The organism is Helicobacter sp. MIT 05-5294 (assembly GCF_000765675.1).
Classification (GTDB): Bacteria; Campylobacterota; Campylobacteria; order Campylobacterales; family Helicobacteraceae; genus Helicobacter_D.
This window is the reverse complement of record NZ_JRPA02000005.1, coordinates 1-57671: the sequence shown is the minus strand read 5'-3', so window position 1 is coordinate 57671 and position 57671 is coordinate 1. Positions and strand designations below refer to the sequence as shown.

Below are 57671 nucleotides of genomic sequence, written 5' to 3'. Positions count from 1 at the left end.
TAATCCCCGCTTCGCTCACTTAAGATTCTACCTTGCGCGTCCAAAATACTTACACTCTCTCCCTCACGCCCAAAAGCGTGTTTTTTGACTTGTTTTTGAGAAAGCGGTTCGTAGGAAGTTTCAAGCAACAAGGGGTGGTTTGGAAACAAATCCCACAGAATCTTTAGCATTCGTTTGCTTTGAAACATCAAAGTATAAGCAGGATTTAGGAAGATTGTGTTTTTGTTGGCAATCATTGCAGTCATCAAACGCGCCAATTCTGGCTCATCTACGGCGATACTCTCCCAAGGAATCAGCTTAAACCAAAATTCATAATTCATACCATTAAAGCTTAATCCCTCGTTTTCATCTAATACCGCCTCGTGCGCGTAGCAGAAATTTGTCTCAAACCCCGCTTCTTTGGCAATCACTTCTAGTAGCTTTGTCGTGCGCTCTTCTTCTTCACTTCCGGCAATGCTAGAAAAGAGAATCTTCCACCCCTCATAGATTGCATCAAAATGCGAAATATCATCGCCCAAAGTAATGATACGCTTGAAATTATCGCCTAATGCTTCGTAGAGATTGTTAAACTGCAAGGACTCCTTGAATCCATTTTTTTTCAGCAATGCCCATTGAATAATCGCACTCTCATAAAGCATTGTGGGCGTATCTGCGTTAAATTCTAAAAGCTTGATAGGATTCCCATCTAATCCACCTGCCAAATCAAAGCGTCCATATAAATGCCAATGCACTTCTTCTTCCCAGCTTCTTTGTATGGCTTCTACGAGATTAAAAGGGATTCCAAGCTCAAAGAACAAGTTGTTTTCTATCACATATTGCCCCGCTTCCACATACATATCATAAAGCTCGTTTGCGGCATTATAGAATCCTTGCGCTTCTTCCTCGCTAATCTCTATAATTTCATGGCTTACATAAGGCGTATTATCAATATCTGTATGCCAACTCAAGCCCAATGCGTCCAAATCTTCGTTTTTAAGCGGTTGTGCGTCTAAAATCTGCATTTTAACCACCATAGCTTGAAGTAGAAGTTGAACGCGTAGTGCTAGAGCGATTCTGCGTAGAGCTTGTGTTGTTTGGTGTGTAGAATCCGCTGCGTCCTGTTGTGCTAGTTTTTGCGCCACTTGCATTTTGTTTAAAGGAATTTTGGGAGCGTTCGTAAGCTTGTGGAGATTTGTAGCTTGTGCGTTGTTGGGCTTGATAATTTTGATTGTTGAAGAGTTTGCTTCCAATCCAGCTTCCTAAAATCGCCCCCGCAGCACTTGCTAAAATCGTCTCGCCAAGTGATAATCCCGCGCCTGTTGGGTTGGTGAGTTGCGAAGTTCCCGCTTCAATTTTGGCATTTTCTTCTGCGATGATTTGGTCAATCTCTGCTTGGGTTAAGATTCGCTCATTTCCATCTTCGCGCAAAATAACGCGTGTTTGCACACTTGGCACTTCATCAAGGATTTTGTAGCTTCCATCGGGTTGCTTTTCAATCGTAACGGTCGCACCTTTTTTTGTTGCTTCAGAGATTCCGCTATTTGCAGAATCCTGCCCACTATTACCACAACCTACAATCAACAATACCGCAGCAAGTCCTAATCCGCTTTTACTAAATGTGCCAACGATTTTTGGGTCAGAAATTTTTTTCAAATATTTTTTCATTCAAAACTCCTAAAAAATTTGGCAAATTATAGCAAAATTCAAAGAATCCTAAAGTAAATGCGCAACAAATTTCACCCACACTATGCAAATCTATACTAAAGAATCTCGCTTTTGAAGGATTCTATTGTAAAGTCTCTGAACATATTAAAGCGTGGATTGCCACGAGTTTTTGCGAAACTCTCGCAATGACGAGATGGTAGAATTGCGGATTACCCGCCGTCATTGCGAGATTCTATGCTAGTAGAATCATGGTAATCTATAATACCGCATACCAAAAAGTGTTACAATGGAATCCTTTGTGCAAATTCCATATTATGATAATGATTTTCATTTATATTTAAGATTTTGTATTGTAAGATTCAATCTCATTTTAATCTCACTTGAAATTAAATTTCAAAATTCAAAGAAGGAGTTGTGAATGAAAAAAACAAGTTTAAGTCTAGCTGCACTTCTCGCACTCACTGCAAATGCAAATGCACAGAGTTTAGAAGAGGCGATTAGGGGAGTAGAAGTCAATGGATTTTTGCGTTATGAATACGAAGATAATCGTTTCAAAAATCAAGGATTTGACAAAAATGGCGAAAAAAGCGGCGATGTAGAGCATACTTGGCATGCAGAAGCAGAGTTTAGCACACCCGTGCAAGATTATGTTTCCTTAAATCTCGGAATCTACTATGAAGTTGGGCAAAATACCAACCATGGAAAAGGCATAGAAGATGATAATGGAGATATTATTCCTTTCTTGGGTTATGGGCTTGGCTCGGGCAAAGACGGGAGTTTTGGGGTTAGCACTTTTAATGCGCTGATTACGCCAGATTCTACAAGCACAAATGTTACACTCGGCAAAATGCGCTTAGATACTCCCTTTAATGATAATGGCGAAGATAGAGGCACAGGGATTTTAGCAGTCAATAGTGATATTCCTTACCTAACACTTGTTGCGGGAGCATTTGATTCTTGGGCATTAGATGATATTAAAGATGAGCCGGTTGAAGAAACAAGCATCACAAAGCCTCTTTATCTCCTTGCAGGTTTGGCAAGTTTTGAGACAGATTATGGAAATGTAGAGGGGCAACTTTGGTGGTTTCACATTGATGATATTGTAGATTCTGCATTCTTTGGGGAGCTTGGATTCTTCCATGAGATTTTCCATATCAATGGACAATACGCTTATTCACAAGGCAACAGTTCAGGAATAGCAAACCTCGCAGTTGCGCTCACCGGCGACCCTACTCTCTATGGTAGATACCAAACCAAAAGCGACTTTTTAAGTCTTGAAGTAGGAGCGGATTTGGAAAGCTTAGAGATTCCTTTAAGCCTTAATCTAGGATATATTGGCAACACGCAAGACAATTTCGCAGTTTCTCTTGATGATGAGGGAGCATTGCAGCTTGCAGGGGCTGTGTGGTTTGATAATGTTGATGCCACAGGCGTGAGTTTCTCTACTATCTTAGGTGCAACTAATGGAAATATCGAAAAAGATTTAGATGTATTCTATGCAAGTCTTGCTTACAATGTGCTAGATAATTTTAGCATTGGGATTGATTATATCAATGGTAAAAACAAAGTCAAAGATATTACCGCAAGGACAACAACAGATATTGACTTTTATGAAATCACCCCAAATATTACTTGGGAATACAGCAAAAACCTAGAAATTGGCGCATATTACGCGTTTTTAAGAACCGAGAGAAGTGGTCATTATACCACACCAGAAACAGATTCTGAAGATAGAAACCAATTCAAAGTAGAAATTGTTTATTCTTTCTAAAAGAAATCCGCGCAGGTTTAAGTTTTGTAATGGTTTAAGGCTTAAAAGCCACCATTACAAAATTAATTTTGCGCTTTTAATCTTTTAATTTTGCATTTTTCAAGGAAATCTCTATGGAATCCATTATTTTAGGCTGTATATTTTTTGTCGCCTTGTTTTACTTTGGCTACAAACTCTATCCCAAAAAACACTGCGATTGTGGCTGCGGTGGTTCTAAAAAGAGCTGTTGTAAGAATCCCAAACAATAATCATTGCAAGAAATCAACAAACCAAAACAAAATATTTTTGCCAAAAATTTATTGTAGAATACTATTTTGGATTTTAAAACTTCAAAACCTTAGATTTTAGGAAAAATATGAAAAAACACTCCTTTGGAATCCTGCTTTGTGCGACTTGCGATTCTGCCTTTGTCATCGGCTCATTAATGGCAAATATCAAACAAAAATGTGGCGAAAAAGTGGATATTTTTTATCTAATCCACGATGGATTTAAGACGAGCGACAAAGAAGCTTTGCGTAAAATCGCTGGGGAAAGCATTGTGAGATTTGAAACTTTTACCAAAGAGGATTTTTTAGCCAAGCTTAATGCGTTTGCCAAAAAACCCATTAAATTAAACAATCATCGCTTTTTGGGGCGTTGGACGCATATGGTTTATGCGTGTTTTGAAGGTTTTAGATTCTTAGATGAGTGCAAATGTATCGTGTATTTGGATTTTGATATTTTGCTACTTCAAGAAATCGTGCATTTAAAGAAACTAAGGCAACAAGGATTCGTATTAGGCGCAAGAAGAGGCAAAACAAGCCTTGCAAATTCTTGCCTCGCCTATCAAGGAAGATTCCAAAACACTAGCGTATTTCAAACGCCTATTATCGTCTATAACGATACTTTGGAAAATCCCAAAGAATGCTACGACTTCATCTATCAAGTGAGTGCGCAAAATCCGCTTAATATTAATGATCAAGGCACATTTTCGCTACTTGTTTTTGAAAAAAATCTAAAAATCAAAGACTTGGGAAATCGCTATGTTGGCAGTGTGCTATGGCGCAAAAATCACAATCCGATTCTAATCCACGCCTATGGTCCCAAGAATCGCTTTTGGAATAATCGGCTTTGCAATCAAATCTGGAATGAATGGAATGCGTATTATCAAGCGTGGTTGGAATCTGGTGGAAGCCCTAATACAAAGGGATTTGTCGCTAATACAACTTATGGATATGAGAGAATTCGCTATCATCTTGCTTATAAACTTGGCTATTGCATTATCGCAAATTATCAAAGTTTGCTTGGTTGTTTGAAACTTCCTTTTTTATTAGCTTTGATTGCATTGCGACACAAAAAAGAAGCGCGATTCTACCAAAAAATCATCAAGCTCCACCCCCACCTGAAACTACCACCTTTGGAATCTTATGAGGATTATCAAAGTGCTTTATTAGAGAAGCAAACCTTTTCTTATTGCTTAGGGGAAGCCTTGATTGAGGCTTGTAAGACATTTTACAAAGGCGGAATTTTAAAGTTTTTTGCTACGGCTAAAAATCTGCGAAAAGAAGCCTACGACAGAATGCTCTCGCGGCATTAAATGTTGCATCGTGGGATTCTTAGTTGTGCTTTGGAAGCAATGGTTGCCCTCGCAATGGACAAACTTAAGATTTCTAAGCCTCGCGTTTATTGTCTTTGCTTTTAGTGTTATTGTTAGATTCTATTATCCTTGGATTTTAAGCTCCTATCCGCAATATTTCTATCAAAACACGCCTTTATTAAACACGCACGATAGTTATTTTTATGCGCAGGGCGCGAAATATTTATTAGCAATGCTTCAAGAATCTTGGCAAAGCTCTAAAACCGCGACAATAGCAGAAAATCTCGCTTTGATGAATCCTCCAAAATCCGCTGATGAGATTCTTTCGCTTTTGAGTGCGTTTTTGGCTTTTTGTCTGCCTTTAAGCTTGGAGCAAATCTTCTTTTATTTGCCCGGATTCTTTGGCAGTTTGATTGTGTTTCCCATCATGGCAATCACTAGAAATTTTGGTGCGATTCCTTGCGCTTTTAGCGGTATCTTGAGTGCGATAAGCGTGAGTTATTATAACCGCACATTGTTTGGTTACTATGATACTGATATGCTTGTGTTGGTTTTGGGAATTGGGATAGGCGCGATGATTTTGCGCATTTGGGACTTTCTTTGCCGCCCTATTTTAGATTCCAAATACGCGCGTAATTATGCGATATTGTTTGCTTTGTGCGCATTTTCTCTTGGCTTTTATGCGAATTTGCGGTATATTTTGTTTGGCTATATTTTGATTTTATCTCTCTTTTTCTTCAATGCTTTGCGCTTTTTTAACAAAGAATCCCAAACGATTTTATTTCTCTCGCAGATTCTTTTAGGGTTGAATCTTATTTTGATTTTAGGGATTCTTTATCCTAAACTTCATTGGATTTGGGCTATTTTTGGATTCTTTTTGGGGTTTGTCGTGAGATATTTGCCTAAATTTTTTTATTCTAAGCCTTTGTTTTGCTTTTATTATGTGGCAAATTTTGGGGGTTTATTGTGGCTTTTGTTGCCACTTTTATTGAAAAACAATTATTTAAATCCTTTTTTTCTTAAGTTTTTTCAGGATTCTTTAGAATCTTCAGAGGATACGCAAAGTTTTCATTATCTTAGCGTTTTGGATTCTATTGCCGAAGTCTCTAAGCTTGGCTTTATGGAATTTGCTTATCGTGTAAGTGGCGGGATAGAATGGTTTGCTTTAGTAGTTTTAGGCTTTATTTGGCTGGTTTTTAAAGACAAAAGATTCTTGATTTTCTTGCCTTTTGGGATTCTGGGTGGTTTTTCTTTGGTGCTTGGGTTGCGTTTTAGCTTTTATGCTGTGCCAATTTCTGCAATCAGTCTTGGATTCTTGCTTTTTAAAGCTTTTGGGATTCTTGAAAGCTTACACCATAGAATCCTTAAATTTGCCTTGATTGTTGGATTTGTTTGCTTGAGCGTTCTGCCTCATTTGCAACATATCAAATCCTATGTTGTCGCGCCGATTTTAGAAAAAAGCGAGGCGGAGATATTGGAATCTCTGCCAAAGCATTTTTCAACTCCCAACGATTTCGCACTTGCTTGGTGGGATTATGGTTATATGATTGGCTATTTTAGCAATCTAAAGACCTTTATTGATGGCGGGAAACATTCAGGGAGACAAAACTATCCCATTAGCTTAGCCCTTAGTAGCACCGATGAGATTCTAAGCTACAATATCGCCAAAACGCTTTCAAACGGCGAATCCTTAGAATCGCTTTTTGCTACACAAGGAATCCGACCCACGCTAGAGATTCTGCAATCTAAGCCCAAACACACGCCCACACAAAATGCACTTTTTATTATTTTGCCTTTGAAAATGCTAGAGATTTTTCCAAATATTATGCGTTTTTCATCTATCAACTTAGATAATGGAGAGATTCCAAAAAATGGCTTTTTTGCTCTCTCTATCCAAAGCGTAGGCGAAAAAATCCGATTCCACAATGGAATCTCGCTAGATTTGACAAGCGGGGAAGTTGTTGCACAAGATTTTCACACACAGATTCAAAAAAGCATTGATTTAAAAAACAAAACCACGCGAATTTTTTATGAAAAAAGTGGGCTTGTGGCGGTGTTGTTGCCTAATGGTAAAACTCTGCTTTGTGCGCAAAGTTATCTGGAGAGCTTCTATTTCAAAGGGTTGTTGGAGCAATTGGATTCTAAACTCTTCCAAAAAGTGCTAAAAAATGACAAAATTATAATTTACAAACTTTTATAAAAGGAATGTTATGGAGCTTACGCATTTAGACGAACGACAGAATCCCAAAATGGTAGATGTTTCACAAAAAGATTCCACCCAAAGAGTTGCTAGAGCTAGAGGTAAAATCTCAATGAGTGCGGAGGCTTTTTGTGCAATCAAAGAACAAAGGGTTAAAAAAGGCGCGGTGTTACAAACTGCGATTATCGCTGCAATTATGGGAGCAAAACGCACTTCCGAGCTGATTCCTATGTGCCACCCACTTTTTTTAACCAATGTCCAATGCGAGATTCACGAGATAGAGGACGAAAACGCATTCGTGCTAGAAGTGTGTGCGAAAGTTTGCGGACAAACAGGTGTAGAAATGGAAGCCTTAATGGGCGTAAATATCGGGCTTCTAACGATTTATGATATGGTCAAAGCAATTGATAAGACAATGGTTTTGGGCGAAATTTATTTGATAGAAAAAAGCGGAGGGAAAAGCGGACATTTCGTGCGCTAAAAATCACGCTTAGTGATTATAGAATTTGGTTATTGCGTCATTGTGAGAAGTTTCACTTGTGAAATTACGAGCTATCTAGTCGTCCTTGCGAGAAGTTGCTAAATGCAACTTTGTGGCAATAGCCTAAAAGCAAAACAATAGAATCCTTAAAGCTATGTTCAATCACGCAAATAATCCTAGTCAAAGGCTAATGCAAACAAACAGGCAATAAGGAAGGTTTCCTTTTCTTGTATGTGAGTTTTGTATTAGCCTTTGGCTTTGCCTCACCAGTCGCCATTGCGAGAAAACCGCAGGTTTTTGTGGCAATCCATAATACCGAACTTAAGAGAATACAATGGAATCCCTAAAGCGAGATTCTAGGCAGTAGATTGCTTCATTGCACTTCGTGCGTCTCGCAATAACGAATGGTTGTTTGGGAGTGGATTTACAAGCGTAGGTAAATTACTAACACAATGTGTGCCACATCATTCATTTCGCTCATTCCTCGCAATGAGATTAGGAGCAACTCATTCGTCCTTGCAAGAATAAATTTGCGCAGTTTTGTAACATTTAAACAATGAAATCTTACAGAAAGTTTGAAATCATAAGAACTTTAAGCCTTATTAAACTATGATTCTAAATCATAATTTATTTTGGAGGCAGATATGAAAAAGAACATTGTGTTTTTTGAAGCAGTTGGCGGTAGTGATAAGGGTGCAGATGGACATAGAAAAGACACTATGCCAATGGTAAATGCGCTTAAGGCAAAGGGTTGGAATGCGGAAGTTGTGCAACTCACTGATGAAGTATTGCGTGATTCCGCCAAGCGCGAAGAAGTCTATAAAAAAGTGCGCGACACTGCCGATGGCTATGTTTCACGCGTAAATCCCGGAAATTTGAAAGAAGAAAAACTCTATTTTGATGTTTTGCGCAGACTTTGCGAAGATGGGCTTGTAGGTATGCCTCACCCTGATGCAATGGTAGGTTATGGCGCAAAAGACGCATTGACTAAACTCGCAGACACAGACCTTGTGCCTGATGATACTTATGCGTATTATGATATTGCAACTTTTAAAAGCACTTTCCCAAAATCCCTTGCAAAAGGTGAGCGTGTATTAAAACAAAATCGCGGCTCAACAGGTGAAGGGATTTGGCGCGTGAGATTGGCAGATGCAAATCAATACAATTCATGCGATTCCTTGCCATTAGATACTAAAATCATCTGCACTGAAGCAAAAGACAATCACAGCGAAGAAAGAAAATTAGGCGAGTTTATGGATTTCTGCGAACAATACATTATCGGAGATAATGGAATGCTCGTAGATATGACTTTCTTGCCTCGCATTAAAGAAGGAGAGATTAGAATCCTAATGCTTTACAAAACTCCTGTTTATGTGGTGCATAAAAAACCTGCAGAAGGTGGCGATGCGTTTAGTGCGACTCTCTTTAGCGGCGCGAAATATCGCTACGATGAGCCAAAAGATTGGCAAACTTTGGTGGATTGGTTCTTAGCGCAACTTCCACAAATCAAAAGCAAATTGGGCAACTACGACTTGCCGCTTATTTGGACTGCGGACTTCATCTTAGATACTGATGAGAAAGGTACTGACCGCTATATTTTAGGTGAAATCAACTGCTCATGCGTTGGATTCACAAGCCCAGAAGAATTTATGGCAAAAATCGCTGTAATGGTGGGCGATAATATCGTAGATATTGTAAGCGAGAAAAAAGCTTAATCGCCTTAAATTAGGGAGACTTGGATTCTCCCTAATGCCTTGCAAAGCTTCAAATAAAGCGTTTTGGCTACTTTTATTTCCCCACTCTCTCATTCCATAAGCTTAATTTTATTTAATTTTATTACAATGCTTCCAAAAATCGCGTAAGGATTCCGATGTTTGCAGGAATAGAATCCCAACTTTATAGCCTCGTGTTAATTAGCGTTACGATTTTGGCATTGTTAAATCCTTTTGGCAATCTTCCACAATTTATTTCTATGACTGATGGTTTAGATACTCCACTACGCCAAAGCCTCTTTCGCAATATTCTCTATGTTGCTTTTGTAATTGTGATTTTGTTTTTGCTCACAGGTCCTTTTATTATGAAATATTTATTCAAAATAGACTTAAACCATTTAAGAATCGCGGGTGGATTAATTCTCGCACTTGTAAGCGTTAAAGGCTTGTTATTTACCACACATAGACACCAAACACATAAAGAAAACAACCTAAGCAAAAGCGAATTGCTAAACCAAAGCGTAATCCCTATGGCTTTCCCTATGCTTGTAGGTCCCGGAACTCTCTCCACGGTGATTATCCTCTCCGAAGAACATGGCAATATCCTAACGATTCTCGCCGTGATTCTTGCCTTTATCACAATGCTTGTCATTTTTCACTTTGCCGCAAGTATTGAACGCGTATTAGGAAAACTCGCATTGCATGTGTTTTCGCGCATTGCGGTGGTATTTATTATGGCTGTGGGCGTGAAGATGATTATCATCGGCTTAAAAGCTATATTCTAAGGCACATTATGGAATCTTATGAATTATTCTCCGCGCTTTTTGACGCACTCAATGCCCAAAATGCGCAAGAAAAATGCGTCAAAACTCAAGCAATTTGGAACAACTTTCCCAATCTAAAATTAGAACACACAAGTGAGATTCTACCTTTAGGAATGCCTACATTTGCGCATTTTTGCCCTATCGTCCCAAAGCATAAAGTCCCGCAAGGCAAATACCTCAAAAGCGATTTAAATGTCGCACATTTATTGCATTCTATCGCGCATATTGAATTTTCTGCGATTGATTTGGCTTTAGATTGCGCCTATCGTTTTAGAGGATTGCCTTTGCGCTATTATCGCGATTGGGTGGAAGTCGCAAACGAAGAAGTTAAGCACTTTTTGGCTTTGATTAAACTTTTGGAATCTTTGGGATTTTGTTATGGGGATTTTGGGGTGCATACTTTGCTTTTTGATACAATGAAAAACTGCGATATTTTGCTAGATAGAATCGCTTTAATCCCGCGAGGAATGGAGGCTGTCGGGCTAGATGTCAATCCGTTTTTGTGTGCTAAAGTGCAAAAAAGCAATCATTCTATCAAGCAGGAGCTTTTGGGTGTTTTAGAGATGATTTTACAAGAAGAAATTTCCCATGTTTCTAAGGGCAATGTATGGTTTCATTTTATTTGTGAGCAAAACCAAATAGCACCGCAAAATCGTGCTTTAGAATACTTTAAAATCCTTAAAAAACATCACTTTTCTTTCCCCAAAGCCAACGCGCAATTTAACGCAAAAGCAAGACTTCAAGCTGGATTTAGTCAAGAAGAAATTAAAATGCTAGAAGATGAAATTTTCGCCTCACAGAATCCGAAATAATGGCATTTTAAATATTCAAATGCAAATCTATTTTGATGAAGCAAAAATACAGAATCCTACTTTTAGATTGCTATTTAAAGGCTATTCAATATAATGTGCGCCGATTGAAAAATCCCGATTTAACGCGGATTCTATGATGTTTTTGGCGGTTAAAAGTCGCAAACGCAAAAGCCTACCCACTCCACTTTGAAGCATTACTTCCACTCCACCTAAAGCCTCATTTAATCCTGATTTTTTGCGGATAATCCCTACCTTATGCCACATTAGATGACGCAAAATCGCCTTAAGATTCTCATCTTGTTCTTTTTGTAGAACTTGCGAATGTAATGGAAATTCGCGCAGTTTGGAATCCAAAACTTCTCCCTGCCCTATCCCATAGCTTCCTAAAATCTCTTTCGCGCTACGCCTTGAAAATACCAAGCCTTCAAGTAAAGAATTAGAAGCCAAGCGGTTTGCCCCATGCACACCCGTGCAAGCGCATTCTCCCATCGCATAGAGATTCTGCATACCGACAACCCTGCCCACGCCATCTGTTTCGATTCCGCCCATACAATAATGAAATGCGGGAGAAATTGGGATTCTATCTTTTGGCAATTCATATCCAAGCATACTTAAATTTCTCGCGATATTAGGGAATCTCTCATAAAAAAACTCTTTAGAAAAAGAATTTAAATCCAAATAAACTTCTTTTTGCTCCTGTGGCGCATTGGGATTCCTTTCTTCTAGTTTGAGTTTATAATCAAAAATGCTTCGCGCAACCTTATCACGCGCAGCTAACTCACCTGCAGAATCGTAATCAAACAAAAAGCGATTCCCCCAAAAATCCACCACCTTAGCCCCCTCGCCTCTTAAAGCCTCACTTAAAAGCATTTTACGCGCGTGTGGATTCTTGACAAACACCGTGGGGTGGAATTGCAACATTTCCATATCTTTTAGCTTCAAGCCGTTTTCCAAAATCATTCCGTGCAATTCACTAGAAATCGTATAGGCATTCGTATGGTATTCAAAAAGCGCACCCACCCCGCCACTTGCAAGAATAATATGCTTCGCATAGAGGTTGTAGTTTCCTCTTTTGGTTAAAACGCTCACGCCATAGCAATGATTGCCCTCAATGAGCAACTCTGTAACCGTGGCGTTTTTCCACAGAGTATGCGAAACTTGCGCAATCAAATGCGAATGCAATGCTCTCCCTGTGCAATCTCCTCCTGCGTGAATAATGCGCGAAGTGCTGTGTGCGGCTTCTTTGGTAAATAACAAATTCCCTTGCTCGTCTCTATCAAAAGGAGTTTGGCGACAAATCAAATCTTCCAAGACTTCTAAACTCTCTTTGCTTAAAGTTTTTACCGCATTTTCATCGCACATTCCCGCCCCAGCTTCAAGAGTATCTTGAACATGCAGAGGAATATCATTCACATCTTTTGCGACTGCGATTCCACCTTGCGCGTAGAAAGTATTGCATTCCCATGGTTGGTCTTTGCAAAGAATCAAAACTTTTAAGTTTTTGGGCAGATTCAAAGAAGCATATAATCCCGCAACTCCAGCCCCTACAATAATCACATCAAAATGAAACATTTTCAAATCCTTTGGAAGTTTTCTCCTTAAACGCTAGTTTTTGCGTAGAATCCTCTTGCAGATTTTTCTCTGCACTTTTGGGATTAAAAGGATCGTCTTTGAATCCACAACCCACACTCAAAAACCCCAAACAAAAAATCTGTGCTATAATTAAAAAATGAAAAAGAGTTCGGAAATCTTGTCGCATATTTTTAATGCTCCTTGTTATCAAAAATACGATGAAATCAACCAAGTGCGCCACTTCATTCGTCTGCTTCCACTAAGTATTAAAAACGGAATCGCCTTTGGTTATATCCAAAATGATATTTTGTTTTTTGCCTTAAAGCACCCTGCTTTTAAACTTGAATTTTATCATAAAATCGCTCTAGTAAAACAACTCTTAAAAACTTACCAAAAAGAAACTTCAAGCCTCCAAAACTTAAAAGATATTAAGTATTTTGTAACCTACAATGCCTACCAAAAAGAAAGGGAATCCCTGCAAGAGAGAGAATCCTTACAATCCTATGGTGAGCTTGCTCGTGGGGATTTCATCAATGAAACAAAAGATGAGAAAATTCATCAGATTTTTGAAAATATCCGCGAGATTATTTTAAAAAACCAAGAAAATTAGAAGAATATTAGGAATCCTATGGAATCTCATTCTAAAAATACCCAATCCCAAAAGCTAAAGCCACTTTCTGACGCACTCCTAGAAGTGTTAAAAAAGATTCCGCCTAAAAGCGGTGTTTATCATTATTTTGATAGTGAGGGGAGATTGCTCTATGTCGGCAAAGCAAAGAATCTCAAAAACCGCGTGAGGAGCTATTTTCGCTTCACTTCCACACTTGCTCCCGCTCCTAATTTAAGCCTAAGAATCGCTCAAATGGTGCGACAAATTGCAATGATGCGCTATATCATCGTAGAAAACGAAAATGACGCGTTAATTTTAGAAAATTCCCTCATTAAGCAACTCAAACCAAAATACAACATTCTTTTGCGTGATGACAAGACTTATCCTTATTTGTGCGTAGATACGCAAGAGGACTTTCCGCGCATTGTCTTGACAAGAAAAGTTTTTAAAAAAACGCAAGGTCTGCGCTATTTTGGTCCTTTCTCTAGTGGTGCGCGTGAGTTGCTAGATAGTCTTTATGAGGTGTTTCCTCTTGTGCAAAAAGAATCCTGCAAACAAGGCAAAAAAGCTTGTTTGTTTTTCCAAATTCAACGCTGTCTTGCCCCTTGTGAAGGACGCGTAAGTGTGGAATCTTATCGGGAAATCTTGCAAAATGCCCTAGATTGCATTGAAAATCCCAAAAAGATTCTGACAAAGCTAGAACAAAAAATGTCGTTTTTAGCGGAGAATTTGCGTTTTGAAGAAGCGGGGATTATGCGCGATAGAATCTCAAAGATTAAGCAGCTTAGCACAATGTCTTCTGTGGATTTTGCGCGTTTGGAAGATTTAGATGTTTTTGCGTTAGTTTGCGAGGGGAGCTCCGCTGCGTTGGTGAAGTTTTTTATGCGCAATGGCAAAATTGCTTCAAGTGCTACGCAAATCATCAAAAGCGGAATCGGCTTTGATGCGTGTGAAATCTACAAACAAGCCGTGTTAAATTATTACAACAACGATTTGCCACTAAAGCCCAAACAAATCCTGATTCCGTTAGATTTGGGCGAAGTGGCAGAAGAATTGGAAAATTTCTTGCAACAAAGATTCCACAAAAAGATTCCGATACATAATCCCAAAAGCGGAGAAAAGAAGCGTTTGTGCGAACTTGCAATACAAAATGGCAAGGAAGTTTTGCGTTTGCAAAAAAACGATGAAGAAGAAGTGCTAGAATCCCTAAAGTCGCTTTTTAACCTACAAAATATTCCTTCGCGTTTTGAAGTTTTTGATACTTCGCATCATAAAGGAGCGCAGAATGTCGGCGCAATGATTGTTTATGAAAGTGGCGTTAATGGGTTTTTAAAAGAATCCTATCGGCATTATTTGTTGCAAGGAAGTGATGAATATTCGCAAATGCGTGAGATGTTAGAGCGCAGAATCGCGGATTTTGAAAAGGAATCCCCGCCGGATTTGTGGGTTTTAGATGGCGGAGCGGGACAAATCAATCTCGCACACAATTTGCTAAGTAGCGCGGGAGTGAATTTGGAAGTGATTGGAATCTCTAAGGAAAAAATAGACCACAAAGCACACCGCGCCAAAGGAGAAGCAAAGGATATTTTGCGCGATGAATCCTTGCAAGAATTTCGCCTCCCAACAAGCGATAAAAGATTGCAGTTTATCCAAAAATTGCGTGATGAGGCGCATCGTTTTGCGATTACTTTCCACCAAAAGCAAAAGCAAAAAACTATGCAAAAATCCAAGATTCTAGAAATCAAAGGAATCGGAAAAGCCACGCAAAATAGGCTTTTATCTTATTTTGGAAGCTTTGAAGCAATCCATAGCGCAAACTTAAAAGAACTTGCCAAAGTGCTATCCCCAACACTTGCTAAAAATGCTTTTGAGATTCTGCATTCTGACGACTAGCGCAGTTTGGTGATTCTACAAAAGCAACCGCTAATTTTAAGAGATTTTGCATTCCGCTTCTGCGTCATTACAAGACTTTGTAAAAGTCGTGGCAATCTGTAACTTTGAGATTAAATAAAATTTACAATGGAATCTTTTTTGGCGAGATTCTATATTATGGATTTATAAGTGTGGGTGAGTTGCTAACGCAACACACCGTGTCAGCTTCACTGCGTTTGCAATGACGGAAATAGCAGAATCGTAGGCTGTTTAGATTATGGATTGCTCTGTCGCTCCGCTCCTCGCAATAACAAAGGGAATAGAATCACGGAATTCCCATACCTCTTTCGCGCAATCCTTAATATTCAATCCCCGCATCTCGTAGCGCATCACGAATGGAACGCATTTGAATATTCTTATCAAAACACCATTTAGGCGCAAGTAAAGTATCATTACGCACACCCGCACTCACGCGATGAATCACAACACTTTGCGGGATTATCTTTAGAGATTCCACAATCAATTCTATATAATCGCCCAAAGAAATCGGCTGATACTCGCCTTGATGATATAGATTTGCTAACATTGTTTTTTCAATAATATAAAGTGGGTGAATCTTAATCCCATCACTCTCCCATTTTAAAACAGAATCTAGCGTGTGCAACATCATTGCTTTCGTTTCTTTTGGTAACCCGTAGATAATATGAGAACAGACTTTTAATCCTCTTTTTTTACTTTCTTGTATTAGGGATTCCATATTTTCTGTTCCATGCCCACGATTGATAAATTTCAGCGTTTCATCATAAACTGATTGGATTCCGTATTCTATCCAAATTTCTTGTCCGCTCTTTTGCGCTAAATCCCCCAAAAAATCCAACAACTCTAACTCCACACTATCCGTGCGTGTGCCGATAGATAATCCCACGACATTGGGCAATTCTAATGCCCTCGTATAGAGTTTTTTAAGCGTCTCAAAAGGTGCATAAGTATTGGTAAAAGATTGGAAATATATCATATATTTTTCTACACCAAATTTATTGTAATGAAAATCACTCTGCCAATGGTATTGATTTTGTAATTGCTGTAATTGTGTCTCTAACAGAGGATTTTCTGTCATTTTAGGATTCAACTTCAATGCGAATTTCGGTTCTTTATCCAAAGTCGGAGAAAAACTTTCGTTTTTGCAAAAAATACAACCACCACGTGCCACGCTTCCATCAATATTTGGACAAGTAAAACCCGCAAGAGCAATCGGGATTTTGCGCACTCTTTTCCCAAATCTACGCTTACAATAGCGTCCAAAAGTTAGCATTTGCTTCACAGGATTATCCGATATATTGACCATCAAAACAGGCTTGGCAATACTGATATTTTTCCGCACCAATACTTCGCTTCAAGCCCTCAAGAGACAAAAAGGACAAGGAATCCGCACCGATAAACTTCCTCACCTCTTCATTGCTCATTTTTGCGCTAATCAAATCCTCTCTACTTGGCGTATCCACACCATAATAACAAGGAGAAATTGTCGGTGGGGAAGAGATTTTCATATGGATTTCTTTTGCGCCACAATCTCGCAGAATCTTAACAATCTGACGACTTGTCGTGCCACGCACCACCGAATCGTCAATCACGATAATTCTTTTGTTTTCAATTAATTCTGAAATTGGATTTAGCTTTAACTTGACTTTTAATTCACGAATCTGTTGCGTTGGCTCAATAAAAGTTCTCCCAACATAATGATTCCGAATAATCCCGAGTTCAAAAGGAATCTTGCTTTCTTGCGAATATCCAAGCGCGGCAGCGACACCACTATCAGGCACAGGAATCACAAGGTCTGCCTCTATGGGATTCTCTTTTGCTAATTCTTGCCCCATATTTTTGCGAATATTATAAACAAGGCGTCCAAACACACGACTATCAGGACGCGCAAAATACACATATTCAAAGACGCAAGGGTGCGGGTTGGACTGCATAATTTGGTGCGATTCTACACCTTTTTTTGAAAATACCAACATTTCTCCGGGTTCTACATCACGCAAAATTTTTGCCCCCACTAAATCAAAAGCACAGGTTTCACTTGCGACAATATAGCCTTTGCTTCCATCAGGATTGTGAATCTCTCCCAAACTCAAAGGACGGAATCCATATCTATCACGAATCACAAACATTTTTTTGCGACTTAAAATCACAAAACAAAATGCACCCTCAAGCTGTAAAACCGCTTCTTTAATCCTATCAATCAGATTTTCTTGCTTTGCCCTTGCAATTAGATGAATAAGATTCTCTGTGTCCATATAGCTTTGGAAAATTGCTCCCTCTTTAATTAACTCCTTACGAATCTGATTGGCATTGGTAAGATTCCCGTTATGAACAATCGCAATCTCCCCCAGTCCATAACGCGCAAACAAAGGTTGCGCATCTGCGATAGAATCGTTCCCTGCAGTAGAGTAACGATTATGCCCCACTGCACTAAAGCCTTTTAATTTATTCAAAGTTTCATCGCAAAAAACTTCTGTTACTAGCCCATTATTCTTAATCGTAGTGATTTTTTCTCCATTACTTGTCGCGATTCCGGTAGCTTCTTGTCCGCGATGCTGCATTGCAAAAAGCGAATAATACGCGATACTCGCGGCATTTTGGGTATTATAGACACCCACAACAGCACATTCCTCATTCCAATCCCGATTTATTCCATTGCTACACTCTAAGTTACAAGTTTCGGAGAGTTGATTCAACTGCTTTTGGTCAATAATAGGCTTTTTCACTTTTATAATCCTAAAGAATCTTCAATGCTATACAATCCATTAGGTTGTTTATGTAGCCAAAGTGCAGCTTTGATTGCACCTTGTGCGAAAGTAGCGCGAGAAGTTGCGGTATGGACTAGCTCTAAATATTCACCCTCTCCATAGAATCCAACATTATGGATTCCCGCTACATCTCCACCGCGCAATGCCATAACCGCAATTTCTTCTTGAGTGCGTTCCCCGATATTTCCATTTCTCCCACTCGTGCGCACTTCATCTAACTCCAATCCCCTAGATTCTGCGCAAGTTTGTGCCAAACGCAAAGCTGTGCCACTAGGGGAATCTTTTTTGTGGCGGTGGTGAGTTTCTACGATTTCAATATCAAAATCAGGCAAAGCCTTTGCTACAAGCTTCACCGCTTTATTCAATACCGCAACCCCTAAGGACATATTACTAGCATACAAAATAGGCATTTTTTTGGACGCTTCTTTGATGAGATTTTCGTGATGAGATTCTAGCCCAGTTGTGCCAATCACGATAGGTGTGGGATCTTGTAGGGCAACTTCTAGCAATGCACGCGTTCCCTCTGCGGTTGTAAAATCAACCACTACATCAGAGCTTTCTAGCAAAACCTTCAAATCGCTTGTAATCATCACGCCGGGGTCAATAGAAAAATCCAAATCTTTGCGCACATAAACACATTCTAATTTGACTTGATGATTTTTCTTGGCCAAATCTACAACTAATTTTCCTACGCGCCCACCCGCGCCAAAAACTCCAATACCCAACATAGCCTACTCCTTATTATTTATGATGTTCAATAAAATCAATCGCGCTAAGTGCCGCTGTTGCGCCATCTGCTGCTGCACACACAACTTGTTTTGGTGCGTCCATTCTCAAATCACCTGCGACGAATAATCCCGGAATATTAGTTTCCATTTTAAGATTCACGATTGCTTGTCCATATTCATTCATCGCACAAAGAGTGCTACCATCTTCTTGTATGAGAACTGAATTATTTACATTAAAACCAATCAACACGAAGATTCCATCTACTTTGATTTCTTTTAAGGATTCGTTCTCTAAATTTTTTAATTTCAATCCCGTTACACCCGAAGCATCTCCGCAAATCTCTTCAATCCCATAAGGAGTTAAAAACTCAATTTTTTCTTCTTTTTTGGCGCGTTCAAGCGTAACAGGTGAAGCACGAAACGCATTTCTGCGGTGAATTAGCGTAACTTTAGAACAAATTTTGGCAAGATAAATGGATTCTTCTACTGCGGTATCGCCACCCCCAAGCACTGCAACTTCTTTGTTTTTATAAAAAAATCCATCGCAAGTTGCACACGAACTCACGCCTTTGCCCCAATAAACATCTTCGCCTTTGACATTAGAGCGTTTAGGGCTTCCACCTGTCGCGATAATCACCGCTTTAGATTCCACTTCTTGTTGGTTGCTTAATACAATTACAAAGTGATTGTCTTTTCTTTTGACACGCACTACTTCTGCCATTTCGTGTTTTAAACCAAACCTAAAGCACTGCTCCTGCCATGGCATCATAAAGTCAAATCCACTCTTAACCTCTGCAACGCCGGGATAATTTTCCATTTCGCTACTAGAAGTGATTTGTCCGCCGGGCATTCCCTTTTCAAACATCACCACTTCTTTCAAACCACCTCTTGTCGCATACAATCCTGCGCTAAGCCCAGCAGGTCCGCCACCAATAATTGCTAATTCTAACATTTCTCACTCCTTATGATTTTTTTCTTTAAAATTGAGTAATTTATAGATTCCATTTTCTTTTAAATGCTTGTATATTTTGGAATCTTTGCTGTCTTGTTTTAACACAAAACATTGCGGTAATGCCCTCACATCAAATTCATGAATCAATTTCAACATTAAAGCACTTGAAATCTTTAACTCTACGAGATTTTCACCATTTTTGGAATTTTGTCCTTGTTGATACAAATCAATCGCCAAAAGAGTTAGATTTTGTTGCATATTTTGGAATAAAAATTCTTCGGATTTTGTCGCAAATGAGCTATAAAAGCATAATTTGTATTGTGAAGTTTGTGGCACAAAAAGATTCATCGCGCCACTTTCTTGTTGATAGAAAGAATCTTCATTGAAGTTGATTTTTGAAACAGATGTGAAAGAATATTGATAATACAAAAATGCACCAATCACAAAAATAACAACGAATGCAATAGGGAGTCCCGGACAGCATTTTTTCATACAAACACTCCCCACTGCATCAGAAGACTAAAAAACACTTATAGCAAACCGTCAAGTTTGGCTTTGAAATCTTGTTCAGTAGCGGCTCCAATCATCTCATCTACTTTTTCACCATTTTTGTAAAAGAAAATCGTAGGAATAGAGCGGATTCCAAACTTTGTTGCGAGTTCTTGTTGCTCATCTGTATTGACTTTGCAAATTTTTGCTTTCCCAGCATATTGTGTTGCAAGACTATCAATCACAGGAGCAATCATTCTACAAGGACCACACCATGGAGCCCAAAAATCTACCATTACAACACCTTCTTTGATGATTTCATCAAAGTTTTCTTCTGTCATTTCAATATAATTAGCCATAGCTTTCTCCTTAAAATTCTAAATTTTATCGGCGCATTATACAACGACTAACTTAAAAAATCAAAAACTTTTACAATTCTTTTTAGTTAAATATTTTTTTACTTCTATTTTGAATCTTTTTGCTACTTCTTGATTGCGTTTCTGCGCCTATTGCATAAGCTCCACCAAAAGATTCACACTTTCTTCATAGCTGATTGCCTCATTATAACTTTGTTTGAGATAATTTTCCATTCCTTCTTTTTTGGAAATCGCTTCATCTAAGTCCTTATCACTACCGGCTTGATAAGCTCCGATTCTGATTAACACTTCGTTTTCTTTTAATAAAGAATAAAGACGACGGAATTTTCTTGCCGCTTCTATATGTTCCTTATTTGCCACATCTCCCATAAGTCTTGAAGCGGAATTTAGCACATTAATAGGAGGATAGATTCCAAAATCCGTCAAAGAACGATCTAGCACAATATGCCCATCTAAAATACTTCTACTCTGATCCGCAATGGGATCACTCATATCATCGCCTTCAACCAATACCGTGAAATACGCAGTAATAGAACCATGCCCCTCTTCCTTACCCGCTCTTTCCATTAGTTGTGGCAAAAGCGTTAAAACAGAGGGCGGATAACCCTTGCTTGTAGGTGGTTCACCGAGTGCTAGTCCGATTTCTCTTTGCGCCATTGCAAAACGCGTTACAGAATCCATCATAAACAAAACATCTTCGCCTTTTGCCTTAAAATATTCCGCGACACTCATAGCAGCAAACGCTCCGTATTTTCTCATTAAGGGGGAATCATCACTTGTAGCAACAATCAGCACCGTATTCGTTAAATCCCCTCCTAGATTTTTCTCCACAAATTCCGGCACTTCTCTGCCTCTTTCCCCGATTAATGCAATCACTTTAATCTTCGCACTTGCACCCCGCACAATCATTCCCATTAGAGTAGATTTCCCTACCCCACTTCCCGCAAAGATTCCTAATTTTTGACCCTTGCCACAAGTAAGTAACCCATCAATACTTTTCACGCCTACGCTAAAGACTTCATCAATCATACCCCGCTTCATTGCTGCAATAGGAGGACGAATGATAGGCATTGAACCTTCGGCTTTTAAGATACCTTTATTGTCTATGGGTTCTCCCAAAGGATTAATCACTCTTCCGAGTAATTCAGGACCAATAGGAATCTGCAAACCCCGCGTATTCAAATAAACTTTGTCCCCTACTTTCATTCCTTCAATAAACGAAAAGGGCGTGATTTTGAAATTATCTTTCTCCAATGCTGTTACCATACCCATCGCACTATTATTTTCACCAACGATTCTAACAATATCGCCAATGCGCGGAACTAATCCATCAGCAGAGAGGAATCCTTGCTCTACTTTAATAATCAAACCAAATGCAGGAGATAGATTCAAACCATTAAGACGCTCTTTTAAACCTTGCAAGGACATTCAAATCTCTTTTATTGTAATTTTAACGAAGTAAAATTTTAATATATTTTCACTAAAATTATGGCTTCAAAAATTTTAATTCATTTGTTTTGTTTTAAATTTTATTTTCCAAAAGGATAGAAATGCCTAAAATAAGCGTTTTTGGTGGTGGAGCTTGGGGGAAAGCCTTGCATTTTGCTTTTAGTCAAACCAATCCTTGCTATATCGTCTCACGCAAAGATTTAGCAATGCAATCCCAAATCACTCCCCAAGAAGCACAAGATAGTGATTTTTTTATCGTTGCAATTGCGAGTTCTGCTCTACATTCTTGGCTAGAAACTTCCCCATTACCCAAACAAGCTAAGATTCTAGTAGCTTCCAAAGGAATCGCACAAGGGCAATTTGTCAGCGAAATCTTTGAAAAATTTTATCCCCATAGTAAGCTTTGTTTTCTTGCTGGACCGAGTTTCGCCAAAGAAGTGCAAAACTCCTTTCCTTGCGCGTTAAATGTCCATACTTCAGAGATTAGTAATGCCAAAGAATGGTTGAGCTTGTTTCCAAATTTCATTAAACCTTATGCTTGTAGCGATGTGATAGGCGGAGAAATCGGAGGAGCATACAAGAATGTCATCGCAATTGCAAGTGGAATCTGCGAGGGAATGAATCTCGGCAACAACGCACGCGCTTCGCTTGTAGCTCGCGGTTTGGTAGAAATGACGCGTTTTGGAAAATATTTTGGCGCACAGGATTCTACATTTTTGGGATTATCGGGTGCGGGAGATTTGTTTCTCACGGCAAACTCCATTCTTTCGCGCAATTTTCGCGTAGGCATAGGATTAGCATTTGGGAAAACCTTGCCTAAGATTTTAGAAGAAATTGGAGAAATTGCCGAGGGTGTAAAAACTTCGCAAGAAATTTATGCTATCAGCCAAAAGTATGGAATCTACACTCCCATTGCAAAAGAAGTTGCGCTAATTATGGAGGGCAAGAATCCCAAAGAAAGTTTAAATGATTTAATGACAAGCTAAAATCAATCTGTTCTTACCAATGATTCTATCTTACTAAAATCGTGGCAATCTATAACTTTGGTTGCCAAAGATGTTACTATGGAATCTTTTTTGGCGAGATTTTAGATTATAGATTGCTTCGTCCTTGCAATCCTCACAATAACAAAGTAGTGGAATTGTAGATGACCCAGGTCATTGCGAGGTGAAGCAATCCATAATCTTAGAACAATCTGCGACTTTATTCCCTCATCATTACGAAACTTCGTAGAAGTCGTGGCAATCTACAATAATAAACTTAATGGGATTCCATTGTAAAATTTCAATGCGCCAATGCCAAGCAGGAGCTTAAACAAAAAACGAAGATTTCGGTTTAATAAGATTGTAAGATCCAGCTTTGTAGAATCTTACAATCATAAAGGAGAGCTACTTAGAAAGTGCGTTTCAAAAGTTCTTCAGGGCGCAAAATAGTAATCAATCTATCATCTCTTTTGCCCACACCATAGATGAGGTTCTCATCTTGCGTCGTAAAGGTTTCTGGAGTTGGATCAATATTGGATTCTTTGATTCTCACAGCTTCTGTTAATCTATCTATAATAAACCCTGCCCTTTCTTCTTGGTTGCGAATCACGATATAGCGCGTATCTTCTGTTGGTTTTTCATAAGGCAAACCAAATTTTAAACGCAAATTAATCAATGGCACAACCCAACCACGCATATTGAAGACTCCTAAAACATAGTTTGGAACTCCCGGAACTCTCGTGTATTCTAGTGGTTTAATGATTTCTTGAATGCTCAAAATTGGCACTGCAAATTCCTCTGACCCTACCACGAAAGCAACAAGTTGAATAATATTTTCTGTTTCAACCGCTGGTTTTTTTTGTTCTTGTTGTTTTTGTAAAACATCTTGCAATTGATTACTCATTATTCAGTTACCTCCACATTTAAATTAATATTTCGTTTTACAACATTCATTAAGTATTCAGGTGAATAAGGCTTTGTAATATACTCTGTCATACCTGATTCTACGCCACGCATTCTGTCAGTTTTGCTAGTTCTACTTGTAACCGCCATAAGAGGTAGGTTTTTGAATTTCGCATATTTACGAATCTCTGCTGCCAAAGTATAGCCGTCCATTTTTGGCATTTCAATATCAATTAGGACAGCGTCAAAGTGTTTATCGCCATTTTTAATAATATCTAATGCTTCTACACCATTAGTTGCTTCTGTTAGGGTAATGCCAAGCGGTTTGAGGGATTTTTTCATAATTGCCCTATCTGTCATAGAATCATCAACAATCAAGACTTGATAATCACTTGGCGAACTCTTTTCTTTTTTAGTTTCGTTTTCTTGAATCAATTTATTAATGCTCACCTTGACATTTTTAGCCATTTGCATCATCGCAGCAATATCCACAATCAAAGTTACTCTACCATCTCCACGAATGGTCGCACCCGCAATTCCATCTGTGCCTTTGAGGTAAGAACCAAGTGATTTAATAACGACTTCTTCTTGTCCAATCAGGAAATCCACAATGATGCCGATTTTGTTTTCAGCCAAACCAATAACGACTACATAAGATTGTTCAGAATCGTCAAAAACAGAATCTACGCCAAAAATATCTGCCAATCGAACAAGTGGCAACACTTCATTTCTTAAGCGTAATACGCTTTTGTTTTCCACTGTATAAATCTCATCTTGCGAGATTCTAACGGTTTCAATAACGGAGGCAAGCGGAATCGCATAAAATTCTTCTTGCACACCAACAAGCAAGGATTGAATAATAGCCAAAGTCAATGGAATCTTAAGCTTTAAAGTCGTTCCTTCACCATGTGTGCTTTCCACATCAATGATACCATTAAGCTTTTCAATGTTTGTTTTCACAACATCCATTCCTACCCCGCGTCCGCTAACATTAGTAACGACTTTTGCAGTAGAGAATCCCGCCTTGAAAATCAACCCATACGCTTCTTTATCTGTCATAGAATCCGCTTCGCGTTCGCTAATGATACCTTTTTCAACTGCTTTAGAACGCAACACATCAGGATCCATTCCTTTACCATCGTCTTTGATTTCTACAACGATATGATTTCCTTCGTTGTAAGCTTTGAGTTCAACCGTTCCTTTTTCTGGCTTACCTGCGGCAACTCTATCTTCTTTGGATTCCACACCATGGTCGCAAGCGTTTCTAATCAAATGCACCAATGGATCGCCAATCTCTTCTACAATAGACTTATCAAGCTCGGTTTCTTCACCGCTGATAACCAAATCAATTTCCTTACCAAGATCTCTTGAAAGGTCGCGCACCATACGCGGGAATTTATTAAATACCCTACCAATAGGCAACATTCTTGTTTTCATAACCGCCAACTGAATATCTGTGGTAACCATAGAAACACTAGCAACGACTTGATTTAATTCCTCTAAGAATTTCTCACCCTCATATCTTTCCTCTACATCGTTGTAGATTTTAATCAAGCGGTTTTTACCAAGAACAAGCTCACCAATCAAGTTCATCAAGCTGTCAAGGCGTTTGACATCTACGCGAATAGTTTGCTCCATTGCAGTTGCTGGTGCTTTGCTTTCCTCGCCTCCGCGTGGTTTTGGAGCAGGTTTCGCTTCCGCTGCTGCTGGTTTGGGTGCAGCAGGAGCAGCGGGTTTAGGTGCTGCCGCTGGTGCAGGTTTTTGTGCGGGTGCAGCAGGAGCAGGAGTTTCTCCAACTTCTCCGGGTGCTTGCACATCATCTAGCTCACCTTTTGCTCGTTTTTCTTCTCGTTTTTTCTTATCTTCCTCTTGTCTCTTATTAAGTAATCTTTCAATTTCTTTTTCCACTTCTTCAGGAGACATATTTGCATAATCAGGTTCTGGCTCATCTGCCACAGGATCAGCCGCAGCAGGTGCTGGAGCGGCTGCAGATTCTGGTGCTGAATCAGCTACTGGAGCTTCACTTGGTGCTTTTGCTTGTGGTGTTTCACCTTTTGAAATTGCGTCCAATCTCTCTACGACATTTGCAATATCACCATCAAGTCCTGTATTTGCATCTGTGCCACTATCACGAATCGCATTTAACAATTTTTTCATAAAGTCAATAGATTCCAAAACAACATCCATAATATCCGGAGTAATCGCCAATTCACCATGTCTTGCTTTATTCAAAACATCTTCCATATGGTGTGTTAGATGTGTTAGCACTGAAAAATTCAAAAACGAACCCGAACCCTTAACGGTATGAGCTACCCTAAAGATTCTATTTAATAAATCCAAATCGTCGGGATTATTTTCTAATTCCACCAAATCTTGGTCAAGCTGTTCAACCATTTCAAAAGCTTCAATAAGAAAATCCTCTAGTATTTCTTGCATTTCGTCCATAATTATACCTTCCTTACAAAATAAAATTTACGCTAATTATTGCTGTATTTATTGACAATTCTTGAAATTTCATCATGGAATTTATTTCCATCAAACTTCACAAGATAAGATTCTGCACCCGCTTCTTTACCACGACTTTCGCTGAATTTATCGCTAATAGAGGAGCTAAAGACGATTGGAATCTTAGCAAATCTTGGATCTTCTTTGACTTTAGCGGCAAAGTGGAACCCGTCCATTTGTGGCATTTCAATATCTGAAATGATAATTTTGAGCTGATGAATTAGATTATCGCCATAGTTTTCATAAAGCTTGTCAAGCTTTTGAAGTCCTGCCTCTCCATTATTGGCTTCTGCGACATCAAATCCCATTTTTTCTAAAAACTCTTTAAGGATTTTTCTTGCAATAGAGCTATCATCAAGCACAAGTGCTAATCCATTAAACTTATTATAAGAGCGTTCTGCACTCATTTCTGGGTGATAGAATCCCAAATCTTGCACGATGCTTTCTAAATCCAAAACTAACAATACTTGGTCGCCCTCAATTCTTGTAACACCCGTAATCTTACTCTTATCCATATTGGCTTCAATAGAAGAGCTAAAATGCGCAGGTTCAATATCTTTCCAATTAATGCGACGAATCCGCTTGGCTTCATGCACAATAAAGCCTATCATAATGTTATTAAACTCTGCAATAATCACGCGTGGCTTAATCTTCTTGTTTTTAGGAACTTCAACATTCATCCATTTTGCAAGATTAATGACGGGAATTACCACTCCCCTCAAATCAAAAATCCCCTCTATATAATCAGGCACACCGGGCAATTCTGTCAGCTCCGGCAAACGAATAATCTCATTTACTTTTGCAACATTAATGCCATAAATCCCCTCATATAACTTACCTTTTTCAAGCTTGTGAATTCTAAAATCTACCAACTCCATTTCGTTGGTTCCGACCTTTAGAGTATCATCTCGTTCAAAGTTTGACACCTCAAAACTCCTTTTCAATTAAGGATAAACAATAATTTGCATATTCTACAACAAAATACTTTTTTTTACAAGCAAAAAATGGCAACCCGATATAATTCATTTGATTAAATTTCACACTTTTTCCCCAATGGAAATGCCCTTCTATGATATAAGATTCTGCTGGAATATTTAAGTTTTTTTGATATTTATTAATGCGTGAAATCACTAATTCTTCGCTATTTAGAGGTAATTGATTAGAATCTTGATTTTGTTTTTTGAATCTTATTTTTTTCTGTGAGTAAGATAAGATTTTCTGATACAAAAAAAAGGAAAGAAAATTTAAGAATTTAATGAGAAATGGCTGACGCATAATTTTTACATACAACGCATAATGCCAATTTAAAAATATATCCCCATGCGCCAAATAAGCCTGTTTTTCGCTGAACTTAAAACAAATTGGCTGAACCTCCAAAGGAAAGCAACGAATATTTTTAAAATATGGAATCTTTGATAGTAAAAAATCGTGATTCCCTTCAAAATAATAAATTTCGTGAATCTTGGACAATTGCTCCAATAATTGCAGCGTTGTTTGGTTGTCTTCTAATGCCTTTTGAACGCCTCCTACCAAAAAATCAAAAATATCTCCCATAAGGAAAATTTGCCGTCTAGGAGATTGTAAGAGATTCTGAAATACAGAATCCAATGTGTTTTGGTAAAGGCTATGATGATGGGAATCCGCGATAAAAATCGCCCCTTGTTGAATCCTTAATTCCTCTTGTGCCATAGAAAGCTATCTTTAATTCAAACCATATCTATGGAGCGTATGCAATGCGTGGCAATCCTAAAGATTCCTCTAGCCCAAACATCAGATTTGCATTTGCAAGTGCTTGGGAACTCGCACCGCGCAATAAGTTGTCAATGCTTGAAGTAATAAACAAATCCAAACCATCTGTTTTGGCAAAAATATCGCAAAAATGTGTCCCTGCGACATTTTTGATTTGTGAGCAAGTTTTCCGAATGCGGACAAATGGCTCATTGCTATACTTTTCTTCCAAAACCTCCAACGCGTCAATGGGCTCTCTCAATCGCGCATACACAGAAACAAGCATACCGCGTGTAAGCGGAATCAAATGTGGGACAAACAATGCTTTTAAATCCTCTTTACCTATTTTTTTAAGCTGCTCGTTAATTTCGGGCGAATGTCTGTGATTAATAGGAGAATAAGCAAAAAGATTTTCATTAATTGTTACAAAATGTGAAGTTTGCACGAGCTTTTTACCCGCTCCACTCACTCCGCTTTTAGCATCAATAAATAGCGTATGGTTGGAATCCAAATAAGAAACAAAAGGCAAAATCGCCAATAAAGACGCAGTGGGATAACAACCCGGATTTGCAACCAAATCTGTTTTAGCAATTTGTGCGCGATTAAATTCAGGCAACCCATAAATCGCATTTTTAAGATTCTCTTTGTCTAAATGTGTGCAATAAGATTCCTCGTATTTTTCTAAACTCAAACGATAGTCTGCGGACAAATCCACGATTTTAATTCCTTTTCCATAAAGACCTTTGACATATTCCATTGCTTTTTGGTGTGGCAAAGCAAGGAATACCAACTCACTTTCTTGCGCAATCTGCGTGAGATTCGCTTCAGATACAGGGAGATTAATAACATCTTTTAGGCAAGAATGCAACGCGGATAATTCTTGATGATTTTCACTCGCATAAACTGCGCTAAGCTCAAAAACGGGGTGATTTATCAGTAACTTGACAAGTTCCAATCCCGTATAACCACTCACTCCGACAATAGAAGTCTTAATTTTCATTTTTTTCCTTTTTAACACATTTTATTTTAGATTCTAAATTTTGCTTTTTGTAGAATCTTTAACAAAATTTTTCATCTGCTTTGCGTTGTGGATTCTTTATAAGCCCCAAAACTCTCCAATCTTTATCCCCCGCCCATAAAGGTAAGGCATTCTACTACATCATTTTCTTTTAGCAAACAAGAATCCCATTGCGCTTGTTTAATCACTTCAAGATTAATTGCCACTGCAACGCTCTTTGTCTCAATCTTATATTCTTGCAACAACTCCAAAACATTTTTAGATTCCGTATCAATCAACTTTCCATTTAGTTTGATTTGCACTTATTTTCCTTTAATCTTGAAATAAATTTATGGTTTTTTATCAAAAAATTTATAAAAGAATCCCTCTTTTATAATTTCTTTTCCGATTGTAGCAAACAACTCGCCTTTTTTAATATTTTGCCGAATCGTGCTTCCCGCACCAATCAAACAATTATCTTCAATCACCACAGGAGCTACCGCTTGAGAATCGCTGCCGATAAAAACATTCTTCCCAATAATAGTTTGATGTTTGCCTTTGCCATCATAATTACAAGTGATAAAACCCGCTCCAATGTTTGTTCCGCTTCCCACTTCGCTATCTCCAAGATAACTCAAATGCCCCACTTTCACGCCATCAAGTTGGGATTTTTTCACTTCTACGAAATTTCCAATATGTGTGTTTTTAATGATACTTTGCGGACGCAAATGCGCCAAAGGTCCCACATCACTTTTTTCCACAATACTAGATTCTATCACGCTTTGCGCCTTAATGTGCGATTCTATAATCTTAGAATCCCCGCAAATACTCACGCCATTTTCTATGATACATTCTCCCACAAACTCCACACCCTCTTCTATATAGATAGTATTTGGAAGGCGCATTAACACACCTTTTTTTAGCCAAGATTCTTTGATTCTATCTCCTAGAATCTCCTCCGCCCTCGCAAGATCTAGCTTATCATTGACACCCTTAAAGTTTGTCATTTCTACAAATAATGGTGCAATATGCACAGAATCCTTACGAGCCAATGCAATAATATCTGTCAAATAATATTCCTTTTGCGCGTTATGATTATTCAAAACAGACACATAAGATTCTAAAATCTTTCTATCGAAGCAATACACTCCGGCATTAAGTGTGCTAAGAGCTAGAATCTCGGGATTCGCGTCTTTTTCTTCTACGATTCCCTGCACTGCGCCTTCTTGAATCACAACGCGCCCATAGCCATTGGTATTTGGCACATCAAGCACACTGACGATAATTTCCGATGAATGCGTGATAAATTTCTCCAACTCTTCTGCTTGCACTAAGGGCATATCGCCATTTAAAACCAAGATTTTTTCGTATTTAGGTGTATAACTCCTAAGCGCACCGCCTGTTCCGGGAAAATTCGCTAAATCTTGGCTCAAAAACCGAATCTTATCCCCAAAATATTCTCGCATTTTCACAGCAATTCGTTCTTGCTCAAATCCCAAAATCACACAAACATCATCGCTTAATTTTAGAGATTCTTTAATGCTATAATAAAGCATTTCGCGCCCACAGATTCTATGCAACACTTTAGGAATGCTAGATTTCATACGCGTGCCTTTTCCTGCTGCTAAAATCACGATTGATAAGGAACTATTATTCATCATTAAAGATTCCACGCCTTTTAAAGATAATTTAAACAAATTTTAACACAATAAAGTTTAAAATTTTTGTTTTAAAATCAAAATTTTTATTTCGGGTTGAAATTTTCTACTTTTTAAGGAAGTAAGCCATGGATTTGGGTTCAGTTGCGGGTATTTCGTTATCGCTATTGCTTCTAGGCACTGCGATGATGCTTGGTGTAGGAATCGGACCTTACCTTGATGTTCCTTCGATTCTTATTACCGTTGGTGGTTCTATTACAAGTTTGTTGATTGCTTATAAAATGGAAAGTATGAAAAAATGCTTCACTTTCTTTATGATTGCTTTCAAACCTCAAACTTTTGATGTTCCGGGACTCATTAAAAAGCTCGTGGATTATTCCACACAAGCAAGACGCGATGGGATTCTTTCTTTGGAGCAACAATCCAACCAAGAAGAAAACGAATTTTTAAAACGCGGTTTAAATATGGCGATTGACGGCGCAGAGCCTGATAGCATTCGTGATTTGCTAGAAACCGATATGGATAGAACGCTAGAGCGACACAAAGATAATGCAGGTATTTTTGATACTTGGGCTGCTTTTGCGGGTTCTTATGGAATGCTAGGAACTTTGATTGGATTAGTTGCGATGCTTTTAAATATGTCCGACCCAGCCTCTATTGGACCTGCGATGGCGGTTGCTTTGCTGACTACATTTTATGGTTCTTTTGTAGGGAATGTTGTGGGTTCACCAATTGCCAACATTCTAAAAGTTCGCGCCGCTGATGAGGCGTTGGTAAAATTGCTAATCATTGAAGGGATTATGTCTATTCAAGCAGGGGATAACCCACGCGCACTTGAAGCGAAATTACTAACATTCTTACCTCCAAATCAACGCGTTAGCCAATTTGAATAAAGTTTTATAATGGCAAAAACTCGTTGTCCTCCTTGTGATTGTCCTCAAGTTCTACCGCTTTGGCTTGGAACTTATGGGGATATGGTTACACTGATTTTGACTTTTTTTATCTTAATCCTCTCAATGGTAACTTTTGATGCCAAAAAACTAACAGAAGCCGAAGGGAGTATGAAAGGTTCAATGTCCTTGCTTAGCGGGGGCATCAAAATAGAACCCGACAATACAAGAATCCAACAACAAGCCGATATGACAACAGAGCCAGAAACTGCCGAAGAAGTCAAAAAAATTGAAAGTGAGATTTTGGATTTCAAAGAAAATGTCCGCGTCTCTTTAGGTCCTTCAAATATCGTTGATGACGGAAGCGAGGGTTTTATTTTACGCTTTAGCGGAAAACTACTCTTTGAACAAGGCGCAACGACTTTAAGAAACGAAGAAGAGATTTTGTTTTTGAAACGACTTGCATTGATTTTACAAAAAATGCCCCAAAACCTACACGCCGATGTGATTGGTTACACAGATAATTCTCCGATTACTCCCACAGCAAAATATAAAGACGATATAGGTTTAAGCGCACTTAGAGCTCTTAGCGTCTCTAAAGTTTTAATAGAAAACAAAGTCAATCCCAAAAAACTCACCACACTTGGAAATGGAGCGAGTAACTTTGTCTTGCCTAATACAAGCGAAGAGAATCGCGCAAATAACCGCCGCGTAGAGTTTAGATTCTATCCTGATGATAGACTTCTGCACAAAACACAAAATATCTTAGATAAAACAATCCAGCAAAACAATCATCAAGAGGAAAATGGGCAAATCCAGCTAGAAACAGAATCGCAAAACGCCGCACATACCCTTATTTCGCAAAATAAAACCAATGATGTTTTAATGCTTCTTGCGGAGAAATTTTAGTGTTGCGATTCTTTTTTGTTTTTATTTTTAGTTCACTTTTTCTTCTTGCCGCGCCACCACAACTACCCCAAAGCCCAACGATTCCAACCGTGGATCTCACCTTAAGCGCACCCACAGAACCGGGGGATTTAGTTGCCACACTTAATATCGTTGTCGTCCTTACTTTACTTGTCTTAGCACCCTCTTTAATTCTAATGGCGACAAGCTTTGCTAGAATCCTCATCGTCCTTGCGTTTTTGCGCACCGCTATGGGAACACAACAATCCCCGCCCACGCAGTTATTGGTCTCTTTTGCACTGATTTTGACGATTTTTATTATGGAGCCTATCGCCAAAGATGCCTATAATCAAGGCGTAGAACCCTATATTGCCAAAGAGATTCCATACGATGAGGCATTTTTACGCGCTTCACAGCCTTTTAAAGAATTTATGATTCGCAACACGCGTCCTAAAGATTTGGCACTCTTTTATCGCATTCGCAATATAGAGAATCCCCAAAGCGCACAAGATGTGCCGTTAAGCATTGCATTACCCGCGTTTATTATTAGCGAGATGAAAACCGCATTTCAAATCGGATTCCTGCTGTATTTGCCTTTTTTGGTTATTGATATGGTCATTAGCTCCATTCTTATGGCAATGGGTATGATGATGTTGCCTCCTACAATGATTTCATTACCTTTTAAGATTCTTGTTTTTATTCTCGTTGATGGCTTTAATCTGCTCACAATGAATCTCGTGCAAAGTTTTCGGTAGCAATGGTGTGTCAATATCTTGGAAAATGTGGCGGCTGCGCAGAAATCACTTTAGAATCCAAAATCCACGAAGTTAGTCTTTTATTGGGGATTCAAAATTTCGCAGTCTTTAGCAGTTGCGATTCCGCCTTTAGGGCGCGTGCAGAACTTGGAGTGTATCATTTGGAAGATAAAATCCATTTCGCTATGCGTGGCAATGGAGAAAATCTCAAATCTCATTTTGTATGTATAGAGAACTGCCCAAATCTCGCTTCAAATATCCAAAAAGCCTTGCCACTTCTTCAGTGCTCTCTCAATAATAAAGCATTTGAAACTCTTAAGACGCGCCTTTTTAGCCTAGAGATTCTCTCCACGCAAACCAACGCACTTCTCTTAACTCTCATTTACCACAAAAAACTAGAAGAATCTTGGAAAAAAGACGCGGAGATTCTACGCCAAAAACTACAACGCGCCCTAAATCTTGAAATTCATCTTATTGGGCGTTCTAAAGGAATCAAGCTCATCGTGGGTAAAGATTATTTGACAGAATCTCTAACAATTCTTGGCAAAAATTATTTTTATCGCTACGATGAAGGGGCTTTTACACAGCCTAATCCTTTGATAAATTCTCAAATGATTGCTTGGATTCTACAACACTTAAAAAACTCTAATTCTTGCGATTTATTGGAAATGTATTGTGGCTGTGGAAACTTCACGATTCCACTTGCACGAAAGTTTCGACGCGTATTAGCAACTGAAATTTCCAAAACCTCTATCAAAGCCGCGCAGTTTGCCACCCAACAAAACAAAACTTCAAATGTGCATTTTGTCCGCTTAAGCGGAATGGAATGTATAGAGGCACTCCAACGCACACGCGAGTTTCGCCGTCTAAATGGGATAGATTTGGATTCTTTTAATTTTGGGGCGGTTTTGGTTGATCCACCACGCGCGGGATTAGGAGGGGAGGTTTGCAACTTTTTGCAACAATTCCCAATGATTCTTTATATTTCTTGCAATCCCCTAACCTTAAAGCAAGATTTAGAGACTCTCAAGCAAACGCACGAAATCACGCATACTGCGTTTTTTGACCAATTTCCACATACGAAGCATTTAGAAAGCATTGTAATACTCCAAAAACAAAAATTTGCATAATCGCGAGAGTAGGGATTCTATATTTAATAATGAAGAGGCAATAAGGAAATATTTGCCCCATTGTCATAGCTTATCACGGGAATGGAAGCAAATTAAGGTAGCTTTTTCTTGCCTCTAAGTTGTTAAATATAGCATCTCTTTTAGCTTTCATTAAAGAGACGACAAACTTACAAAATCCTCGCAATTTCTCTTTGACGAATCCCCTCATAAAGCACGATTCCAACGCTTGTTGCAAGGTTAAGGCTACGCGCATTGTTTTGCATGGGAATCGTATAACACAACTCTTGATTTACTCTTAGGATTTCTTCGCTAAGCCCCGCGTCCTCACGCCCAAAATGCAAATATGCGCCGTCTTTTAAAGAAGCTTGATAATAAGGGTGTTTTACCTTGGTTGTCAAATAAAAATGAGGGATTGGCGACAAATTAGAATCCCAAAAAGCTTCTAAACTCTCCCACTCATAGACTTCTAAATCTTTCCAATAATCCATTCCCGCGCGTTTCAACTCTTTTTGTGAAATGCTAAAACCAAGCGGATAAATCAAATGCAACACAGAATCACTCGCAAAGCAAAGTCTGCCGATATTTCCCGTGTTTTGTGGAATGCGTGGCTGGTGCAAAACAATATGGAATCGCATTTAACCCTCAATATTTAGAGGAAAGCTAGGCAAATCCCGCGCTTCTTTTGAATCTTTGGAAGTTTGCTGGATTGGCTCATCGGAATCTTTTTTGGGATTCTTTGTGTTCATTTCTTGTGATTCAAAATCTTGCAGTTGGTGGTTTTTTTGCATTTTCTTTTCTATTTCCTCTTCGCCAATTCCTCTTGTGATTTCTTTTTGCTTGGAATCTAGTTTTGACATTGCGTTCTTTTTATTATTTTTGGATTCTTCTTGATTCAACAAATGCTCTGGAGATTCTTTAAAATCTTTAAAATTCTTTGTTTGTTGTAGCGACTTTTGATTATTTTTTTGATTCTCTTTTTGACAAAGCAAAGCATTCACGCTAGAGTCTTGCAAAAACTGCACTCTAGAATAAACCGCCTCTCCACGAATCAAAGCTTTGAAAATTAGCGCAAGAGCCGTTGCGTTTGTCTTACAAAAGCTGCCCAAACGATGTTTGATAATATTCACGCAAATCGCGTTGATTTCGCGCTTTTTTTGTTCGCTAGATTCTTTTTGTGTCTTTTTATTTTTTGAGTCTTCTTCTAAATGACTTTTGGAATCCTCTTCCAATCTACCAACCAAGCCTTCCATAATCTCTCCAAAAAGAGAAATTATAGCATATTAAGATTGTTTATTGGCAAGTTCTATACGCGCTTTTTTGCGATTAAGGGCTTTTTGAAATCTTCTTTTTTCCGCTTCTGTTTTTGGTTCTAATGGCGGTGCTTTCGTTGGTTTGCCATTTTCATCTACGCATACCATTGTGAAATAAGCACTATTGGTGTGCATCACGGTGCGCTTATGAATATCCTCTGCAATGACTTTGATTCCTACTTCAAGAGAGCTTGTCCCTGTGTAATTCACGGAAGCCAAAAAAGTTACAAGACTTCCTACTTCAATGGGATATTTAAAGGTTACCCTATCTACCGACAATGTTACGGCGTATTTTCCACAATAACGAGAAGCACAAGCATAAGCAACTTGGTCAAGAAGCTTCAACAAATCCCCTCCATGCACCCTGCCTTTGAAATTCGCAACCGCTGGTGTCATCAATACAGACATCGTAAGCGACTTAATATCAAACACATTTTCCATATTATCCATAGAAATTCTCCTAAGAATTAAATTGCGCTTATCTTAGCATTTTTTTGCAATATTTCAATAAAAAGTATCAAAAAAATTTAACTTTTTGTCAAACATAGCCATTTTTAAACGCATTTCGTCAAACTCTGCATTAAAAGTGTGAAGCTATGTTACAATTTTAGGTAAATTTTATCATCAAATATCAGGAATCTTATTATGAAAATCATCATCACAGGAGGCGGGACGGGCGGACATTTGAGTGTTGCAAGGGCTTTTTTGGAGGAATTTCACAAGCAAGGATTTGAATGTATTTTCATTGGCTCTTGCAATGGTCAAGACAAGGCGTATTTTCAAACAGAATCGCGTTTTAGTCAAAAATTCTTTTTGAAAACTTCTGGTGTTGTCAATAAAAAAGGTTTGGGGAAAATCAAGTCTTTGTGGCAACAATTCAAAGCTCTCCAAAACGCACTTAAAATCCTCAAAACACAAAAAAAAGTGGATTTTGTCCTATCCGTAGGCGGCTATTCTGCCGCACCAACTGCTTTTGGGGCGGTTTTGCTTAGGATTCCGCTTTTTATCCACGAACAAAATGCCCAAATTGGGAGACTAAATAGAATCTTAAAGCCTTATGCAAAAAGCTTTTTTTCTTCTTATCTGCAATCCTCTCCGATTTTATTCTATCCTGTCAGTCAAGTTTTTTTTACACAAGCTAGAGTGCGTCAAGAAGTCAAGAATCTTCTTTTTATGGGAGGCTCACAAGGAGCGCGTGCGATTAATAATTTTGCTTTGGCTTTGGCAGAAGATATTTTTCAGAAAAATTTGCGCATCTTTCATCAATGCGGCAAAGCAGAGTTTGAACGCGTGTTATCAGAATATTTGAAGCTGAATTTAAAAGTTGGGATTCCACAAGAAAGTTTAGAATCCACAATCACAGAATCCCAAAATGTGCAAATTGGTGCGCTAGAGGATTTGGACACAGATATTGTGTTGTTTGGTTTTAGCAAACAAATGCCCGAGATTCTTAAAAAATGCGATTTTGCTATTTGTCGCGCAGGAGCAAGTTCTCTATGGGAATTATGTGCCAATGGCTTACCTGCGCTTTTCGTCCCCTACCCTTATGCAGCAGGCAATCACCAATACTATAATGCGAAATTTTTAGAAGAAAAAGGGCTTGGATTCTTATGCTTGGAGCAAGATTTGTTTTGCGAAGTTTTGTGGGATAGCTTGGAGCTTTTAAAAGGAGAGAGAATCTCTCAAATCAGTCAAGAGCTACAAAAAGAATGTTCGCCAAAAGCCACAGAGCAAATTATGCAATCTATCCTCTCTACTCTTGCAAAAAACTCATAGATTCTACTAGATTCCACTGTGTCTCTATAAAGGGGCGCAAAGAATCACTAAATCCTCTCTTTCAAGGCTTTATCGTAGAATCCTAGGCGAATTTAAGAATCCTTAAACTCTCTAAACAAATAGCCCAAATCCACGCCATTAAGCTGTTTGTTGTTGTAGAGATATTCCAAATTCTTCGCTCCCTCTATCAACTCCTTGCTTTTGATTCCATGTTCAATAGAAATTTTTGCTTCCAAAAAGGCACTTAAATGATCACAATATTTCAAAAACTCCCCAAAAATTGGCTTCTCCACAGAATCCTTGCGGGATTCTTTTTGCAATTCTGTAATTTCTTTAACAAACTCTTCGGATTCTTTTTGACTAAAAACAACCACATCGCCTTTTTTATAGCGATTGCTAAATTCATTTTGTGTGTAATATTGAATATCCTCCGCAATGGAATCCGGAATGATATTTAAGATTTTCTCGCGCACCGCTTCTTCTTCAATTTTCTTAATAAACGCGTCCAACCCCTCTACATTTTTCTTAATCGGCGAAATAATATCACGCGTTAAGATTTCAGGCAAATCATGAAACAATCCACAGAGAAAATGTTGAATCTGCATTTCTTTAGAGAATCCCAAATCATAGCCCAAAAGATAGGCACAAAGCGCGACAATTAGGGTATGCCCAAGCACAGAAGTGCAAGGCACACGCGGGGTTTGACTCCAACGCTTCTGAAATCGCAACTGCCCAAACATATTCACCACTTCGCGCAATTCATCATACATTATAATCTGTCGCATACCCGCAAGATGATAGTATTCTCGCACTTGCTTATCAAGGGCGTTTTTAATGTTTTGAACATCATATAATCTTGGATTAAACTGATAAATAATGTCAAATTCCCATTTGGAAGCATAGTAATGCGAGGCTTTAAGAATCTCTTTTTCAAGATTATCCACGCCGCCATAAAGATATTCGCGCATAGATTCTAAAAACCCAAATCCGCGCAAATCCTCACCTAGCTGCTCACAAACAAAATCCACCAATGCTTTATTATGCTGTTGGACGAGTTTATGAAAAACAGGAGGTTTAATATCTGTTAAGATAATGCGTTCAAAAAACTCATAACAAAACTGCAAAATCAATCGTTCAAAATTGATGGTGCGCTGATTTTCTAGCATTTCATAATGGGCAAGTAGATAGGCAATCACGATTTTATGCGCTTGTTTATCAAGCTCCAAAAACTCTACAGGAGTTGCTTGATCATTCCAACGACGAATATTTGCTGCCACAAAAATTTTATGTAAAAGTTCAAATCCTAGATGTGGTTTTTTTAGATTCTTCATAAATTTTCCTTGCAAGTTTGGGATTCCACAAAGTTACAAAATCCAAATTTCCTTTCAGTAATCCGCTATTTCCCTCTATTTTCCCAAACAAAAATCCCCAAACATCACATCTAGCATTTGGGAATATTCATAAGGTTTAGTGATGGAGGCAATCGCCTTTAACGCCTCATTGAGATGAAAGCTAAAGATTTCTAATTCAAGATTCTGCAAAGGCAAAATGGAATCTTGCAGAGCTTGAATGCAAGTCTGCACAGCTTGAAACTGATATTCTGAAGTGAGAAGCAAAGACTGCGATTCTTCTTTGGAATCCAACAAAGATTCTAGATTCTTTTTAAAGATATTCAGCAAAGAATCTTTGGCATACAAATCTCCTTTTAAGCAAAGATTCATTGGGTTGAAATCCTCCAAAACTTTTAAAGGAAACTTGCACTCCAAATCCATTTTATTTACCAATGCGACAACTTTTTTGCTTTTTTGGTAGGTTCTCAACAAATCTATAATCTGCAAATCCTCTTGCATCAAATCCGAAGAACCATCAAACAAGGCAAGAACCAAATCACTCTCCTCCGCCTTTTCTAAACTTCTTTTGATTCCTTCAGATTCTATGGAATCTTGCGTTTGATGAATCCCGGCTGTATCAATCAAGCGTAACCAATGCCCTCCTAGCATAAAGTTTTCTTCAATGCTATCGCGCGTAGTGCCGGCAATCTCACTCACAATCGCGCGATTACTATGCAAAAGAGCGTTCAAAAGAGAGCTTTTGCCCACATTGGGTTTACCAATGATACATAGCCGATAACCTTCAAACAAGGTGCGTTTGGCTTTTGATTGTTCCAATAAACTATGAAGCGTTTTTAGGATAGATTCCAATTTGTTTTTTAAGTTTTCAAGCAAATCATCGGGCAACTCTTCCTCCGCATAGTCAATAAAAACTTCACTATGGGCAAGTAATGCAATCAAATCTGTGCGCAGATTCTCACAAAAGCTTTGCATTTCACCTTTAAGATGGCGCATTAGCATTTGATGCGCACTCGCATTTTGGGATTCTATGAGTTTAGCGACTGCTTGTGCTTGAGATAAATCAATACGCCCTCCCAAAAAAGCGCGTTTTGTAAATTCTCCGGGATTCGCCAATCGCGCACCATATCGCAAACATTCTTGCAAAATACTTTGGGCGATGAAATTTCCGCCATGGCATTGAAACTCCACAACATCTTGAGTGGTGTAGCTATGCGGTGCTTTGAAATAAATCAAAATACACTCATCAAGCAAATCGTTGTTGTTAAAATAGATTTTGGTTAATTTCGCGTAACGCGCAGGAAGTGAGAACTTAAGCTCCTCTAGCGTTGTTTTTGCAAGTTGCGCGGCAATTCTTAAGGAATCCTTACCGCTTAAGCGCAGGACATTTAACGAAGACTTACCATAAGTCGTAGCAGGTGCGACAATCGTATCATCATCAAACATTCAAAGCAACTTAAGAATGATAAAAATCATTGACGATAATATAACGCTCACCCTCACTATTCATACGAAAAGAAACATATTTATCGGGAAACTTCTCGCGCAACTGCTTGAGTGCAATATGTGCCAACACGCCATCAAGAGGCTTGGTTTGAGCTTTGCCACTGATTTTAACACTTTCAATCACGGGCAATAAATAATTTGCAATCATTTCTTCTTGATTATGTAAAAATTCCGCAATTTCAAGCCGAATCATCAAACCATAAACATGATTTACCCAATTAAAAATCAAATAAGAAATCGCCTTATAACGATAGCCTTCTTTGCCAATTAACAATGCGGAATCCTCACCATCAATTTTGATATAAAGCGTATTTTCATCATAAGGTTCAACAAAGACTTCGCTCAAACGATAAGGCATCAAGGCAAGAAGCTCTTTTAGTTCTTGTTGCACTTCTTTGGCAATAAGGGATAAGTTGGTTTGCTCTTTAGTGAGATTTTCTCTATGATTTGGAATCTTGCTAGGAGTTTGCGCATTCCAACCCATAGAATCCTTTTTCAAAGATTCTTGTAGAGGTTCTTGCAAGGATTCTCGCAAAGGCTTTCGCGAAAGCTCTTGGCTTCCATAAGTCGCACTAGAAATAGGAGAATGGAAAGAATCGGATTTTGGATTTGCGAGATAAGATTCTTCTTTTTTGTCCTGTTTTATATTGCGGGAAAATGGCTCATTTATAGAATCCAAAGTCGTTTTAGATTCTTTAAAGGCGGAATTACTTGTGGATTTTTGAGCGGTGGATTTAGGCTGTGCGCAAATGATTGCAAGTTTTTTGCCAATCCCCAAAAAGCCTTTGGAAGGATTCTGAATAATCTCATATTCCAAATCTACTACGGAACATTCAAAGGTGTTTGAGGCAATAATTAATGCGTTTTCTAAGGTTTCTGCTTCTATTTTTTTCATTTTAACTATCTTTATGTTTATGTTCAGCGATTTCACGCGCTTTTTTGCGTTCCAATGCTTTATTGATAAGTAATTGTTGGATAATAGAAAAGATATTATTCACAAACCAATACAATACAAGTCCCGATGGGAAAGTTACAAAAAATATCGTAAAGACTAGAGGCAAAAATTTAAAGATTTTCGCTTGTATAGGGTCGCTAAAAGCTGCTGGGGTCAAGTGTTGTTGAAGATACATTGTCCCACCCATTAAAATCGGTAGGATAAAGTAAGGATCCATCACAGAGAGGTCAGTAATCCAAAGCAACCAACCCGCACCCTTTAATTCAATCGCATTAAACAAAACACGATAAATAGCAAAAAACACCGGCATTTGTAAAAGCAGGGGCAAACAACCGCCCATTGGATTCGCTCCATGCTTCTTATAAAGCTCCATCATATGCGCTTGAAGCTTTTGTGGTTCGCCTTTGTATTTTTGTTGCAATTCTTTCATTTTTGGAGCAAGGTCTTTTAGTTTCTGCATAGAAACCATACCTTTGTAAGTCAAAGGATAGAGGACAACTCTCACGATAAGGGTAAGCAAAATAATCGCCCAACCCCAATTTCCACAAAAATCATAGAGCTTATCAAGCAGTAAGAAGAGTGGCTTGGCAAAAAAAGTGATAATGCCGTATTCCACAACATCGGTTAGATTGGGATTAATGGATTCTAGCAAACGATAATCTTTTGGACCGATATAGCCCTCTAGCTTCAATGCGCCCTTCGCACTCACAAAAGGCATAGGATTCTCGCTTGGATTACTTAAAATCGTCGCATTGATTTGATTATTTTGGCTAAAAAATAAGGTTGCATAATATCTATCCACTGCCGCAATAATACTTGCATTAGCATAATTACTCTGTCCTTGTGCGTCCCCATCTTCAAGAGTTGTAATTGTGTTATCGGATTCTTTTACAATCACTCCTTTAAAGACATAAGAATCGTTTTCCACACTTGGACGCATACCGGGCGATACGAAATAAACATAGTTTTGTGGAATCTTAATTTCTGCTTCATAATAGCCATTAGGATAGAAAGTAAGGATTTTTTCTACCTTGATTTCTCCCAAATCTTGAATTAAAGTAATGGATTGTGGTTTGTCTTGAATCTCCAAAGAATCCACACTAGATTGATAAGGCGTATTAAAAGCACGTTGGTTTAACAAAGAATCCGAAAAACGAACTTCTAGAATTTTTGGATTATTAGGATTGGCTACATCTTCTGGAAACAGCGTTAAAGGAATGGAATCTTTTTGATATTTTTCTTCTTTTAGAGTAACTTCTACGATTCTCCCCAATCGGTCAATCTTGTAGGTAAATTTTTCAGATTCTATTGTGGCAATCACCACTTTGCTTTGGGTTGGCATATCAGCTATTTCTTGTGCGGCATTGTTAGAATCTACACTCTGCGCTGTAACCACCTCTTGCATATCCCTTGTTGTGGTTTGCGTTGCATTGTTTTCGTTGATTTGCGGTTTATAAAAATAACTATAAGGAACGAAAAATGCGAGTGCTAAGAGCACGGCAATCAAAACTCTAGTTTGGGAACTTAGATTATCAATTTTATCTAACACAGGAAACCTTTGAATAATTTTTTATAATATACACACTTTGTGTTTGCAGACTTTGACAAACAACTGGAACGCTTTTGAAATGGTATTTTTGAATATTGTCGGGAATCAACCAAAATTTGACACAATCAGGGAAAAAACCAAAATGTGCTTTAATCCTTACTTTCGCCTTAGGATAAGAGATTCCACCCTTGAAAAATTGATTGCAAATAAGAATCCTAAGAAGTGTATTCCAAAATGCAGACAAGGGATTTTGAAACATAAAAACTTGCTTGGAATATTCCGAACAACTTGGATAATAACGACAGGTTGCGCCTAAGCTTGGCGAAATAACATATTGGTAAAAAGAAATCACTTGAATACAGAATTGCTTTAACATTCTTGCGCTACCAAATTCAGTCGCATCAATGCGTATTCATAATTTTTTTGCAAAACTTTGTATTCTATCTTTTCTAAACCAACTTTTGCTAACAAAACCATATCTCCATTTTTTAAGCTCGGCACAGATTCTCTATAAATGCTTCTTAAACGCCTTTTGATGAGATTCCGACAAACAGCGTTTCCTATTTTTTTGGATACCGAAAACCCAACTCTTTTGATTGTTTTATTTGGGCTTTCTTTGAAAAACAGAATGAAGTGAGGATTATGCCATCTCTTTTGGCTCTTATAAACACTATCAAAATCTTTTTTTGTGTTTAAAGTTACCAAAATACAATCCCAACTGCTTAGATAGCAAGTCTTTTTCTGCCTTTAGCGCGTCTTGCATTGATAACTTTACGACCATTTTTGGTTTGCATTCGGACTCTAAAGCCATGTGTGCGCTTACGCGGAGTATTGTGCGGTTGGTATGTTCTTTTCATTTCTTAAGCCTTAATTTAAAAATAAGCGTGAATTTTAATGCAATTTTACTTAAAACTAGATTTATTTATTGCGATTCTAATGCACTTGTAAGCGCAACTGCGATAGCTGCAACCAAATCACTCTCATCTTGGCTTTCTTGTGGCAACAAATCCTGCACCTTTTGTTCCAAATAAGAAGTGTCAAAATTTCCGCGTTTAAAGTCCTTGTCATTGCAAATATTAACAAGAAAAGGAATCGTGGTTTTCACTCCGCGAATCTTAAATTCATTTAAGGCTCTCTTAAGTTTATTAACCGCCAAATCATAGCTTGTCGCGCGCACGATTAGCTTTGCTATCATAGAATCATAAAAGGGCGGAATCGTGAAGTCTTTGTAAATATAGCTATCCACCCTTACAAAAGGTCCAAGTGCCGGATAATAAGAAGTGATTTTGCCCGGATTTGGCACAAAATCATTATGCACATCTTCCGCGTTAATCCGCGCTTCAATCGCAAATCCTTGCGCATGAATATCGCTTTGTGTAAGGTCAAGAATCTCGCCATTTGCGATTCTAATTTGCCGCCCAATCAAATCATACCCTGTAATCTCTTCGGTAACTCCATGCTCTACTTGAATCCGAGTGTTCATTTCCATAAAATAAAAATTATTGTCATCATCTACTAGAAATTCCACCGTTCCGGCATTGGTGTATTTGGCTGCTTTTGCCGCTGCGACTGCCACACTCCCCATACGGCGACGCAAATCTTTGCCCATTGTGGGACAAGGCGCAATTTCAATTAGCTTTTGGTGTCTTCTTTGGATAGAACAATCACGCTCCAATAGATGAATCACATTGCCATAATTATCACTTAGTATTTGAAATTCAATGTGGCGCGGATTTTGGATATATTTTTCCATAAAAACATCTTCATTCTTAAAAAATGTCAATGCCTCTCTTTTACAGGCTTCAAAAGAAGATTCCAAATCTTGCTCTTCCCATACGACACGGATTCCGCGCCCTCCTCCGCCACTACTTGCCTTTAAAATCACGGGGTAGCCGATTTTACGCGCAATCTTGGCAATCTCATACGAGCTTAATGCGTTTAGCGGTTCAGTTCCGGGAACAACCGGGATTCCATTTTTTATCATCAAGTTTCTTGCGGCATTTTTATCACCCATTTTAGCAATCACTTCGCAATCTGGTCCAATCCAAACAATCCCCGCTTCTTTTACTTTTTTGGCAAAAAGCGCGTTTTCGCTCAAAAACCCATAACCCGGGTGGATTGCCTCTGCTTCCATTTCTTTAGCCGCTTGAATAATCAAATCAGGGTCTAAATAACCTTTGATGGGGTCTTCGCTGATTGGATAAGTATAAGTCGCCATTTTGACATGCATACTCTCACGATCGGCACGAGAATAAATCGCTACGGATTCTATATTTAAATCATTACAAGCGCGAATAATGCGAACAGCAATTTCACCACGATTTGCAATCAAGATTCTTTTAAACATAAAAACTCCCAATTCAAAGATAATTATACATTTTATAATTTTATTTTTGATTTATTGTTGAAGTTTGCCAAATATTTGGTAAAATTTCTCAAATATGCTAGAATTCGCGCATTTTTACACATTTTAATCTTATCTTATAGGATTATTTAGGAGCTTTTATGGATTTATTAGATGCTGCGATTCTAGGAATCGTTGAAGGATTAACGGAGTTTTTGCCCATTTCTTCAACAGGACATTTGATTTTGACTTCCGAATTACTCAAGATTCCACAAAATACTTTCCATAAAACCTTTGAAGTCGTGATTCAACTAGGCTCTATTTTGGCGGTTCTTTTTGCGTTTTGGGAAAAATTATCCACCAATAGCTTCCGTTTATGGACAAAATTATGTATCGGATTCTTACCTGCTGGAACTTTCGGATTTCTTTTTTACTCTTACATTAAAGCCATTTTTGAGCCCATCACAGTTTCTATTATGCTGATTCTTGGCGGAATCGCGTTTATTGTCTTAGAAATCTTCCACAAAGAAAAAGAATCCCATATCCAAAAAATAGAAGAAATCTCCTACAAACAAGCACTTTGGATTGGATTCTTTCAAGCTTTAGCTATGATTCCGGGAACTTCACGCAGTGGCGCGACGATTATTGGCGGTTTAATCTTGGGTTGCAGTCGCAAAGTCGCTGCAGAATTTTCCTTTTTACTTGCCTTGCCTGCGATGGTGGTTGCAAGTTTTTATAGTCTTTACAAAAGTCACGAATCAATCAACTTAGAAAACGCCTTTGCACTTGGTGTTGGCTTTATCATAGCATTTTTTAGTGCGCTTTTGGCAATTAGATTCTTTTTAAACTTCATCTCTCGTTTTAATTTTATTCCTTTTGGAATCTATCGCATTTTGCTAGGTATTATCTTTTTGTTTTATTTAGATATTTTGGGGTAATGCGACTCATTTTATAAACTTTTAATTATAAATGCAAATGGGATTCTATAATAGAATCATTAATTTTAAAATTGCAATCAAAACTCCAAAAATTCCAAAAAAGGCGCGATAAATTCTATCTGTTGTGCGATTCCAACTAATATCAACCCCAAAAGCCCTGCAAAAAACCCTGCCAATAAATCATCGCCTACAACTCCCCAACCGCCTTTAACTTCTTTATCAACTTTGCCAATCACAGAAGGCTTCCAAATATCAAACACCCTAAAAAGCACAAATGCTAAAAATAAGCCCAACAAACTATGCCCAATCATCGCAACACTAATCCAAACACCCGCCAATTCATCAATCACGATTTGTGGGCAATCATGGGGCATTCCTTGTTTCTCGTAATCATTAATAATTTTAACCGCAACCACAGAAAGAAACAATGCCAAAAGCAACAAAGTGCTAGGAGCGATATAATAGCTTATCACCCAAGCAAAAGGCATTGCAACCAAACTCCCAACGCTTCCGGGTGCTTTGGGGCTAAGCCCACTAAAAAACAAGGTCAAAAATGCCTTTTTAGCCAAGTCATTTAAATCCTTAAAACTTCTAAAAAACTCTCGCGATTCCAAAGTATATCCCTCTTTTAAATGCGCAATTATAGCATAAATCACTCTTGTTGGCTTTTCAAAAAGGATTCCACTCTAGCCACATCATCTGGCACATCAACGCTAATAGAATCTATCTTGGTTTCACGCATTTTAATCTTGAATCCCATATCCAAAAATCTCAAAATTTCAATGTCCTCTATCGCTTCATTTTCGGTTTTTAGTCCTTTGCTAAAGAGTTTCAAAGCCTCACAAGAAAAGCCATAAATACACACTTGCTTTTTGTAGGATTCTACATTTTTGCCCTTAGAGTAGGGAATCAAAGCCCTTGAAGCATATAAAAGCTCATCTTTTAATTGACAATCATCTTGATAATTGTGGGCTTCAGAGCTTCATCAAATGCGCACAACTAGTGCGTAAGACGGGGATATTTTCTTTTTGACAAAACTCCAAAATCCTCACATCATCAGTCGCCACTAGCAAATCCTCCATTGCCTCACACAGACGCGCGCACAAATACACGCGCTTCACCATCTCCACCCCTGCGATTTTCACCAAAGGCTTACCCGGGAAGCGTAAGGAAGCAAACCGCACTGGAATCACACCTACGATTCTCATTTGCTCTCCCTTATCGCTTTACATTACCCTATGATTGCCAATTTCACACATTGATTGTAAAGGAGCAATTCCTTGCTATTCAAAATCACAGCCCATAAATGCAAGAAGAATCCAAAAGGTTTAATTCCGCTTTTTAAGATTCCATTATACAATCTCTTTAGGACATAAAAGCAAGAAGTTATTAACTTGTTGCAGAATCTCCGTAGTAACGCCAACAAAACACGACAGAAAGCATAAAGCCACAAAGAGTCGGTTTAATCTACTAAATTGCCCCCCTCCCCCCGCACTCTAGCGGAGATTAGAAAAAGTTGTGTTTTCATTTTTATCCTTTATTTTAAGTTGCAAATTGTTATTTTATCACTTTTCTTATTTCTTCTTTGTGATTCCATATTTTTTACGCTTTTCCCATAAGCTTTTGCGCGACATACCTAAACGCTTACTAAGCTCTGTATCGGGGTATTTATCTTCAAATTTCAGAATCATTGTTTTAATGTATTCATCAACGCTTAAAACATCTTCTTGAAAACCGTGCGTCATTTCTTTGACATTGATTTCAAAAACATTTTTAAAATCATGCAAATCCCCACCCAAACAAGCAAAAATTACAGGAATATTTTTCAAAGCTTTCACACATTCTTCTTTTTCTTCTTTGCGTAAAGTTTCAAAGCCTATGATATAAGTTAATTGGGTTTTGGAAACACTTTTGAATATTTCTTTATAATGATGATTTTTATAAAGAGAGATGAAATTAATCGCGAGTTTTTTATGAATCGCATAATTCACGACGCACATATCAATGACTTTTTGCGAAACGCTTTTAATGATTAAAGGAAAGGAAATTTTGGTATTAATGCTATAAGTTGGCATTAGCAAGGAATTGCAAAAATAATCCCTATAAAAAGCAATTTCTTTTTGCAACTGACGAAAAGCTGTATAATGTTCAATCTTGCAAATTAGCTCATCAATCATAAATGGCTTGACAATATAATCACTGATTCCTGCTTTAAGAGGGCGCATTACCATTTCTTCATTTACATAAGGAATCATTAAGATTACAATGGAATCCTTGAATTTTTCAATCAATGGATAAAAGTCTTGACCCGGAATATTTGCCGAAAGCAAAATAATATCAGCCGCCTCCATCTGCATTGCTTCCCCAACGCTTGGTATCATTTCACAGACAAATCCAAAATGACTAAGCTTAGAAGCAATGCTTTGAGCCAAATAAATTTCATTTTCTACAATTAAGATTTTCATCTCTCTCCCCTAAAATGGAATAAATTTTTCCAATTAAAATATCCCAGAACAACATTTGCTTGCACCAAAATCCCTTCTCCTTTGCCAATAAATCCTAGTTTTTCTGTCGTTGTAGCTTTGACATTGACCTTAAACGCGTTAATCTGTAAAATCTCTGCGATTCTTCGTTCCATTGAAGTTTTATAAGGAGATATTTTGGGAAATTGCGCGAAAATAGTCAAGTCTGCTTGTAAAATATCATAGCCCACATCACGAACAAAATCCACGATGATTTGCAACAATTTAGCAGAATCGGCTTGTTTATAAATCGGATTATTATCCGGAAACCACTCTCCAATATCTCCACCACCAATCGCCCCCAAAAGCGCATCACTTAACGCGTGCAGACAAACATCACCATCACTATGGGCAATCAATGCAAATTCGCAAGGAATCACGATTCCACCCAATACAATGCCATTTCCTTTATCCAAAGCGTGAATATCACTACCGCTACCAACAAGAGTGCGAAAACTTGGCTTAGGCAAAGACATTTCGCTTAAATCTTCAAGAAAAGTTAATTTTTTAGCCTCCACTGCCCCACGCACAAACCCAACACTTCCACCATTGGCACAAATCGCGCTACTCTCATCGGTGAAATCTCCATTAGCAAGGGCGGATTTTAATGCGTTAAGTTTGCTTAATTGTGGAGTTTGGATAATTTTTAAATTTTCTCGTTTTAAATATTCTAACTTAGAATCACTACAATAAGCAATCGTATCGCTAAGCCCTAAATAAGGAACAACACAATCATATTTCCCGACTTCATCAAGGATTCTACAACTTAAGTCTTTTGGAATCTTGCAACGCGCAATATCACTTACAAACACATATTCCACAGAATCATTTAAGCAATCAAGTGCTTTTTTAAGGGATTCTTGGCGCGTATTTCCCCCATTGGTAAGTTCAAAATCCAATCCAAAAGAATCTAAATATTTTTGCATATATTTTTTTTCGCTTGGCTTAGCACTTAGAATACATTGCACAAAAGAATAAACTTCGCGCAATTCCAACGCGACTTTTAACCAAAGAGGAATCTCGCCTACGCGCAACCATTGTTTTTTAGGCAATCTGGGTAATTTCGTAACTCTCGTTTGTGAAGTTTGATTCAATGGTGCTTGGGATATTGACGCTTGAAATCGGCTACTATCACCTGCACCTAGTAAAATCAATGCGATATTTGGCAAGTAAATTCCTTAATTTTAAAAAATTTCGGAATTATACATTCTGAAAGTTTTAGAATCCCTTTAGAATTACTAAAACTTAAATTTTAAAGTGATTGATATGGTTTTTCAAAACACTTGCGATATTTTTAAGCATTTGTGCCGCTTCTGTATTATTCTCCATTAATTCCGCCGTGTTTTTAGAATCTCTTGAAATTTCATCTAATTCTTTAGAGAGATTCTCCATATCTTGAACTTGCTCACTTGTGGCACTTGTTACTTCTTTTGCTTTATTTAAAGAATCACTTGCTTGAGAATTGATTTGTCCCAAAATCTCTCTTGCTTCATTAGCAAGTTCCATACCTTTTTCCACTTGTGGCACCGCATTTTGAATCGCTTCCACTGCGGTTTGTGTTTCTCCTTGAATCACTTCAATCATTCTTGTGATTTCAGAAGTCGCCACTCCTGTTCTTTCTGCCAATTTTCTAATCTCATCAGAAACAACCGCAAAGCCTCTTCCTGCTTCCCCCGCTCTTGCTGCTTCAATCGCAGCGTTAAGTGCTAATAAATTAGTCTGGTCTGTGATTTCTTTAATCAAATCCGCACTACCCCCAATTTCTTGAGAATGTTTTTCTAACATACGAATATGCTCGGACGATAAAGTAACAGTCTGCGTGATTTGTTCAATGCTTTCCAAAGTCGTTTTCATCGCGTCCATACATTTATCAGAAAGATTTGTGGTATATTCTGAATTTTCCTCTGTTTGTTTGGCGATGTTAGAGATATGATTCACCGCATTCATTACTTGTTTAATACGCTCCACAGAATCTTCTGAACTTTGCACTTGACGATAAGAAGATGATTTGGATTCTTCAGAACTTTTAGTTACCGCATTAGCGCGTTCATTAAGCTCTTGAGTAGAATTCATCACTTCCGCAACAATTTCACGCAATCTCTCTTGCATTTGCGCCATATGAGCCAACATACTCTCTTTGTGTTGTGTATGAATGGGCGTATTCAAATTGCCATTTGCGATGCTTAGCACAACTTTCACAACTTCTTTTGGTTCGCTACCTAACGAAGTGATAACAAGGCGTGTAATATAAATAGCAGTTATAGTTGCTACAACAAAAGCAATCAGAGAAAGCCAAAGCGTAAGATTAAGATAGTTTTCAATCTCCTCTCTCGCAATATCTGATAATTTTTGATTCTTTTCTTCTTGATGATCAATAAACTCATTAATTACATTGAGCCATTCTACGAAAGCTCCACGCGCTTGATTGATTAGCAACTCATTCGCACTTGCTCTGTCTCCTTGCGCTCTTTTATTGATAATCTCCGCAATCAAAGGCATTGTTTTTTCTTCTACGCCTTTAATGCGCTTTAGCACTTCTTTATCTTTTGCATCAACCATTTTCTCATCTTGGAAAATTTTATCCATCTTTATAGAAGAATCCTTGTAAAACTCCTCTAATTTTTGAATCAAGCGCAAAGTCGTTTCAATGTCTTGGACATTATCCAAAATCACAACATCACGAAGCGCAATCGCCCTATCATGCACACTTCCACGAAAGTTAATCGCATATCTTTGCTTAACCGCATTCACATCGCTAATTTCCGTTAGAGTGTCCTCTACAAAACTAATTTTTATATAGCCCGTAAAGGCAATTAAAGCAATGAAAGCCAAAAGAATACCAAATCCTACAAAAAGCTGCGCTTTTAATGATAAATTTTTTCCAATCATAAATAATATTCCTTAAAAACTTTGGATTAAAAAAGCATTATATCTATTCCTACCTTAAAAATTTTAAATATTCTAGCAACCTTTTCAATCCTCTTGCATTCATCTGCGCAAACGCGCGGAATCAGATTCTGCATTGGAACATTCCAAAATCGCCTTAGCAATCAGCTCTAAAGGGTGCAAAAATGTGATTTCCACTTGCTCTTGGTGCAAAGCGTTGCTTAACTGCATACGGCAGGCACTGCATTCTGCAGCGACAAAATCCGCTTGTGTTTTTTGTATCATTTTCGCCTTTTTACTTCCTACTTTACTTGCCAACGCGAATCGTTCTGTTTGCATTGTAACTCCACCAAAACCGCAGCAAGAACTTGGTTCTTCCATTTCTATTAAATGGTAATTTTTCTCCAATAACTTACGCGGTTCTTTATAGATTCCAAGCACCTTTTTAGCGTGGCATGGGTCGTGATAAGTCAAACTTGCTTTTTTGGTGTTACGATTCTTCTCTATGGATTCCAAATATTCCGCCAAATTCGTTTGGGATTCTAAATATTTTGTTGCCATAAAGATTTTTGGCAGAAGCTTCTCTATCCTTGCTTTTAGCTCCGAATCCTTTTGCGCAAAATGCTTCCAATCCTCTAGCACCATCGCACCACAAGTTGCCTCTGGAATCAAAATCGCGTCTACTTCATCAATAAAACTTTCAAAATACCCCACATTATGGCGAATCAACGCATCTACACTTGCAAAATCACCAGTGAAATACGCAGGAGCTCCGCAGCATTTTTGTCCCTTAGCGATTTTTGCATTAATGCCAAGTTTTTCTAAAATCAAAAGCAAGGATTCGCCTACATTTTTGTAATTATAATTCCCCAAACAACCAATAAAAATCGCGACTTTAGCTTGTTTTTGCGCTCCTAAATCACTAGGCTTTGCGAAACTTATCTCTTCAGAATGAGAATTTAAAAAGCTCTGTTGTGCAATCGCACCAAAGATTCTATTTTTCACAAAAGGCAAAGAAAAGCGCGGTTTTATGGAGTTTCCATCTTTGGTTTTTTGATACAACAAAGGCGAAAAAACTGCGCCAAGTTTGAATCCTAAATCCATTATTTTTCGGTGTTTCAAAAGATAAAAAAAGGCGCGTTTAAACCATGCGATTCCATATTTTTGGGCGATTTCATAACGAATGTTCTCAATCAAAGTATCTGTGGGTAAGGAATTAGGGCAGACACTCACGCAAGTTGTGCATAAAAAGCAAGTTTCAAAAATCTCTTTTGCATTTTTATCTAATGGAATCTCGTTGCGCTGATAAGCTCCCAAAAGGTCAATAAAACCGCGCGGAGAAGTCGCTTCATCTCCATTGATACCAAAAATCGTGCAATCAGGCAAACATTTGCCACATTTCACACACGCATTGCTTGTTTTTAAATAATCATAATCCTCAAAATACGCCATATTTTCCTCTCAAACTCACCTTTTGTTTCACTTTAAATAGTCTTGCTAAATACTTTTTGATTCGCGCTAAACTTCTTCAAATACGCGTCAAATGGCATTGCTATATTGCGGATTAACAACGCGCCTGTTTGGCTTACTTGGATTTCATTATCATCTATAATCACCAATCCCGCGTCTTGCAATGGCTTTAATTCCTCCAAAGATTCCTTGAAATATTCTTTAAAATCAATAGAAAACTGCTGGTTGATTGCTTCAAATTGAAGCTTAAAGTTGCTCATTAGCTGCATAATAACCGCTTTTCTAAGCTTATCATCAAAACTTAATGCGATTCCTTTAGCAAAGGGCAAACGATGACAATCCAATGCCTCTTTATACTGCATCAAATCCTTGTAATTTTGCGCATAATAATCACTGCCACCACCAATGGAAGTTAGCCCGATTCCAATCGTTTGCGTCCCACCTTGTGTGCTATATCCTTGAAAATTCCGTTGCAACTGCCCTTTTTCTATGGATTTAAATAACTCATCATCAGGCTTTGCAAAATGATCCATTCCTATCATTTTATAGCCTTTTTGATGCAGATATTCAATCGTCCATTCTAGGATTCTAAGCTTTTCTTCTGGCTGTGGTAATGTCGTCTCATCAATCTTGCGCATTGTTTTTTTAATCCAAGGCACATGAGCATAATTAAAAACAGCAAAGCGATCTGGATTTAGCCTCAAACAGGATTCCAAAGTCTGTTTGAAAGTCTCCAAACTCTGAAAAGGCAAACCATAAATCAAATCAAAATTAATAGAAGTTATGCCAAAATTTCTAGCGATTTGGATAGACTTTTCTACAAGATCAAAAGATTGGATTCTGTGGATTGCATTTTGGACTTGCGTATCAAAGTCTTGAATCCCAAAGCTTAAGCGATTAAAACCGCCTTCTTTAAGCACTTCCATTTGTTCTATTTCAAAGAATCTAGGGTCAATCTCACAGGCAATTTCCGCATTCTCTCCAAAGTTTGGAAAAGCCTCTCGCAACAAACCGATAAGTATTTTTAACTCTTTGGCGTTAAAAAATGTAGGAGTTCCGCCGCCAAAGTGTAATTGATAGATGGGTTTATTCGTATCCATTGCGTTTTTAAGCAAAGCCAATTCTTTTTTAAGACATTCCAAATACATTGCTTTGTTTTCTTCTTTGCTTGTATAAACAACATTACAACCACAAAAATAACAAGCACTGCGACAAAAAGGCAAATGCACATAAAGCGACAAGGGGCTAGAATCTTGCCCCAAATCCCTTAAATACGATTCCATTGTATAATTCTCGCTAAATTCAATCGCCGTAGGATAGCTTGTATAGCGCGGACCGGGCTTGGAATAAGTGGCGAATTGTTTAAAATCAATCTTGCTTGATTGCATAATGTAGAATCCTTATAAATCTTAGAGTGAATTAGGGATTTTTGGAATCTCAAAAAACAAATAAGGATAGCGTTTTTTAAGATTTTTTACCAATGTTTTAGGCTCTTGCTTATAGTTTTTTACTTCCTTTAATGCGACACACCAAACATCTTCAAAGTCAATGGGCACATTATAATAAATCTCTTGCTCTAGTTTAAACAAATACTTATCTATTTCAAGCTGTTTTGCGGCTTTTAAAAGTCGTTGCATATTCTTTTGGGATACGAGATAGAAATCTTGTGCGTTTTTATCTTTAAAACAATAAGTCAAATTCTCGTCTAAAGCCGAATCATAAGACATTGGTTGCTTGTTTGCACTGCTTAAAATCTCTTGTAAAGATTCGTATAGATTGTTTGTCCTCTCAAGCGAATTTGTTCGCTTCACTAGCGGTTTTGGTGTAGCCAAACCATTACTCCTTTTTGTGCGTGGAGGCGATTTTCTGCCTCTTGAAAAATCTTACTTTGCTTAGATTCTAACACTTCTTCGCTAACTTCTTGTCCGCGATAAGCGGGTAAGCAATGCAAAAAAATCGCGTCTTTGTGTGCAAGTTTCATCAACTCACAATCCACGCAATAGCCATAAAATGCCTTTTTTCTTGCTTCTTTTTGCTCTTCTTGTCCCATAGAAGCCCAAGTATCTGTCGTTACGACATCAGCTCCTGCGACTGCTTCTTTGGGATTCTCACTCACAAGAATCTTTGCACCTGAAATTTTAGCAAAACTTTCTGCTTTTTGAAGAATCTTTGGCGAAACTTGATAGCCTTTTGGCGAAGCAATCCGCAGTGTAAAGCCAAGCTTAGACGCAAGCATAAGCCAAGAATGCGCCATATTATTCCCATCTCCCACATAAGCGACAATCGGATTCTTATCTTTTTCACATTCTTGCATTGTGAGAAAATCCGCCAATAATTGCATAGGGTGAAAATCATCACTCAAACCATTAATCACTGGCACATTGGAGTATTGTGCAAACTCTTCTAAGCGCGAATGCTCGTGTGTGCGCATCATCACCAAATCCACCATAGAAGAAAGCACACGCGCGGTATCTTTAATCGGCTCACCACGCCCTAATTGCGTATCATTGCTAGATAGGAAGATTCCATTACCTCCGAGTTGATAGATTCCTGTTTCAAAGCTCACACGCGTTCTTGTAGAATTTTTCTCAAAAATCATACCTAAAGTTTTGTGTGCAAGTGGATTGCTATAAATACCGCTTTTTAATTCGTTTTTAAGCGTTTTAGCGAGTTCTAAAATCTCCAAAATCTCTTCCTTGCTAAAATCCGCCAAACTCAAAAAATGTCGCATTTGCCAACCTCTAAATGTTTGAAATCAAAAGTTTTATCTTACCCAATCAAGCCAAAAGAAAACTTTAAACAAAATAAAAGATTTATAATATGATAATTTTCACAAAAAAAGGCAAGGCATGCACGAATTTTCTATCGTTTCTTCTCTTTTGGAATCTTGCGAAGAGATTGCACAGCAAAACAAAGCACAAAAAATTTTAACAATCACGCTAGATATTGGGGAGCGCAGTGGCGTCAATGTTGCGCTGCTTAAAAGCGCGTTTGAAGAGTTTAAATGCGGGAGTATTTGCGAGGATTCCAAACTACTCATTCAAGAATCCAAAGTAGAACTCACTTGTGAGCAATGCCACCAAACCTCCATACCTAAAGAATTAAACTACACGCGTTGCCCACAATGTGGAAGCGACCAAGTCAAAATCACAAAAGGCAATGAAATGCTACTTTTGCGCTTAGAAATGGAGTGAATGGAATCCAAAATTTCTTGCAATCAATTCCATAAGGCTTTGCAAGGTTAAAACCCTGCTTCTTTTGCTATCTTTATAAGGGGCTCTACATCATAATCTAAAATCTTTTGTTCCATAATCTCAAAATAAGATTCCACATTTTGTGGTGTTATGATATGTGTTTTATTGGCTATCGCGTCAAGCTGCATAGAATTCATATCGGTATTATAGTGTGTGCTATCTTTGTAATTTGCAATATTATCTGCATAATCTAAAGTATCAAAACCATAAAGTGTGGCATTGGGGTATTTTTCTAGCTCACTCACCACCCACGAGAAAATCTCTACAAAATGTCCAAAACTCTCCTCTCCGCCTAGCTTATAGTGTAGTCGGCTATAAGTTGGAATCACGAAATAAAACTGCGTATTGGGGTGCTTGGCGACAAAGTGGAAGATTTGCCTTTGCACTCGTTGTTTTATTGTGGATTTCAATGCTTTGCTTATCATATTGTTTTGGGATTTTTTATAAGAAATGATAGATTGTAATAATTCTTTATAATATTTTTCATCTTTTCTCTTAAGCCATTCTTCTATCCCAAAGGCATTGCCATCTCTTAAATCCCAACGCACAAGTGAATCTGCGATATTCTTATCTTTGTCCCCCACGCAGCCTTTTTGCCTACTCCAAACCAGAGAACAAAGGACAAAGCGGTCATTAATATAGAATCTCCAATCATCAAGATGCGTGGAATTATATAAAAATGGCGATAAAGTCCGCTCCGATGGAGCTTCATTAAAATAAAACAAATCCAAGCTATAAAGGATTGCTAAAGGCTCTTGCTGTGCAAACAAATACTCCAATATCTTAGCGCGTGTGCCAAAGGGAGAACCAGAGAGGCTAATATTCACCCATTTGCCACCTAATTTTGCATTGGCGTCTTTGGCTAAGGTGTTTTCAAGCATAGAAGTGCCGATAATATAAGAATCAAAATCATAATGGTCTATGATACCCTGCGCACTCACGCGCATATCACCAAAGAATGTATTGAGTCGCCAATATGGCTTGTGAAAAAGCTGTGCGGGGTCATATAAATACAGATTAATAGCCAATATAGCAATAAATGGTAGCGAAATTGTGAGGCTTAAGACTAAAAATCTCTTGTCAGCATTGCCTCTGAAATTTTTATTTAACACTTCTTTTAGTTTTACTAAAAAATTGCGCATATAGTCCCCTTAGAAATTAAAATAAATAAACTCAACATAAGGCGTATTAGCCAATGCAAAAAGTGCAGTATAAATCAATCCTCCAACAACTATTGTGTTTTTTAGATTCGGCTTAAAAGTTTCTAACTTTTGGATAGAGTTACTAAAGCACAGCACCACGATAAAGGCTAAAATCAGATAAATCAAAGTATCGTTTCTCCCTGCAATCTGTTCTAATATCTTTGGAGCGCGTATTTTATCAGGCATCTCCACCCACACAATCCCAAACATTCCTTTGAGTAGATTGAGTGCGCCTTGTAGATTTTCAGCGCGGAAAAATATCCAAGTGATATTGATAAA

At 38.1% G+C, this 57671-nt stretch carries 58 protein-coding genes and 1 pseudogene (1 of these 59 running past the window's edge); 18 read left to right on the top strand and 41 right to left on the bottom strand.

Annotation, left to right across the window (positions count from 1 at the left end; translation table 11 throughout):
* Together LS69_RS03910 and LS69_RS03905 are read right to left on the bottom strand one after the other, a co-directional pair.
* Nucleotides 1-1001, bottom strand: the 5' portion of a protein-coding gene (locus tag LS69_RS03910; RefSeq protein WP_138122440.1) for a glutathionylspermidine synthase family protein. It extends 169 nt beyond the left edge of the window; only the first 1001 of its 1170 coding nucleotides appear in the window; it begins with the start codon at nt 999-1001; its stop codon lies beyond the left edge, outside the window.
* Nucleotide 1002: 1 nt separating this feature from the next.
* Entirely contained in the window at nt 1003-1644 is a 642-nt protein-coding gene (locus tag LS69_RS03905; protein ID WP_138122345.1) for a UPF0323 family lipoprotein, read from the bottom strand.
* 418 nt (nt 1645-2062) lie between these two features.
* Here LS69_RS03905 and LS69_RS03900 point away from each other — a divergent pair, with 418 nt between their 5' ends.
* The 8 genes from LS69_RS03900 to LS69_RS03870 all read left to right on the top strand — a co-directional run bounded on the left by LS69_RS03900 (nt 2063) and on the right by LS69_RS03870 (nt 11020).
* A complete protein-coding gene (locus LS69_RS03900; protein ID WP_138122343.1) occupies nt 2063-3415 on the top strand; it encodes a major outer membrane protein in 1353 nt (450 codons plus the stop codon).
* Nucleotides 3416-3528: 113 nt separating this feature from the next.
* Nucleotides 3529-3663 (top strand): hypothetical protein, encoded by a 135-nt coding sequence (locus LS69_RS11060; protein WP_275050957.1) that lies wholly within the window; start codon nt 3529-3531, stop codon nt 3661-3663.
* Nucleotides 3664-3770: 107 nt separating this feature from the next.
* Nucleotides 3771-4991, top strand: a complete 1221-nt coding sequence (locus tag LS69_RS03895; protein ID WP_138122341.1) for a glycosyltransferase — start codon at nt 3771-3773, stop codon at nt 4989-4991.
* Nucleotides 4933-7191: an STT3 domain-containing protein gene (locus tag LS69_RS03890; protein ID WP_194145400.1), complete on the top strand. Its 2259-nt coding sequence runs from the start codon at nt 4933-4935 to the stop codon at nt 7189-7191. The genes LS69_RS03895 and LS69_RS03890 overlap by 59 nt, the downstream gene beginning before the upstream one ends.
* Nucleotides 7192-7201: 10 nt before the next feature.
* Nucleotides 7202-7672 (top strand): cyclic pyranopterin monophosphate synthase MoaC, encoded by a 471-nt coding sequence (moaC, locus tag LS69_RS03885; protein WP_138122337.1) that lies wholly within the window; start codon nt 7202-7204, stop codon nt 7670-7672.
* A gap of 644 nt (nt 7673-8316) precedes the next feature.
* Nucleotides 8317-9387, top strand: a complete 1071-nt coding sequence (locus LS69_RS03880) for a Cj0069 family protein (RefSeq protein ID WP_138122335.1) — start codon at nt 8317-8319, stop codon at nt 9385-9387.
* A 155-nt stretch (nt 9388-9542) separates the two neighbouring features.
* The gene (locus LS69_RS03875) at nt 9543-10169 is read left to right on the top strand and encodes a MarC family protein (protein ID WP_138122333.1); all 627 of its coding nucleotides are present in this window, start codon (nt 9543-9545) and stop codon (nt 10167-10169) included.
* Nucleotides 10170-10177: 8 nt separating this feature from the next.
* Entirely contained in the window at nt 10178-11020 is an 843-nt protein-coding gene (locus tag LS69_RS03870; RefSeq protein ID WP_138122331.1) for a ferritin-like domain-containing protein, read from the top strand.
* 81 nt (nt 11021-11101) lie between these two features.
* Here LS69_RS03870 and LS69_RS03865 read toward each other — a convergent pair whose 3' ends face one another.
* Both LS69_RS03865 and LS69_RS03860 read right to left on the bottom strand, forming a co-directional pair.
* Complete coding sequence (locus LS69_RS03865; RefSeq protein ID WP_138122329.1) at nt 11102-12592, bottom strand: FAD-binding protein; 1491 nt, start codon at nt 12590-12592, stop codon at nt 11102-11104.
* Nucleotides 12579-12779, bottom strand: a complete 201-nt coding sequence (locus tag LS69_RS03860) for a hypothetical protein (RefSeq protein ID WP_138122327.1) — start codon at nt 12777-12779, stop codon at nt 12579-12581. Before LS69_RS03860 ends, LS69_RS03865 begins: the two co-directional genes overlap by 14 nt.
* Between LS69_RS03860 and LS69_RS03855 the strand changes: the two genes are divergently transcribed.
* Together LS69_RS03855 and uvrC are read left to right on the top strand one after the other, a co-directional pair.
* Nucleotides 12771-13202, top strand: coding sequence for a hypothetical protein (locus LS69_RS03855; RefSeq protein ID WP_138122325.1), 432 nt, complete (start codon nt 12771-12773; stop codon nt 13200-13202). The two genes, LS69_RS03860 and LS69_RS03855, sit on opposite strands and share 9 nt — an antisense overlap.
* An 18-nt stretch (nt 13203-13220) precedes the next feature.
* Entirely contained in the window at nt 13221-15095 is a 1875-nt protein-coding gene (gene uvrC, locus LS69_RS03850) for an excinuclease ABC subunit UvrC (protein WP_138122323.1), read from the top strand.
* A 337-nt stretch (nt 15096-15432) separates the two neighbouring features.
* On the opposite strand, the gene LS69_RS03845 is transcribed toward uvrC, so the two are convergent.
* The 7 genes from LS69_RS03845 to fliI all read right to left on the bottom strand — a co-directional run bounded on the left by LS69_RS03845 (nt 15433) and on the right by fliI (nt 21855).
* Nucleotides 15433-16386: a TIGR01212 family radical SAM protein gene (locus tag LS69_RS03845; protein WP_194145402.1), complete on the bottom strand. Its 954-nt coding sequence runs from the start codon at nt 16384-16386 to the stop codon at nt 15433-15435.
* 13 nt (nt 16387-16399) lie between these two features.
* Nucleotides 16400-17764 (bottom strand): amidophosphoribosyltransferase, encoded by a 1365-nt coding sequence (purF, locus tag LS69_RS03840; RefSeq protein ID WP_138122436.1) that lies wholly within the window; start codon nt 17762-17764, stop codon nt 16400-16402.
* A 77-nt stretch (nt 17765-17841) separates the two neighbouring features.
* On the bottom strand, nt 17842-18609 hold the full coding sequence (gene dapB / locus LS69_RS03835; RefSeq protein ID WP_138122321.1) for a 4-hydroxy-tetrahydrodipicolinate reductase: 768 nt from the start codon (nt 18607-18609) through the stop codon (nt 17842-17844).
* A gap of 13 nt (nt 18610-18622) precedes the next feature.
* A complete protein-coding gene (gene trxB / locus LS69_RS03830; protein ID WP_138122319.1) occupies nt 18623-19561 on the bottom strand; it encodes a thioredoxin-disulfide reductase in 939 nt (312 codons plus the stop codon).
* A 3-nt stretch (nt 19562-19564) separates the two neighbouring features.
* Nucleotides 19565-20053 carry a hypothetical protein gene (locus tag LS69_RS03825; RefSeq protein WP_138122317.1) on the bottom strand — a complete coding sequence of 163 codons (489 nt, stop codon included), beginning with the start codon at nt 20051-20053 and terminating at the stop codon, nt 19565-19567.
* Nucleotides 20054-20091: 38 nt separating this feature from the next.
* Complete coding sequence (trxA, locus tag LS69_RS03820; protein ID WP_138122315.1) at nt 20092-20409, bottom strand: thioredoxin; 318 nt, start codon at nt 20407-20409, stop codon at nt 20092-20094.
* A gap of 147 nt (nt 20410-20556) precedes the next feature.
* The gene (gene fliI / locus LS69_RS03815; RefSeq protein ID WP_138122313.1) at nt 20557-21855 is read right to left on the bottom strand and encodes a flagellar protein export ATPase FliI; all 1299 of its coding nucleotides are present in this window, start codon (nt 21853-21855) and stop codon (nt 20557-20559) included.
* A 122-nt stretch (nt 21856-21977) separates the two neighbouring features.
* On the opposite strand from fliI, the gene LS69_RS03810 reads away from it, so the two are divergent.
* Complete coding sequence (locus LS69_RS03810) at nt 21978-22862, top strand: NAD(P)H-dependent glycerol-3-phosphate dehydrogenase (RefSeq protein WP_138122311.1); 885 nt, start codon at nt 21978-21980, stop codon at nt 22860-22862.
* Nucleotides 22863-23268: 406 nt separating this feature from the next.
* On the opposite strand, the gene LS69_RS03805 is transcribed toward LS69_RS03810, so the two are convergent.
* From LS69_RS03805 to glmU, 7 genes are all read right to left on the bottom strand, one after another.
* On the bottom strand, nt 23269-23763 hold the full coding sequence (locus LS69_RS03805) for a chemotaxis protein CheW (protein WP_138122309.1): 495 nt from the start codon (nt 23761-23763) through the stop codon (nt 23269-23271).
* The gene (locus LS69_RS03800) at nt 23763-26207 is read right to left on the bottom strand and encodes a chemotaxis protein CheW (RefSeq protein WP_138122307.1); all 2445 of its coding nucleotides are present in this window, start codon (nt 26205-26207) and stop codon (nt 23763-23765) included. Before LS69_RS03800 ends, LS69_RS03805 begins: the two co-directional genes overlap by 1 nt.
* 32 nt (nt 26208-26239) lie before the next feature.
* Nucleotides 26240-27145: a chemotaxis protein CheV gene (locus tag LS69_RS03795; protein ID WP_194145401.1), complete on the bottom strand. Its 906-nt coding sequence runs from the start codon at nt 27143-27145 to the stop codon at nt 26240-26242.
* Between the two features lie 49 nt (nt 27146-27194).
* Entirely contained in the window at nt 27195-27956 is a 762-nt protein-coding gene (locus LS69_RS03790) for a metallophosphoesterase (RefSeq protein ID WP_138122303.1), read from the bottom strand.
* Between the two features lie 28 nt (nt 27957-27984).
* On the bottom strand, nt 27985-28995 hold the full coding sequence (argC, locus tag LS69_RS03785; RefSeq protein ID WP_138122301.1) for an N-acetyl-gamma-glutamyl-phosphate reductase: 1011 nt from the start codon (nt 28993-28995) through the stop codon (nt 27985-27987).
* Nucleotides 28996-29117: 122 nt separating this feature from the next.
* Nucleotides 29118-29315, bottom strand: coding sequence for a sulfur carrier protein ThiS (gene thiS / locus LS69_RS03780; protein ID WP_138122299.1), 198 nt, complete (start codon nt 29313-29315; stop codon nt 29118-29120).
* Between the two features lie 27 nt (nt 29316-29342).
* Entirely contained in the window at nt 29343-30650 is a 1308-nt protein-coding gene (gene glmU / locus LS69_RS03775; RefSeq protein ID WP_138122297.1) for a bifunctional UDP-N-acetylglucosamine diphosphorylase/glucosamine-1-phosphate N-acetyltransferase GlmU, read from the bottom strand.
* 128 nt (nt 30651-30778) lie between these two features.
* Here glmU and LS69_RS03770 point away from each other — a divergent pair, with 128 nt between their 5' ends.
* Genes LS69_RS03770 through trmA form a run of 4 tightly spaced genes read left to right on the top strand, consistent with a single transcriptional unit; the run spans nt 30779 to nt 34331 of the window.
* Complete coding sequence (locus LS69_RS03770) at nt 30779-31543, top strand: MotA/TolQ/ExbB proton channel family protein (RefSeq protein ID WP_138122295.1); 765 nt, start codon at nt 30779-30781, stop codon at nt 31541-31543.
* A 9-nt stretch (nt 31544-31552) separates the two neighbouring features.
* Nucleotides 31553-32449: a flagellar motor protein MotB gene (locus LS69_RS03765; RefSeq protein ID WP_138122293.1), complete on the top strand. Its 897-nt coding sequence runs from the start codon at nt 31553-31555 to the stop codon at nt 32447-32449.
* Nucleotides 32449-33201, top strand: coding sequence for a flagellar type III secretion system pore protein FliP (gene fliP, locus LS69_RS03760; RefSeq protein ID WP_138122291.1), 753 nt, complete (start codon nt 32449-32451; stop codon nt 33199-33201). Before LS69_RS03765 ends, fliP begins: the two co-directional genes overlap by 1 nt.
* Before the next feature lie 2 nt (nt 33202-33203).
* A complete protein-coding gene (gene trmA, locus LS69_RS03755; protein ID WP_138122289.1) occupies nt 33204-34331 on the top strand; it encodes a tRNA (uridine(54)-C5)-methyltransferase TrmA in 1128 nt (375 codons plus the stop codon).
* Between the two features lie 167 nt (nt 34332-34498).
* Here the strand turns inward: trmA and LS69_RS03750 are convergent, their stop codons facing one another.
* The 3 genes from LS69_RS03750 to LS69_RS03740 are packed head-to-tail and all read right to left on the bottom strand — an operon-like array spanning nt 34499 to nt 36091.
* Nucleotides 34499-34966, bottom strand: coding sequence for a tRNA (cytidine(34)-2'-O)-methyltransferase (locus LS69_RS03750; protein ID WP_138122287.1), 468 nt, complete (start codon nt 34964-34966; stop codon nt 34499-34501).
* Complete coding sequence (locus LS69_RS03745; RefSeq protein ID WP_138122285.1) at nt 34967-35581, bottom strand: hypothetical protein; 615 nt, start codon at nt 35579-35581, stop codon at nt 34967-34969.
* 30 nt (nt 35582-35611) lie between these two features.
* Nucleotides 35612-36091, bottom strand: coding sequence for an acyl-CoA thioesterase (locus tag LS69_RS03740; protein ID WP_138122283.1), 480 nt, complete (start codon nt 36089-36091; stop codon nt 35612-35614).
* Nucleotides 36092-36286: 195 nt separating this feature from the next.
* Between LS69_RS03740 and LS69_RS03735 the strand changes: the two genes are divergently transcribed.
* Nucleotides 36287-37417 carry a UDP-N-acetylglucosamine--N-acetylmuramyl-(pentapeptide) pyrophosphoryl-undecaprenol N-acetylglucosamine transferase gene (locus tag LS69_RS03735; RefSeq protein ID WP_138122281.1) on the top strand — a complete coding sequence of 377 codons (1131 nt, stop codon included), beginning with the start codon at nt 36287-36289 and terminating at the stop codon, nt 37415-37417.
* Nucleotides 37418-37509: 92 nt separating this feature from the next.
* Here LS69_RS03735 and LS69_RS03730 read toward each other — a convergent pair whose 3' ends face one another.
* The 8 genes from LS69_RS03730 to LS69_RS03695 all read right to left on the bottom strand — a co-directional run bounded on the left by LS69_RS03730 (nt 37510) and on the right by LS69_RS03695 (nt 45123).
* On the bottom strand, nt 37510-38748 hold the full coding sequence (locus LS69_RS03730; RefSeq protein WP_138122278.1) for an HD domain-containing protein: 1239 nt from the start codon (nt 38746-38748) through the stop codon (nt 37510-37512).
* A 75-nt stretch (nt 38749-38823) separates the two neighbouring features.
* Nucleotides 38824-40212 (bottom strand): tRNA uridine-5-carboxymethylaminomethyl(34) synthesis GTPase MnmE, encoded by a 1389-nt coding sequence (mnmE, locus tag LS69_RS03725; protein WP_138122275.1) that lies wholly within the window; start codon nt 40210-40212, stop codon nt 38824-38826.
* A 10-nt stretch (nt 40213-40222) separates the two neighbouring features.
* Nucleotides 40223-41167, bottom strand: coding sequence for a Jag N-terminal domain-containing protein (locus LS69_RS03720; protein WP_138122272.1), 945 nt, complete (start codon nt 41165-41167; stop codon nt 40223-40225).
* A 1-nt stretch (nt 41168) separates the two neighbouring features.
* Nucleotides 41169-42776, bottom strand: coding sequence for a membrane protein insertase YidC (gene yidC, locus LS69_RS03715; RefSeq protein WP_138122269.1), 1608 nt, complete (start codon nt 42774-42776; stop codon nt 41169-41171).
* Complete coding sequence (gene yidD / locus LS69_RS03710; protein ID WP_138122266.1) at nt 42766-43152, bottom strand: membrane protein insertion efficiency factor YidD; 387 nt, start codon at nt 43150-43152, stop codon at nt 42766-42768. The genes yidC and yidD overlap by 11 nt, the downstream gene beginning before the upstream one ends.
* Nucleotides 43146-43481: a ribonuclease P protein component gene (gene rnpA / locus LS69_RS03705; protein WP_138122263.1), complete on the bottom strand. Its 336-nt coding sequence runs from the start codon at nt 43479-43481 to the stop codon at nt 43146-43148. The genes yidD and rnpA overlap by 7 nt, the downstream gene beginning before the upstream one ends.
* 17 nt (nt 43482-43498) lie before the next feature.
* Entirely contained in the window at nt 43499-43633 is a 135-nt protein-coding gene (rpmH, locus tag LS69_RS03700) for a 50S ribosomal protein L34 (protein WP_026943676.1), read from the bottom strand.
* Nucleotides 43634-43698: 65 nt separating this feature from the next.
* Nucleotides 43699-45123 (bottom strand): acetyl-CoA carboxylase subunit A, encoded by a 1425-nt coding sequence (locus LS69_RS03695; protein ID WP_138122260.1) that lies wholly within the window; start codon nt 45121-45123, stop codon nt 43699-43701.
* Nucleotides 45124-45281: 158 nt separating this feature from the next.
* On the opposite strand from LS69_RS03695, the gene LS69_RS03690 reads away from it, so the two are divergent.
* Nucleotides 45282-46058 carry an undecaprenyl-diphosphate phosphatase gene (locus tag LS69_RS03690; RefSeq protein ID WP_138122256.1) on the top strand — a complete coding sequence of 259 codons (777 nt, stop codon included), beginning with the start codon at nt 45282-45284 and terminating at the stop codon, nt 46056-46058.
* A gap of 77 nt (nt 46059-46135) precedes the next feature.
* On the opposite strand, the gene LS69_RS03685 is transcribed toward LS69_RS03690, so the two are convergent.
* The 10 genes from LS69_RS03685 to argF form a co-directional block, all read right to left on the bottom strand.
* Nucleotides 46136-46672, bottom strand: coding sequence for a phosphatidylglycerophosphatase A (locus tag LS69_RS03685; protein ID WP_138122434.1), 537 nt, complete (start codon nt 46670-46672; stop codon nt 46136-46138).
* Between the two features lie 38 nt (nt 46673-46710).
* Nucleotides 46711-46971, bottom strand: coding sequence for a hypothetical protein (locus LS69_RS03680; RefSeq protein WP_138122253.1), 261 nt, complete (start codon nt 46969-46971; stop codon nt 46711-46713).
* Nucleotides 46972-47032: 61 nt separating this feature from the next.
* Nucleotides 47033-47266, bottom strand: a complete 234-nt coding sequence (locus tag LS69_RS03675) for a hypothetical protein (RefSeq protein ID WP_138122250.1) — start codon at nt 47264-47266, stop codon at nt 47033-47035.
* A gap of 366 nt (nt 47267-47632) precedes the next feature.
* Nucleotides 47633-48523 carry a response regulator gene (locus tag LS69_RS03670; protein WP_138122248.1) on the bottom strand — a complete coding sequence of 297 codons (891 nt, stop codon included), beginning with the start codon at nt 48521-48523 and terminating at the stop codon, nt 47633-47635.
* A complete protein-coding gene (locus LS69_RS03665; protein WP_138122245.1) occupies nt 48520-49749 on the bottom strand; it encodes a bifunctional 2-C-methyl-D-erythritol 4-phosphate cytidylyltransferase/2-C-methyl-D-erythritol 2,4-cyclodiphosphate synthase in 1230 nt (409 codons plus the stop codon). Before LS69_RS03665 ends, LS69_RS03670 begins: the two co-directional genes overlap by 4 nt.
* Before the next feature lie 76 nt (nt 49750-49825).
* A complete protein-coding gene (locus LS69_RS03660; RefSeq protein ID WP_138122242.1) occupies nt 49826-51469 on the bottom strand; it encodes a methyl-accepting chemotaxis protein in 1644 nt (547 codons plus the stop codon).
* A 99-nt stretch (nt 51470-51568) separates the two neighbouring features.
* The gene (locus LS69_RS03655) at nt 51569-52918 is read right to left on the bottom strand and encodes a (Fe-S)-binding protein (protein WP_138122239.1); all 1350 of its coding nucleotides are present in this window, start codon (nt 52916-52918) and stop codon (nt 51569-51571) included.
* 32 nt (nt 52919-52950) lie between these two features.
* The gene (gene hemN / locus LS69_RS03650; protein ID WP_138122236.1) at nt 52951-54324 is read right to left on the bottom strand and encodes an oxygen-independent coproporphyrinogen III oxidase; all 1374 of its coding nucleotides are present in this window, start codon (nt 54322-54324) and stop codon (nt 52951-52953) included.
* Nucleotides 54325-54345: 21 nt separating this feature from the next.
* Nucleotides 54346-54768, bottom strand: coding sequence for a DUF2603 domain-containing protein (locus tag LS69_RS03645; RefSeq protein ID WP_138122234.1), 423 nt, complete (start codon nt 54766-54768; stop codon nt 54346-54348).
* The gene (argF, locus tag LS69_RS03640; RefSeq protein ID WP_138122231.1) at nt 54747-55667 is read right to left on the bottom strand and encodes an ornithine carbamoyltransferase; all 921 of its coding nucleotides are present in this window, start codon (nt 55665-55667) and stop codon (nt 54747-54749) included. Before argF ends, LS69_RS03645 begins: the two co-directional genes overlap by 22 nt.
* Before the next feature lie 118 nt (nt 55668-55785).
* Here argF and hypA point away from each other — a divergent pair, with 118 nt between their 5' ends.
* Complete coding sequence (hypA, locus tag LS69_RS03635; protein WP_138122229.1) at nt 55786-56130, top strand: hydrogenase/urease nickel incorporation protein HypA; 345 nt, start codon at nt 55786-55788, stop codon at nt 56128-56130.
* 47 nt (nt 56131-56177) lie between these two features.
* On the opposite strand, the gene LS69_RS03630 is transcribed toward hypA, so the two are convergent.
* Both LS69_RS03630 and LS69_RS10360 read right to left on the bottom strand, forming a co-directional pair.
* On the bottom strand, nt 56178-57332 hold the full coding sequence (locus LS69_RS03630; RefSeq protein WP_138122227.1) for a hypothetical protein: 1155 nt from the start codon (nt 57330-57332) through the stop codon (nt 56178-56180).
* A gap of 9 nt (nt 57333-57341) precedes the next feature.
* Nucleotides 57342-57671 (bottom strand): annotated as a pseudogene (locus tag LS69_RS10360) (MBOAT family protein); the annotation flags it as partial.

Bases quoted from the DNA above. Each gene is read 5' to 3' on its own strand.
- hypA (WP_138122229.1), top strand. From the start codon at position 55,786: ATGCACGAATTTTCTATCGTTTCTTCTCTTTTGGAATCTTGCGAAGAG.
- LS69_RS03735 (WP_138122281.1), top strand. From the start codon at position 36,287: ATGAAAATCATCATCACAGGAGGCGGGACGGGCGGACATTTGAGTGTT.
- LS69_RS03880 (WP_138122335.1), top strand. From the start codon at position 8,317: ATGAAAAAGAACATTGTGTTTTTTGAAGCAGTTGGCGGTAGTGATAAG.
- LS69_RS03730 (WP_138122278.1), bottom strand. From the start codon at position 38,748: ATGAAGAATCTAAAAAAACCACATCTAGGATTTGAACTTTTACATAAA.
- LS69_RS03695 (WP_138122260.1), bottom strand. From the start codon at position 45,123: ATGTTTAAAAGAATCTTGATTGCAAATCGTGGTGAAATTGCTGTTCGC.
- fliI (WP_138122313.1), bottom strand. From the start codon at position 21,855: ATGTCCTTGCAAGGTTTAAAAGAGCGTCTTAATGGTTTGAATCTATCT.
- LS69_RS03825 (WP_138122317.1), bottom strand. From the start codon at position 20,053: ATGAAAAAATGCTGTCCGGGACTCCCTATTGCATTCGTTGTTATTTTT.
- LS69_RS03740 (WP_138122283.1), bottom strand. From the start codon at position 36,091: ATGGATAATATGGAAAATGTGTTTGATATTAAGTCGCTTACGATGTCT.
- moaC (WP_138122337.1), top strand. From the start codon at position 7,202: ATGGAGCTTACGCATTTAGACGAACGACAGAATCCCAAAATGGTAGAT.
- dapB (WP_138122321.1), bottom strand. From the start codon at position 18,609: ATGTTGGGTATTGGAGTTTTTGGCGCGGGTGGGCGCGTAGGAAAATTA.
- LS69_RS03800 (WP_138122307.1), bottom strand. From the start codon at position 26,207: ATGGACGAAATGCAAGAAATACTAGAGGATTTTCTTATTGAAGCTTTT.
- LS69_RS03875 (WP_138122333.1), top strand. From the start codon at position 9,543: ATGTTTGCAGGAATAGAATCCCAACTTTATAGCCTCGTGTTAATTAGC.
- LS69_RS03750 (WP_138122287.1), bottom strand. From the start codon at position 34,966: ATGCGATTCCATATTGTTTTGCACCAGCCACGCATTCCACAAAACACG.
- LS69_RS03630 (WP_138122227.1), bottom strand. From the start codon at position 57,332: ATGCGCAATTTTTTAGTAAAACTAAAAGAAGTGTTAAATAAAAATTTC.
- trxA (WP_138122315.1), bottom strand. From the start codon at position 20,409: ATGGCTAATTATATTGAAATGACAGAAGAAAACTTTGATGAAATCATC.
- LS69_RS03810 (WP_138122311.1), top strand. From the start codon at position 21,978: ATGCCTAAAATAAGCGTTTTTGGTGGTGGAGCTTGGGGGAAAGCCTTG.
- LS69_RS03660 (WP_138122242.1), bottom strand. From the start codon at position 51,469: ATGATTGGAAAAAATTTATCATTAAAAGCGCAGCTTTTTGTAGGATTT.
- yidD (WP_138122266.1), bottom strand. From the start codon at position 43,152: ATGTTAAAGCAATTCTGTATTCAAGTGATTTCTTTTTACCAATATGTT.
- LS69_RS03805 (WP_138122309.1), bottom strand. From the start codon at position 23,763: ATGAGTAATCAATTGCAAGATGTTTTACAAAAACAACAAGAACAAAAA.
- trxB (WP_138122319.1), bottom strand. From the start codon at position 19,561: ATGTTAGAATTAGCAATTATTGGTGGCGGACCTGCTGGGCTTAGCGCA.
- LS69_RS03655 (WP_138122239.1), bottom strand. From the start codon at position 52,918: ATGGCGTATTTTGAGGATTATGATTATTTAAAAACAAGCAATGCGTGT.
- hemN (WP_138122236.1), bottom strand. From the start codon at position 54,324: ATGCAATCAAGCAAGATTGATTTTAAACAATTCGCCACTTATTCCAAG.
- LS69_RS03675 (WP_138122250.1), bottom strand. From the start codon at position 47,266: ATGAGAATCGTAGGTGTGATTCCAGTGCGGTTTGCTTCCTTACGCTTC.
- LS69_RS03895 (WP_138122341.1), top strand. From the start codon at position 3,771: ATGAAAAAACACTCCTTTGGAATCCTGCTTTGTGCGACTTGCGATTCT.
- LS69_RS03900 (WP_138122343.1), top strand. From the start codon at position 2,063: ATGAAAAAAACAAGTTTAAGTCTAGCTGCACTTCTCGCACTCACTGCA.
- mnmE (WP_138122275.1), bottom strand. From the start codon at position 40,212: ATGTTTGATGATGATACGATTGTCGCACCTGCTACGACTTATGGTAAG.
- argF (WP_138122231.1), bottom strand. From the start codon at position 55,667: ATGCGACATTTTTTGAGTTTGGCGGATTTTAGCAAGGAAGAGATTTTG.
- LS69_RS03905 (WP_138122345.1), bottom strand. From the start codon at position 1,644: ATGAAAAAATATTTGAAAAAAATTTCTGACCCAAAAATCGTTGGCACA.
- LS69_RS03790 (WP_138122303.1), bottom strand. From the start codon at position 27,956: ATGGCACAAGAGGAATTAAGGATTCAACAAGGGGCGATTTTTATCGCG.
- LS69_RS03670 (WP_138122248.1), bottom strand. From the start codon at position 48,523: ATGAAAATCTTAATTGTAGAAAATGAAATTTATTTGGCTCAAAGCATT.
- trmA (WP_138122289.1), top strand. From the start codon at position 33,204: ATGGTGTGTCAATATCTTGGAAAATGTGGCGGCTGCGCAGAAATCACT.
- LS69_RS03870 (WP_138122331.1), top strand. From the start codon at position 10,178: ATGGAATCTTATGAATTATTCTCCGCGCTTTTTGACGCACTCAATGCC.
- rpmH (WP_026943676.1), bottom strand. From the start codon at position 43,633: ATGAAAAGAACATACCAACCGCACAATACTCCGCGTAAGCGCACACAT.
- argC (WP_138122301.1), bottom strand. From the start codon at position 28,995: ATGAAAATTAAGACTTCTATTGTCGGAGTGAGTGGTTATACGGGATTG.
- LS69_RS03865 (WP_138122329.1), bottom strand. From the start codon at position 12,592: ATGTTTCATTTTGATGTGATTATTGTAGGGGCTGGAGTTGCGGGATTA.
- uvrC (WP_138122323.1), top strand. From the start codon at position 13,221: ATGGAATCTCATTCTAAAAATACCCAATCCCAAAAGCTAAAGCCACTT.
- LS69_RS03795 (WP_194145401.1), bottom strand. From the start codon at position 27,145: ATGGAGTTGGTAGATTTTAGAATTCACAAGCTTGAAAAAGGTAAGTTA.
- LS69_RS03765 (WP_138122293.1), top strand. From the start codon at position 31,553: ATGGCAAAAACTCGTTGTCCTCCTTGTGATTGTCCTCAAGTTCTACCG.
- LS69_RS03860 (WP_138122327.1), bottom strand. From the start codon at position 12,779: ATGCGACAAGATTTCCGAACTCTTTTTCATTTTTTAATTATAGCACAG.
- LS69_RS03745 (WP_138122285.1), bottom strand. From the start codon at position 35,581: ATGGAAGGCTTGGTTGGTAGATTGGAAGAGGATTCCAAAAGTCATTTA.
- LS69_RS03845 (WP_194145402.1), bottom strand. From the start codon at position 16,386: ATGCTAACTTTTGGACGCTATTGTAAGCGTAGATTTGGGAAAAGAGTG.
- glmU (WP_138122297.1), bottom strand. From the start codon at position 30,650: ATGAATAATAGTTCCTTATCAATCGTGATTTTAGCAGCAGGAAAAGGC.
- LS69_RS03690 (WP_138122256.1), top strand. From the start codon at position 45,282: ATGGATTTATTAGATGCTGCGATTCTAGGAATCGTTGAAGGATTAACG.
- LS69_RS03770 (WP_138122295.1), top strand. From the start codon at position 30,779: ATGGATTTGGGTTCAGTTGCGGGTATTTCGTTATCGCTATTGCTTCTA.
- LS69_RS11060 (WP_275050957.1), top strand. From the start codon at position 3,529: ATGGAATCCATTATTTTAGGCTGTATATTTTTTGTCGCCTTGTTTTAC.
- LS69_RS03720 (WP_138122272.1), bottom strand. From the start codon at position 41,167: ATGAAAAAAATAGAAGCAGAAACCTTAGAAAACGCATTAATTATTGCC.